This is a genomic window from uncultured Pluralibacter sp., assembly GCF_913775985.1.
GTDB lineage: Bacteria > Pseudomonadota > Gammaproteobacteria > Enterobacterales > Enterobacteriaceae > Pluralibacter.
Window position 1 is genome coordinate 1 of the sequence record NZ_CAJYMB010000096.1, and the last position, 57,671, is coordinate 57,671.

Here is a 57,671-nt window from a genome sequence, read left to right on the forward strand (position 1 = left end):
CAGCACAGGCCGACCCGGCTGACCGTGGCCGTTTTTTCTTTGATTACCGTCAGGCCACATCCGATCTCAACACCATCCGCAGCGGCATTGACCGCTATCTGGAGCCCTCCCGCGCGCAACCGCGTGACCCGTCTTTTGTGGCCGGTAATTACCGGCGGGAGCGGCCCTGATGGCCATGACACCCGAACAAACCAACGCGTTTAAGGCCGGCTCCGGCAGCCTTGACCTGAGCATTCTTAATCTGCTCAGCATCGGGGCACTGATAGCGTTTCTTTTTCTGTGGGCCGCGTGGGGACTGTCGGATGTCTGGAACGGCTGGAGTAACGCCAGAGTGCGGGATGCGGCGCTGGGCCGGTTTGTTATCCGCGTCGTGCTGCTGTTGCTCGCGTGTATCTGGATGTTCGCCAGTTAACGCATTCAAATCATTTCAGGAGAACCATTTCATGCACCAATCTGAGTCCGTTGTTGCCCGCCTGCGCCGCCTTGGCCGCCGTGCGCTGACCCGTGCCGGTACGCTGGCTATTCTGGGCTGGCTCACCTGCAAACCGGCCTTTGCTGATTTACCCCAGGTTGAACCCCCCACATCGGGCGGCGGAAGCGGCCTGTCCGGACAAATCAAGGGGTACATACAGGATGGTCTGGTTATCGGCGGGCTGGTCGTGGCGGCTGTTGCCTTTATTAACGTCGCCATTGCCGCCCTGCACACCTTCACCGAAGTCCGTAACGAGCGGGCGACCTGGACCAAATTTGGCTCCATTATCGTGGTGGGTGTGGTGCTGCTGGTTACCGTTATCTGGCTGATCGGCAAGTCTGCCGACATTCTGCTGTAGGAGTCCACGACGATGCAGACCATCCGTTTTCTCCCTGACCGTCTCAACAGTGAGCCCGTGGTGTTTCGCGGGTTTACCACCCATGAGATGGGGCTGGCAGCCCTTGCCGGCGCGGGGGTGGGTCTGCTCCTGTCACTGCCGTTTATCCCGCTGGCCGGCTGGGTTGTTGTGCCCACCGGCCTGCTGGTCATGCCGCTGCTGCTGGTCTGGTTCGGCGGCCGCTGGATGGCCAGGCTCAAGCGCGGTAAGCCCGAGAACTGGCTCTGGCAGCGACTGGAGACCAGGAAACGCCGGCTGGGAATGGGCAATCCGAAACTGATAGTGGATGCCCGGGGCTGGTCAGTGAAACGTAACAGGAGAGCCTCATGAGCCGTTTTCGCCATGCGGTAAAAGACCGCGACCAGCATATTCTGACGCTGCGCATCGCCTGCGCCGTGCTCGCCTTTTTCCTTATGTTTGCCTGTGCCGGCTGGATGCTGGCACCCAGCAAGCTGACCGTGCATAACCCGCCGGATTTACGCAGCGGCAGCACGCGCCCCTGGTGGGAGGTGCCACCCCCGACCGTTTACTCTTTCGCCTTCTATATCTTCCAGCAACTGAATGCCTGGCCGAAAAATGGCGAGGTGGATTATTCCGCCAAAATCAACGCGCTGTCGCCGTATCTGACGCCGTCCTGTCAGGATTTCCTGAAAGCGGACGCGAAGAAACGCGGTGACGCCGGGGAGCTTACCGACCGCGTGCGCGTGGTGTATGAACTGCCCGGCCGCGGTTACCAGTCACAGAGCGTGACCGTACAGGATCGCGATCACTGGATTGCCCGCCTGGACGTGGTGGCAGACGAATATTTCCATGCCGAGCCGGTCAAACGCGCCCTGGTGCGTTATCCCCTGAAAGTGGTGCGCTGGGAAGGGGATGCGGAGCGCAACCCGTTCGGCCTGGCGCTGGACTGTTATGCCGGTGTGCCCCAGCGTCTGGAAGCGGCACCGCCTGCACCCAAACCGGAGAAGTCAGGAGTGTTTCAGTGATGAGTAAAAATCCCCACGCCCGCGCCGGGCTGATGGCGCTGTCCCTCGCCGTGCTGCCCCTGGCGATACTGGTATCACGTCCTGCCGGTGCAGATGAGCTGATGAAATGGGAGCGTATTCCGCTGCAGATCCCCCTGAAGGTGGGGCAGGAGCGGGTGGTTTTTGTGGACAAAAACGTCCGCGTGGGCTTTCCGCCGGCGCTCAACGGTAAACTCCGGGTGCAGAGCACCGGCGGGGCCGTCTACCTGAAAGCCGACAGCGCCTTCCCGCAGACGCGGGTGCAGCTGCAGGATGTGGAAAGTGGCGAGGTTCTGCTGTTTGATATCGCCGCCGGTGAAAAAGGGCCGACCGAACCGGTCAGGCTGGTCTACAGCGGTGATGTCAGCACGCTGAGCCAGGCGTCTGATGCGGCCGGTCAGTCAGGTGGTGCAGACCGGGGGGCTTCCGGATCAGCCTCATCGGCTCCTGCCGGCAGCGATGACGGCACCCAGGCCAGGCGGAAAAAAATCCGCTACAGCGCCCCCATTCCGGTGCTGCTGACCCGCTATGCCGCCCAGAGCCTGTATGCGCCGGCCCGTACAATCGAGGCGGTTCCCGGTATTCACCCGGTCAACCCGCATCTGCCCCGGCGCGTCAGCACGCTGTACCCTTCAGAGCCGGTGACGGTCACGCCGCTGGCGGCCTGGGGGGTGGCAAACCGCAGTGTGGTGGCCCTCAGGCTCACGAACACCGGCGGCCGTAAAGTGGTTCTCGATCCGCGTGCGCTGCAGGGGCAGTTTGTGTCCGCCACCTTCCAGCACCGCTGGGTCGGTCCTGCCGGCACGCCGGAAGACACCACCACGGTGTATGTGGTGACCGCCGGTCGTCCGGAGAGCGCCTTCATCGCTGAGCCGTCTGCGCTGCGTAAAGCGGCCCGTGCAGTAAAACAGGAGGCCCGCCATGCAGATTAAATCCAATGCCCTGGTGAAAATTATCGTGCCGGCCGTGGTGATTGCCGGGCTGGCCGTGGGGCTCAAAAGCTGTAAAAGCGAACCGGCAGAGCAACCGCAGACAAAGCAAAGCGGTGCCCTGCAAAATCTTTCGCCGGATGAGCTGAAGGCGCTGGGCGTGGAAGGCGACACGCCGGAGGACACGCTGCGCACGCTCATTGGCCGGCTGAACGATGTGCGGGATCGTCAGAAAACCCTTGATAAACAGAATGCTGATTTAGTGAAGGAGAACGAGCGTCTGCGTAAGCGCAACCAGGACGTGTCAGGGCAGGTGAATGAGGCCGTCAACGGTCTGCGCGAGCAGTACGACAAGCGCCAGCGGCAGCTGCAGGATGAGCAACTCAGCCTGACGGCGAAGATCCAGAGTCTGACCGACAAGCTGAAGCAGCCCGACGCCGGGAAAAAGGCGGCAGACAGCGATATCCCGCTGGGGCTGGGCCTGGACGGCATGGGCAGCAGCACTGGCGGGGCGGCATCTCAGGGCAGTGACGGCATGATGTGGGTCGCGCCGACGGACCAGAAAGAGACGGATCCGCGGGATGCGGCCAGCGGCAAGGCCTCATCTCAGTTCCCGACTTCGTTTCTGGGGGACAATGAGCTGACCCGCCAGAAAGCAGCCTACGAGCAGAAAGTGAAGGGGCACACGAATGAGAAAGGGGCGGAAGAGAGCGCCGAGCCGGTGTACACACTGCCGGAAAACTCCACGCTGGTCGGCAGCCGCGCCATGACGGCACTGCTGGGGCGGGTACCGATCAACGGGACCGTGACCGATCCCTACCCGTTCAAAGTACTCATCGGTAAGGATAACCTGACAGCAAACGGCATCGAGCTGCCGGACGTTGAAGGGGCCATCGTTTCCGGGACGGCCAGCGGTGACTGGACGCTGTCCTGCGTGCGCGGCCAGGTGACCAGCGTCACGTTTGTCTTTTCCGACGGTACGGTGCGCACCCTCCCGAAACCCGAGGCCGTTAACAGCGGCGGGCAGAATAATAACGCTCAGGCCAAACAGGATACCGGCACCGGTGGGGGTATCGGCTGGATTTCGGATGAAAACGGCATCCCGTGTATCGGGGGTGAACGTAAGTCCAACGCCTCCACCTACCTGCCGACCATCTTTGGCCTGTCAGCGGCCGGTGCGGCAGGGGATGCCCTGAGTCAGGGCCAGTACACCACGCAGAACAACGTCAACGGGATTTCCTCCACCATGACCGGTGACGCCGGACAGGCAGCGCTGGGCAAGGCCATTTCCGGCGGCATGTCGGAGACCACGGACTGGATCAAGCAGCGGTACGGGATGACGTTTGATGCCATTTATGTGCCGCCGGGGGCCCGTCTCGCGGTGCACATCACCCGTCAGCTGGCCATTGATTATGAAGACAAGGGCCGCAAGGTGCGTTACGACTTCACCCTGCCCGGTGGCGTCAGCGACAGCGGCGGACTGGACTGAGTGACGGCAATGACGGGGCACATGATGCTTCTGCCGATGTCATCCGTGTGCCGGACGTTCAGCGATGGGGCGGGCTGGCACATTGACGTACGGCCCTCGCCGTCGGCCGTCCTGCAGCTGCGCCCGGTGGCGCTGCTGCCTGCCCGCCTGCCTTTACTGCGCTGGCAGCGGGGCCGGCTTTTACTGGATACCGGCCGGTTTTCCCTGCCGCTCAGTGCCTGCGACTGTGCCGTGTCGTGGTACAGCCCGAAACTTTCGCGCCGGCTTCACTGCCCCTATATGTCCCTGCAGGAGCTGGCGCACCTGCTGAATGTCAGTGCATTTGTTTTTATCTGTAGCGGCTACGATCCGGCCGCCTCACAAAGGAGATACCGGTAATGTACAGAACGGTTTTCATTCTGGCTCTGGCCTGTTCAGTGCTCAGCGGCTGCTCAACCTCAAAGGAGGAAATGCTGCCGGCGGGCGATAACACCATGCTTGAACTGTGGAACGGCGCGGACGGGGGCGGCAGTACCGCCCGCCAGTCTGCAGCGGCCCGGGACACGCTGCGCCGTCCGCTGACGGGCAGTGAAACGCAGGCGGACGCGCAGGCCGACCGCAGCTACAGCCGGACTCAGGAGAGTGAAATTTCGCAGCAGTTTCCCCGGCTGCCCAACCCTGACATGGTGATGTACCTGTATCCCCATCTGGCCGACGGTAACACGCCGGTGCCGGGGTACAGCACCGTGTTTCCGTTCTACAGCCAGACGCAGTATGCCATGCCTGGCGAGCGCACGGAGGCCCTGTAATGTTTTCACTGTTTTCGCGCACCCCCTCGCCTGCCCGGCCGTCGCCGGTTGATGACGCTCAGTCCGTTCAGGCCGATGAGACCCTGAACACGGGCGTGAAGGGCCGGCAGCCCCTGACACGTCCCGGGAAAATGACCCACCAGGATGAGGCAAAAATTTATCATGCAAATCCCTCGATCATTGACTTCCTGCCCTGGGCGGAGTTTCTCGATGAAGAGCAGTGTCTCCTGCTCGATGACGGTGTGTCGGTGGGGGCGGTCTATGATGTGACGCCGGTGGCCACCGAAGGGCGGACGGAAGACCGTCTGGAGCAGATCCGTGACTCGGTGGAGGATGCGCTTCAGGACAGCTTTGATGAACATGACGTGAATCCCTGGGTGGTGCAGTTCTTCTGCCAGGACGAGGACGACACTGACGCGTACCTCGACAGGCTGCGCGGCTATGTCCGACCGCATGCGCAGCGCACAGCGTTTACCGACGCCTGGCTGGGTGAAATGGAACGCCATATCCGCAGTATCTCCCGGCCTGAAGGCCTGTTCACCGACTCGCTGATCACCGGCCAGCCATGGCGCGGGCAGCAGCGCCGCACCCGGATGGTGATTTATCGCTGGCTGGGAAAAAACCGGGATCCGATGCCGCCGGTGGCGATGCTCAACCAGGTGTGCGACCGGGTTGTGAATGCCCTTGGCGGGGCGGGGATCCGCTGTACCCGGCAGAACGGCCTGCAGGTGCATGGCTGGCTGCTGCGTCTGTTCAATCCGTCACCGGACTGGGTGGATAAAACCACGCTTTATCGTCAGGCCGCTTACGTAGACCCGCGCGAGACACCTGAAGGCACCGTGCCGGTCAGCAATGATTTTGCCGAAACCCTGTGGTTCACGCCGCCGGTCTCCGACCCGGAAAACGGGGTGTGGTGGATTGACAACAAGCCGCACTGCGCGGTGTCGGTGGAAAAACTGCGTACGCCGCCGGAGCCGGGCACCCTGACCGGGGAAAAAAGCCGGGGTGAAAAGAAAATCAATGCCCTGATGGATATGTTTCCGGAAGGGACCATGGTGTGCATGACCGTGGTGGTTCAGCCCCAGGACCGGCTTGAAGAGCAGTTTAACCGGCTGTCGAAAAACGCGGTCGGGGAAAATACCGAGTCGGGCCGCGTCCGTCAGGATGTGAAAACGGTGAAAGAGTATCTGGGCAACCGGCACAAGCTGTACCGGGCGGGGATCACTTTCCTGCTGCGCGGCGATGACATGCCGGGCCTGAAGCGCAAGCGGCTGGAACTGTCGACCGTGCTGCTCGGGGCCGGTCTGCAGCCGGTCCGTCCGGAGTTTGAAGAGGGGCCGCTGAACAGCTGGCTGCGGGCGCTGCCGATGTGCTTTAACCCCGACAGCGACAAAAAACACTGGTACACCCGCCTGACCTGGGTTCAGCACCTGGCCGGTCTTCTGCCGGTGACCGGGCGGGAAACCGGTACGGGGCATCCCGGTTTCAGCTTTTTCAACCGCGGCGGGGATATCCTGACCTTCGACCCGCTCAACAAGCATGACCGCACCCAGAATGCGCATCTGCTGCTGTTCGGCCCGACCGGGGCGGGCAAGTCGGCCACGCTGTGTGCCGCGCTCTCCCAGCTGATGGCAATCCACCGTCCGCGACTGTTTATTGCGGAGGCCGGGAACTCGTTCGGCCTGCTGGCCGACTTCTTTGACAGCCTCGGGCTGACGGTGAATAAAATCAGCGTCAAACCCGGGAGCGGCGTCAGCCTGCCGCCGTTTGCTGATGCCCACAAACTGGTGGAAGAAGGCCTGGCCGCCCAGGCCGTGGATGAGAGCGACCTGCCGGATATCGACACGGACGACGAGGGCGAGGATGACAAACGTGACATTCTCGGTGAAATGGAGATTTCCGCGCGCATGATGATCACCGGCGGCGACCCGAAAGAAGAGGCTGACCTTAAGCGTGCCGACAGGGCGATGATACGTGAGGCGCTGCTGATGGCGGCGCATGCCACGTATAAGGAAGGACGGCAGATGCTGCCGTCTGACCTGCAGCAGGCGCTGTATGACATCGCCTCTGATAATGATGAGGGCGTCATTAATGTCCGTAATGCCCAGCGCAAGGCGAAAGCAGCGGAGATGGCGGAATCGCTGGGCATGTTTACCCAGGCCGGCAGCTTTGAAGCGGAGCTGTTCAACCGGGAAGGGGCGCTGTGGCCGGAAGCGGACGTGACGCTGGTTGACCTGGGGCATCTGGCGCGTGAGGGCTATGAGGCGCAGATGGCGCTGACCATGGTCTCGATGACCAACATGATTAACAACATCGCGGAGCGTGACCAGTTCCTCGGCCGGGATATTGTCTTCACGGTGGATGAGGCGCATATCGTCACGGTCAACCCGCTGCTGTCGCCCTACATGACCAAGGTGGTCAAGATGTGGCGTAAGCTCGGGGCCTGGCTGTGGCTGGCCACCCAGAATCTCAAGGATTATCCGGACATTGCCGAGAAAATGCTGAACATGGCGGAATGGTGGATTTGTCTGACCATGCCCCCGGAAGAGGTCAAAGATATCAGCCGGTTTCGCGCGCTCACGCCGGAGCAGGAGTCGGTGCTGCTTTCCGCCAGTAAGCTGTCGGGCTGTTACACCGAGGGCGTGGTACTGGCGAAACGGATCGAAGCGCTGTTTCGTGCCGTGCCGCCCAGTCTTTTCCTGGCACTGGGTATGACGGAAAAAGAGGAAAAGGCCGAGCGCCGGGCGCTGATGAATCAGTTTAACTGCAGCGAACTGGAGGCGGCAAAACGCGTCGCACTGAATCTGGACCGTCTGCGCGGTCTGACGGAGAAACAACAGGAGCCTGCCACGGTATGATGACACTGAAGTACCCTGAACCCACTATTCATGAGCACAGTGGCTCAGCCCTGTTCACCCTGTCGCCTCAGGGGGAGCCCGGTGTGCTCCCGGCGACCCATCAGCACCTGGTGAGGCTGCGGGCAATGCTCAGGCAGCGTCTGACCGGGCCGGTCAAAATGACGTGTCACCCGCACCGGGTGGGACTCAGCAGCAGCGTGGCCATCTATCTTGAGGGAAAGCTGAAGCAGGCGGTGAACATCCTTATCACCGTGACGGGACAGACGAGCTGGCCGCATGAGGACGAGTACGCGCATCCGCGCTGGTATATCACGGTGCCGGATTCGGCTGACCTGGTGTATCTGATGCTGTGGATTAACGGGCTTGACGTTTAAACCAAGACTTGCCTTCACCAGGGGCTTGATAATAATAACGAAATGATGCTTTTTTTGATACCGGCCGCTGGGGCCGGTTTTTTTTTGCCAAGTCTGACATTTGGTAACGTCGTAGTTAGCAAAAACGATCGGGCTATATTTGTGGTTGCACACAGTTTATACTGTATAAGTAGATTAACGGAGGTTCCCTATGAAACACTCTCCACAACGTAATGCAGCTATTCTGAATCTTCATGCCCGTACCATGCAGATAAACGGTACTGTCGATGAAAAGGTTGAGCAGTTGCGCAAAATGTTTGCTCAGAGTTCAACACGAACTAAGGATGACAGGAAGCACCGTGGGGATCGAGAAAAGGTTTATTACGAAGGCTGAGTTTAGCGAAGATTTTGTAAAAGCCAGTGAAGACTTTAAGTACGGTTATGATGTTATCTCTAAAGTTAATGTCAAAACTGGGCAGTCAATCTTGCGCTACGCAGTCCGTCTCCAGGCAAAATGGAATGATGAGAATTGTATTCTCATTTATGATCATGACGATGACAAACTCTGGGGTAGAGTAAAGGCATCTGACTCAAAAAATGATGCCGGCATAAACTGGTATCTTGGCTTTTTTCATGGGCGAGTTGAAGCCTGGAAAAACGATCCCCTGATCGTAATATCGTTTCGTGATGAAATTATTCCTGCTCCGCAAGGATATGATAAGGGGTTTGAGCTGGCGGTTATTCATGCTATCAGCGATCACCCAACACTCTTCGGAGAAAATTGGGAAAAGAAGCTTCCAGAACACATGCGCGAAAAGCGCAAACAAAATGCTCAGACTCTCAATTACTCCGTGGATGTGAACAGTTCTGATTCCGAAGGCAGCCCTGATGAATCATCCCCATCTTAAAGCCTTAATACATGTACATAACTTAAACGCCTGACCTGGCTTAAGTTATGTACATCAGTTGCCTGCCTGACATCAGTATGTGTACCACCCATTTATTCCTCTCAGTCATAAATTACACTCTCGAACCTACCTCATTAGCAAATCATTCCATCTGATTAATTTGTAGTTCCGGATATAGAATTTAATGCGGCTTTTCTGAGCAACCACGGGCACGCTGTCAGGCGATTCAGTCTGACGGAGCCCCGATTCATGAAACTGACTTCCCTTGTTTTCCTGCCGGCTCTGCTGCCGGCATCCGTACTGGCCGGCACTGTTCTCTTCACTGACAGCCATCATTTGCCGACAAATCTGCCACCGGGTGTGCCGGTGGTGCTTCTTGATGGTCCTGACCAGCTGCAGGCCGACATGTTCGGGGAACTGCCTGCAGACCCGCAGCAGGCTGAGGCACATGTCAGGCAGGTTATGGCGTCACCTGCCTGGCAACAAAAACAGCGGCAGTTGAATGATTCCTATCGCCAGGTGGTCCGGGCCTGGGAACTGGGCATCAAAAAAGTGCCGGCGGTGGTGTTTGATGACCGCGATGTGGTGTACGGCACCACGGATGTAGACGTGGCCACGTCCCTGCGTAACCGGGGAGGTGGTCAGTGATGACAAAACCTTCCCGCGTCAGAACTACACTGTGCTCGCTGGCGGTGGCCACGGTACTGGGTACGGCAACCGCGCCTGCGGCTGTTGCCGCACTTAACACCGCGCAGATTATTGCCAGTGCCGTGTCGCAAAACTGTATCAGCTGGCGTGTCAGTGGCATCTGTTACTGGCTGTTCTGCACCCCCTTTGGCTGCAAGGTGCGTACGTCGGTCAAAGTCACTCACTTCATCCCCCAGACGGTGGTGTCAACCTATGTCGCCCCGGGCGGCAACCCGTGGCAGGAAATGGCGTTTGTCAGCCAGACCGCCGGCGGCCTGGAAAGTGCCGTGACCAGCGGCCTGTCCGGTGTTTCTGCCGGCGGAGCCAATCCGGCCGATATGAAAAATCCCGGCCAGCGCAAGTCCGCCGTTCGTTTCAAGTATGCCGATGCGATTGGCCACCCGGCCACCTCACTGATTGGCGGCAGTATTCCGGGCTATTCCTGTGATACCGCAGCCACCCCGTTAATGCCTTACTTCCTGAGTACGCTGGATTCGGCAGCCTGGCGCACGGGCGTACCGGAGTCGCTGTATCCGGAAGCGCTTGTGCCCGGCCAGCGGGAAATTGGCAGTCAGGCCGCAGCGAATATGTGGGGTAACGTCTATCCCCGTTCAGGGTTTATCAGCCAGACCGATGATGACAAAGCCTCTGCCGTGGTGGCGCAGCGTGTGGCAGACATTATCACCCGCGCCGGCCAGCCGCATGTGTATCAGGTGCTTAAGGGCAACCGCCATGACGGATACTGGCCACCTGGCGAGGTCACGGAAAACACCGGCACGCGCAATCACAAATGGCAGCGGCTTGCTCCCCACATGACACAGTCATGTGCCGTGTTCCCGGACGGGAGCCACACCGCCGCGAGCGATAACAACGAAGCCTTTGCGCTCTGGCAGCCCTACAGCTGCTGCAAAAAGCGCGGGCAGACATTTCTGGGCAGCACTGATATCTGATGAGGAAAACCGTGAAAAAATCACCTTCATTTTCAGCCGGTCGCGTAAGCCTGCTGCTGACCGGCTCCCTGCTGACCGTTCTCCCGGCGGCCCACGCAGCCGATGATGACAATACCATCCTGGGTATGTCCCTGCCGCAGGTGAACAACAGTGCCATCGGTTACGGCAAGTCCGTCGATGGTGCGGTGTCGGACAAACTGTTCTACACCCTCGGCGGCGGGTCGGTCATTTCCCAGCCGGCCACACGCGGGAATATGCAGAAGCTGGGTCTGAATACCGGCTGGAGCAGTGACATGATGTGCGGCAACTTCGACCTGAAAACCACCGTCGGCAACCAGCTCAACGGCGTGACGTCCGGTTTTAAAAACCTGATGGGCGATGTGATTCAGGGGGCCACGGGTGCGGTGGCCAGTCTGCCGGCAATGGTCATTCAGCGGGCCAACCCTGGTCTGTATGACATGCTTACCAACGGCGTGCTTCAGGCCAATGTGTCATTCGACAAGGCGCAGCTTAACTGCCAGAACATGGCGAAAAAGATGATGGACTTCAGCGACAGCAGTAACTGGACACAGCAGGCCATGATGGATGAATACAAGTCCATCGTGAACAGCGGCGACGCTGATGCGGTCCGGGCCGATGATGCAGGCAGGAACGCCACCGGCGCGTCGGGCAGCAACTGGATCGGCGGAGAAAAACGCGGCGGCGCGGGCCAGCCTGCCATCCGTGTCACCCATGACCTGATTGCTGCCGGCTACAACATGATGAACGGTCTGCCGGTTACGGCGAATTCAGCGGTGGGCGAAAGCAGTTGTAACGGCGGCGCATGCTCCAAATTTGGCAGCGCGGAAGAGGCGGCCGCCATGACCGTGAAGGTGCTGGGCGACAAATCCATGCGCACCTGTGCCAACGCCAGCGAATGCACAAGTGGTGATGCCGGGAACCAGCCCGGGACAACTGTTGCCGGCACCGGCTTTGCGCCCCTGCTGGAAGACGCAACCAAAGCCAACGCGGAGCAACTGGTGAAACTGGTTAATGGTACGGAGAAGCCCACGGCGGAGAATCTGGCGAAGCTGAAAACCGGCGGACTGCCTGTGACGGCCGGCGTGATTAAAGCCCTGCAGCGTGATCCGGATAATGCGGCCCTGACCGCCCGCCTCGCCGGCGAGCTGGCCATGTCCGACACGGTAGAAACGGCCCTGCTGATGCGCCGCATGATGGTCACGGGCATGTCAGAGCCCAATGCTGCCGCCCAGCCAAAAGCACTCGGTGCTGCCGGTGAGCGCATTGAGGCGCTGGACCGGGAAATCGCGGCGCTCAAAACCGAGATGGAGATGAAGCGCGAGCTGTCCCGTAACTCGGTGCTGACCATTATCGAGCGCGAAAACCAGCGTGTTGAAACCAACCCGCAGACCCAGGCGGATGACAATACCGACAGCCGCTTCAATCAGATGGCCACGCCGAAACAGGCCGAATGAGGGAAAAGCTATGCACAATAAAATGACTGTCAGGAAAGCCCTGACCCGTGCCGGCATCTTTCTGGCCTGCATGGCGCTGTTCATGGTGGTCTCGCTGATAGTGGCGGACACCGCCATGAAACATCCGGGGGAGGCTGCTGCATTCCGGCGCTGGATGCAGTCGACGCGCTACGGCTGGCTGATATGGCGACTGGCGCTGTATGCACTGGTTGCCTGGGGCCTCTGGAAAATCCGGCATGCGCCGGGTTTTCGGGAGGAGTTCCGGCGGCCGCTGCTGCGCATCAGCGTGGTCAGTGTGCTTTTTATCGCGTTGTGTGAGTACGCGATGTTTACCGGTCCGGGAGTCTGACGATGACAACAAACAGCTATCTTGAGTACTTTCTTACACTGCTCGGCTGGGTGATCAATAACGGCCTGTGGAACGTCCTGCTTGGCACCGGCTTATTTGTTCTGCCGCTGGCGTTTAAGGTGGTGGGGATCTGGCTGAAGGTCCGTGAAGAGGGGGAGGATGAAGGTAACAAGGGGATGCTGTCACTGCCCCGTATCGAGAATGCGTTGTATGCGGGGTTCCTGGTGATGCTCGCCTGCTGTGTGCCGCTGATTAACGTCAGCCTCAGCACAATGCAGTACGACACGACCCGGGCCAAAACCTGTGGCGTCTGGACGCCAAAAGCGCCGGATGAAAGCGGTTATGCCGGCGTGGTCTCCAGTCTCAACGACCAGACGGCCGCGGCCCCGGTGTGGTGGGTGCTGATTCATAAACTCTCCAAAGGGATTACCCAGGCGGCCGTGGCGACCATTCCCTGCCGGCCGGACATGCGGCAAATCCGCTTTGAGGTGCAGCACACGCGCATCGATAACAAAGCGCTGGCGCAGGAGCTGCAGGACTTCACCAACGACTGTTACTCAGTCGCGCTCTATCTCTGGAAGCAGCAGGACCAGGGGCAGACAAAGGACAAAACCACGCTGCGTGATATCGAATGGATCGGCAGCAGTACCTTCCTGAGCCGGTATTATCCCTCGCTACAGTCGAAACTGCCCCGGGCAGCATTCCCGTGGAGTGACAGCCGGGACAGCGGCCGGCCCAATACCGGGAGAGGCGGTTATCCCACCTGCAGCGAGTGGTGGAGCAGTGCGGATACCGGGCTGAAAGCCCGCGTGAAGGACCAGGCCGACCCCGATATGTGGCTGCGCATCTCAGCCGCCATGAAAATGTCAGGCTTTAATGAGAGTGACTACCAGGAAGCCGTCATCCGTCGCCTGGTAAGCCCGGAAAGCCTGACGGTCTCACAGACCGGGCATGTGTATGCCGGCTATGGCGGTAACGCTGATTTTACCCTTGATAATGCCGCGGCGCGCGTGGCCTCTGTTGCCGGCGCTTCTCTGGGCAGTCTGGCCGCGTTTCCGGCGTTTGATGCGATGCGGCAGGCGCTGCCGATGGTGCAGGCCATCCTGCTGATGGCAGTCTACGTCATGTTACCGCTGATCCTGGCGTTTGCGGCCTATGAGTTCAAAACCGTTATTACGCTGACCTTTGTGATGTTCGCCCTGAACTTCCTGACGTTCTGGTGGGAACTGGCTCGCTGGCTCGACAGCTGGCTGCTGACTGCATTATACAGCTCAGATACTCACAGCCGGTTTAATATGGCAGGGCTGCAGAACAGTACCGATGACCTTATTATGAATCTGGTGATGGGCACTATGTTTCTAGTACTTCCTGCCGTTTGGCTAGGCGCTTTATCATGGGCAGGAGTCAATATCGCTCAATCGCTGAGCAATGCTTTTGTAAGCGGTACGGCTGAAAGCAAAAACTCAGGAGGGAAGTTAGGCGAAGCGGGCGCAAATTTGGTTGTTAATAAAGTAGGAAAATAAAAGATAAGACGGCGACTGATGCTTTAGTCGTCGTCTTCAAGTTTTATACCAGAAGCATACCATCCTGAACCTGCATCTCCATGAGTCCTGTATTCCATAGTTGGCTTTTGACCGGATATGGGATTGTTTTCATCCATATCCTTAGCTGTTGATGAACTAGATAAGAGAGCTGAGCCAACAAAAACTAGCCCTCCCAAAAGTAGTGCCGATCCTGCGATAACCATTCCGCAAAATATAAACGCTAAAATAATTAGAGAAAATAATAAAACCGCCGGGATATTTCCAACCCAGCCGGGCATATTATGGTTAGTGGCCCATGAGACAAGCTTATGATTCAAATTGAAGAAGTTTCTTTTTAGGAACGTCCAATAAAACGCAATACGTTCGCCTCGGCGGCTGGCTCGTTCCTCTTGGTTCAGATGCATTTTAGGCTCCTGTCCTGAGTTAGAGAATTATTGTGCGACTATAGCGGATTTTTTGAGCAATTACTAATTACTGCTTCAGTACGCAGAGCTACCTAATAAATTCTCTAAAAATCATCAGGTTAATTTTTTCCGATGCGTTACGACTTGTCATCACTAAAAATGCATCATTATACTGTTTTTATATACAGTATAATTTGAGGGGGCGAACCATGCCGATTCCTTTAGAACAGACGATGTGTTGGGATAAAACTTCGCAGAAAAATTCAGCCAACACACCGGTTTTGATGATGGCGGCGATCGCCAGACTTACAGGTAGCAATCCATCACTGGCATGCGTTCCGTTGTTTAGCGATGGGGTTTCATGTGGGTTCCCTTCTCCTGCTCAGGATTATGTCGAAAAACGTCTTTCCCTTGATGACCTTTGTATTCGCTATCCGGAAAGCACCTACCTGGTGCGGGCAGAAGGTGACTCAATGCGTAACGCTGGCATCAGAGACGGAGATTTACTTATAGTTGAATGTATTCGTGAAGCTAAACACGGTGACATTGTTATCGCAGCTGTAGATGGAGAATTTACCTGTAAGAGGCTACAACTACTGCCTTCACCAGCCTTGGTGCCGGCTAACCCGGCATATTCAGCTATAGCACTGAATGACGATATTGAAACAGTTGTCTTCGGCGTGGTACGCCATCTTGTGCATTCATTCAAGTTCAGGGACGCTTAACAGTGTTCGCCCTGGTCGATGTTAACTCATTTTACGCTTCATGCGAGACAGTTTTCAGACCCGATCTCCGTGGCAAACCTGTGGTGGTGCTGTCTAATAACGATCTGAGTGGTGAGAAGTGTTAGTTAGTTTCGAGCGTTCAATTCTTCAGTTTGAAGAAATAAATGGTCAGCTATGAGCGAGGAGCGGACATTTACTATTCATACCTGTTTAGCGCCACACTCTTTTGAGTATTCCGATTGTCCGTACATCAGTGAGTACTCTTCCGGCGTGTTTGAGAGGCGCATTCCAGATCCGAATAGCGCCTCGCTCACCGTAAAAAACTCTTTATACTCTTTTTCCTAAGGTGACCTTGGTGGTTCGCCAATGCTTTTTAACAAGGAGTTGTATTGATGAGGATCTGACGCATAAATTTTATCCAATACGTAGTTTGCCACCTTGGAAATTTCTGGAATCTCCACAGGTTTGAATCCGCGATCAGGGATTGATTCGAGATGTGAAAACTCGTTGTTAAGTCTATTCACAAGAGCTATCGCTGTCGGATCCTCTTCGCCAAAGAATTTCTTGATCCGTTCAAAGGCATCGTTCTTGTCATCATGGTGCGGGAACTTAAAGAACAGAAATGCCTCAAGGAACTTACGGAGGTTGTTACCGAATCCATAGTATGGTTCATGAGATTCATTCGCTCCACCTTGATTACGGCACTTGTAAATCTGATGAAACAGGTAGTTGAATTCAGTGATGTAGTCTCGCAGATATGAAGGCATCAGGAAAATCTGACTTGCCCCTCCATTTCTCTCAACAATGAAATGTTGGTATCCACCGTGATTCCTCTCATTAGGAAGTGATATTTTCTTTAGATACTTCAAGAAATCTAGGTTGTGAGTGGATATAAAAAGCTGCTTGTAGCGATAGCTGTTTGTTCGATCTGCATTCTTGATGGGTTTCGCAATCAGGCTTTCAATCAAGCTGAACATGAAGAAAATGTGATTTCCGTCCAGGCTGGAAATCGGGTCATCTATATAAATGATCAGATCCTTACCTTTGCTTTCTGGCTCTTCCAACTTGGCCATGAAGTAGCAGAAAGCAATCAGGCTGCATTCGCCTTCGCTCAAGTTGTAGGCAGATTTACCATCTCTGCTGACTTCAAACTTAACCGAAGTATTCTCAACATTGTCTTTGGCTTCAAGCTTGATGCCGTCATGACCAAAGAAGTGGCTGAGCAACTCATTCACTCGCTCCGCGCCCTTGCGTTCATCCTTCTGCTGACCCTGTAGACGGGTCACTTCAGTTTCTTGTTCAAGAATTTCGGCTTCAGCTTCTGTAAATGCAGTGTTGGCTGTGTCAGCATCTATCTTGAGACTGGCAATACGCGCTAATTCAATATCGTAGGTGATGTCTGAGATAAAAGACGCCACATCGGATAGCCGTAGAGATTCTCGCGCAGTGCTTTTATCGTTCTCCAGCGAAATTGTCCGGCCATTATTTTTGGCGATAAGATCATTGATGTCGCCAACGCATTGCTGAATTGCAGTCGGATCATGAATATTGACAGGCATGGGAACCTGCTGAAAAATGGCGTTCTTTCTCTTATCCAACGCCGCCTGTAGAGCTTTGAGGTCCTGGATGTAGCCTTTCAGATGTTCAGCAAGTGCTATATTGCTGGTTTCAAATAATATTTTTTCTTCTGCGTAGAATTTATCGCCAGTCAAAGTCAAGAAGTTAGGAATAGCTTGGATTTCAGTGGCGATAGAAGTCAGACATGAATCGATACTTGACTCCAGAGCCGAGGATTCCTTACTGAAGTGAGAGTCTAATACCTGCCAGATGTCATGAGGAAGATTCTGACGACAGAATGCGCAAGTGTCCCTCTTATCTTTATGTAGCGGTATACCTTCCTTCACCCACATCTGGAGAGCCGTCTCATTCAACAACTCCTGAATTGGCAGAGTTGGCTTAATCAATCTTGAAAGGAGTTCTTCAGCTACCTTGCTTATTGATTCGATGTTTAGGTTTATCGATACTGTATAGGTAATATCAGGTAGGGCCTCTTGCTTCAAGAGATTGACCTTGGCTGCTTGTTCTTCGGTTGTCAGAGCTGTGAAGCTAGGTTTTTTGACTGAGCCAATGTCTTTCTTGATGCTTTCTATATTGTAGACAGCAGGACCGTAGATGCGATTCTGTTTAATCTTATTGTTGGCATGAGAACGAAGTTTGCCCTCTAGAGCATCAGACGCATTTTTATGATTGTCTTTCGTCCGATCTCGCTCTTTCTTTTTAGCTTCAAGCTCATGTCGGAGGCCCGCCTTCGATTCAACACTGCCTAGTCTAGTTTGAATTGCGGTAATAGCATCTTCGATTTCTTTGTTCTTTTCACCAACGATAGCAAACGTCTTGATCTCGCCGTCAGTCTGATTGACCAAGAAGCTTAGATTATCGCTCACAAAATCTCGGTTGTAGACCCGAACATCGTAGCCATGGCCGGCAAGGCCTACCTGTGTCACATCACCTTTGTCACCACGAATAGTGAAATTTGGGTCCACGTAGTTGTGTGGAATGCGCCCCGTTTCCAAAGCGCGGAAAATTCGCGAGAGTGTAGTTTTACCAGAGTAATTCCGTCCGTAGAGGATGTTGAGCCTCTTGAAATTCTGGACGTTGTTGCCTGCATCCTTAAGGCTATTTTTCCAACTGAGGTCCGTAAAACTACCGAAACTACCGATGTCAACCTGACTAAACATGAACACTCCCCTAGCGCTGGCTATAGGTTGCCAATTTGCAATTGAAACAGATTGTTAATCTAGTCTACTCTGAGTTTAAGGAATGTTTGAATAGGTTATTGATACATTTGATGAATAATTTTATGAACTGAAATTCAACACCCATCTAAATGCCCCTCAAAAAGTTCATAGGTTGAGGTTGGGTAATGAAGCTGGGACCTGCTCCCACCAGGTTGAAGAACATAGAACGTTAGCTATGTCCGCTCTTGGTCCAAAGGGGAATGGCATGGAGCTGAAGTCCGCTATGAGCGAACAGCAGACGTTGACTGATGACTACTCAGTGAATTCATCGTTATTGAGCATACCCTCCCGGCAACGAACTCAATCTCAATCGTTCTCAGACAGCTAGCGCTAGTTGTTGATGACGCTCTATAAATTTCGCTTTGAGGGCGCTATAGCGATGAGCATCGCTCCTGCTGACTAATACAGCTGCGTGTTTTATCTCAGCATACTCTTCTGCAATGTCTTTATTTCTTCGAAGATAATCACGGAAAGCAAGATGTCTCAATACCTGCATATCTCCGACTGCAAACGCATGGACTTGATGACTACGCTGATCACCACCTTTAATGAAATATCTGCGCCCCGCAATCCCGTTCTCACCGCGAGCAACATACCCGGCGTGGGCCATTGCTGAATGGTACTTATCCAGTTCATTGATGTCGGAAACTTCAAGTAGCATATCAATTACGGGCTTTGCTGAGAGACCATGAACTGACGTGCTTCCAATATGATGGACATGCTTAGCCATTCCACCGAGCAATGTTTTTATCAGTAAACTTTCAGCTTCAAACATCTCAGGCCATCTATCATCGTATGGCACAATAATAATCTTACGCATAAACACATTCTCTCTGTCCTAAGTGTGCAACTCAACCCTGAACCCCGGCATTGCCTGCAGCCGGCGTTGCTTGGTGAAAAAACAGAGTCCACTGGCCCTCATCCGAACAAATCCAGCAAGAGGAACGTAATGCATGATGGCTGCCATCAGCGTAAAACGTCCGATAGTGAAGCAGAGCGTAACCGCAGCCCATCTCCGTAAGACGGAAATCGCTGCTGAGAATATAAGGTGCAGCCTTTTCACTTAGCAGCGACGCAATGGTCTCTGACCGGTCGACCGTCACACCTGACCGGGTGATTTCACGGAATTCAGGATGAAGAATCAGTTCCAGCCACTCCGGATCATTGCGCCTGTCGCCGTGAAGGCTGCACTCAAGCAGTCTGAGCTTCTCCAGAAGCATTATGCTTATCCTAAAGTGATTAAGCCGGACGTTCAAATTTACCATAACAGTTCATGCGCTACTTCCGCTTCTGGCACACTACGGACGGTGACTGATCATTTCCTTTTGAAGATGCTTCTCATCGGATGCGCTCTAAAAGTTGCTAACTGATGTAGCCCTCCGGGTCTTAACACACAGAAAAAGTTAGTAATTCAATACTCATGAAAATCATGTCGTTACATATTACTAACTGTTAGTGCCATTCAGATACAATGATGGCTGCATAATAGCCCGCTCCTCAGTAGCAAAATCACTTGGGTTAAAAATGGGCGATCCCTGGTTTAAGGTTGGTCGTGAGGCTGAGAGAAAGGGAGTTGTAGCATTTTCAAGTAATTACAGCTTATAGTAAGTTAAGTGGAATGCAACATTGAGTGAGTAAACTTTGAGCAGCGATATTGCTGTCAGAGGAGAACACGATGCTGATCCCACCGAATGAACAAAGCCTATTGCTGGCAGAGCGCTGGCTGAAACTGTTATCCGATCTCGGGCGGGCGCAGGGCACACTCACCGCCTACCGTAGCGCCCTTCATCATTACTTTTCGTTCTGCAGCGAGAACGGAATTGAACCTGAAAAAGCCCGGTTTGAAGACCTCGCCGCCTACATCCGCCCTCAGCTGCCTGGCATGCCTTACCCTGCGGCCAGTGCCACGCTCCAGCTGCGCCTGTCTGCTATCCGTCTCTGGTATGACTTTCTTGTTTATCAGGATATATGCAGTCTCAATCCGCTACCCCGCGCGGGTTTACCGGGTGCCATTTATACCGGGCGGGGGCTTGTCCCGCGTATCACCCGCTTACCTGTAATACCTGACAATGAACAATGGCTGAGATTTCTTAAACATGTTTCAGCTGCTTCCCTGCGGGACCGGCTGATGCTCGCACTGGCCTATTTTGGTGCACTCCGCCGTGCAGAGGTGACAGCCCTGACGCTTGAGGATATCGACCCTGCTCATCGCCTGATCCGTATCCGCCCGGAAACAACGAAAAGCCGGCGTGAAAGGGTTGTGTGCTATGGTCCGGACATTACGCCGGTACTGGCAAACCTTTTCCGGCAGCTGAAGCGGGCTGGCCGGACACAGGGGGCGTTGTTCCGTTCATTTTCTGATCGTAATTACGGCACTCCTCTTTCTGTGTGGAGCTGGAGTAAAACCGTGCGCAGATGGGCTCTGGATACGGGGCTTCCACAGATTACAACCCACACCTTTCGCCATCTTCGCCTGACCCATCTGGCTCGGGCCGGCTGGAAGCTGCATGAGCTGGCGACTTATGCTGGACACAGAGATCCGCGCACCACACAGATTTATATCCATCTGTCAGGGTCCGATCTGTCTGGCCGGATAACCGCAGCCGTAGCTGAAACCGACAGGAAAATCGCTGGCCTTATTTTTCAGGCGGGGGCTTACTGATGAGTGGAAAAAAAAACACAGTCACTTATATACCTTTCAAACGCACAGATTATCAGCTGAGCGATGCGCTGAGTCCTGAGGAAAAAGACGCGATACGTACAGGCTACCGGCGGTCTGCTGCGCTCGATCGGCCAGATTCCCTGCCATATTTGCTGCTGCCTCTGCAGGACATTGCCTCACGAAGCAGTATCAGTGTCAGACTTGCCAGAATTACCCTCCTTGCCGTTCTTGCAGAAACGCACCGGTCGGGTCAGCCCTGCTGGCAGTGGACGCAGGAAAGATGGTTAACGCTCTGTGAGCAACACTGTTCCGGCAGGCCCCTGCTTGCTGCTTTTGCCTTTCATCTCGGTCCGTTTTCTTCTCCGCTCAGCCTGCCAGTGCATGGCGCACCGTCGTTGTACGCCAGTGCTATATATGGCCGGAGTATTGTCAGTCATGAAATTAACCGGCTGACAGACGTTCTGATCTCAATGGGATATGCCGGGCAGAATCAGAAGCACAATATGTCCGGTATGCTGGGTGTACTGATGCTGATGAACAACGACCCGCGTCTTGAAACTTTTACGACAGACCTCCTGTGGCGGGGGCAGAACTGCCACGACCGGGGAATCGCAAGAGCTACGGGGAAAATATCCTGTGCGCTTGCTGCTATGGGAATTATAGAGAGCCCCCTGAGAATGCGTAACTATCAGGAATGGCATGAAAAGCCAACACAAGGTATCGCACCTGACTGGGCGCGGTGGTGCCGGATGTGGCGGGAAACGTCGGTACTCCGCCCCCGCTCCAGAGAAACTCAGTACAGTTTTATTCTCCGCTGTGGCCTGTGGCTTGCCCGGGAAAAGCCGGAAATATGCGAGCCCTCTGACTGGACAATGGAAACCTGCGCCAGCTTTATTGCAATGGTCGGCAGACTGAAAGTAGACGAGCTGTCACTGGATACAAAGAAAGGGGGCAGACAATCAAAACGCTCAGGAGAACCCCTGATGCCGCATTCCCGCAGCCGGTTTGTTTATGCCATTCGCCGTTTTATGCTTGATTATGAAAGCTGGGGATGGGGGCGATTAAAGTTCAGTCCGGCCCGCCATCTGTCCACGCCTGATACACCGCTGTTTCGTCAGGGCGTGAGCCCCCGCGTTATTGATGATCCGGTCTGGCTCAGACTGGTCTGGGCGAGTCTGAACCTGCGTCAGGAAGATTTGCTGAGCGAAATTCATTATCCCCTGTCTATGCTTCAGGCTATGGCGGTTATCTGGACGCATGCCGGGCTGCGACAGAACGAGCTGTTGCGCCTGACAATGAACTGCGTTACCCCACAGGTGGATGACATTCTGCAGGAAAACAGCAGCCCTGTCCCGGCCGGTACTCTGTGCTATCTCAGCGTACCAGCCGGCAAAACGTCTAAAGCTTTTGTTAAGCCAGTCTCGTCTGTTGTGAAAAAATATGTCGATATCTGGCTCAGTGAGCGTCCTCAGGAGCAGGCAGCATTTACGGATGAACGCACCGGTGAAAAAGTTCGTTATCTGTTTCAGAACCGGGGTAAACCGGTGGGAAGAAACATAATAAATCTCACTGTCATTCCGCTTCTCTGCGCCAGAGCGGGTATGTCTGTGGAAGATTCACGCGGTCCCATTACCAGCCACCGCGGCCGTGCTTCTGCCGTTACAGCACTGGCCAGTGTTGCCGGGGGGATGTCTTTACATGAGCTGATGCAGTGGTCCGGCCATTCATCCCCACAGTCAACCCTGCATTATATTCGTATACGTCCGACTCAGCTGGCCGCTTCGTTCGTCAAAGCCGACAGGGTCTCTCATATGATAAGCGTGCTGATTGACCACGATCCGGAAGCCGCCAGTCTGACCGGACCCGCGACGTACTATGATCTGGGTGACTCATACTGCACGAACCCTTTCTGGAGCAGCTGTCAGCACCGGATGGCCTGCATCGGCTGCGATTTTAACCTGCTTAAAGACAGCGCGCGCGGGCTGATAATGGAGAGTAAAGCATCCATCCGGCGTTACCTTGAAGAGGTTCCGCTCACTCCCGATGAGAGATCCATACTGGAGCAGGATGCTGAAAAGGTTGAGCGGGTTCTTACAAGACTGGATCCACAATCCTGACGGATCAGATGCTTACAATGTCCGGCCTGAGGGTGTCAGCGCAGAGTCAGTACAGACGACCGAACGTCGTATCTGATATAAATCTGATTATAGCGGGCGTGATGCCGTAACTGATGGAGCCGCAGATGAGAAAACAGAAGCGATGTATGGGGTATGTGGCTGTTGTGGTCGATGACTACGATCGTGCAATTGAGTATTACACCGATAAGCTGGGCTTTACCCTGATTGAGGACACGCCGCAGCCGGGTAAGCGCTGGGTCGTGGTGACGCCGGACCCTGACAGCGACTGTGCTATTCTTCTTGCCCGCGCGTCGAACGATCGGCAGGAAGGCTTTATCGGCAATCAGTGCGGCGGACGGGTTTTTCTGTTCCTGCAGACCGACAACTTCTGGCGCGACTACAATGCTATGAAGGCAAAAGGCGTCCACTTCTGTCAGGAGCCGCGGGAGGAAGAATACGGAATGGTTGTCGTGTTTGAGGACATCTATGGCAATCGCTGGGACCTTTACCAGAACAGACAGACCTGAAACTCTGTCACGACAGTGCCCCGGATTTACGAGAAGCATTACAGGCGTAAACCCTGTCGGGTCAGGCCCGCAGAGAGCGCTTCTGAACAATATACTGAACTGTCTGACCTCAGTGCAGCGGTCGCTGCACTGAGGTCTCGCCTGGATTAAAGGCCGTACGGTCCGGGTTAACCACACAGCGTCATGATATAAAATCCGGCCGCCGTCATGGCCAGCGAACCCAGCACGTGTATCAGCACCGAGGCGGCTGCCCAGGCATAGCTGCCTGACTGCAGCAGGGCAAAAACCTCAGCTGAAAATGTGGAGAAGGTCGTCATTCCTCCACACAGCCCGGTGGTAATGAGCAGCCGCCAGGCCGGATCGAGGCCGGGATGGCGCAGAAAATACGCCAGGGCCGCCCCGATGATAAATCCACCCAGCAGGTTGACCAGCAGCGTCCCCGGCGGCAGGTCCGGAAAAAGCGCATTCAGGCGCGCGCCCAGCTGCCAGCGGATAACACACCCTAAAGCACCGCCGGTGATGACGGCAAAAAGCTGATTCACGTTCACTCCTTTTTTTTAATATTCAGAACATCACGGGACACGACCTGGGCGGCCGCATCCATCTGATATACGACCGGCACGCCGGTCGGGATGTGCAGCTGTGCCACGCTGTCGTAAGGCATGCCGTCCAGGAAGGCGGTCAGGGCGCGCAGCGTGTTGCCGTGCGCCACAACCAGAACGGAACTTCCGCAGCGTAACTGCGGTACCACAGCATGCTGCCAGTACGGCATGACGCGGCGCAGCGTCATTTCCAGGCTTTCCGTTGCAGGCAGGTCGGCCAGCGCAACGCGGCGGTAGCGCAGATCCCGACGCAGCTGCGCCGGAGCCTCCGCGTCCGCGGGCGGAATGCCGCTGAAGCTTTTGCGCCAGAGCCGGACAGTCTCTTCCCCCATTATCCGGGCAGCGTCGTCCTTGTTCAGCCCCTGCAGCGCCCCGTAGTGGCGCTCATTCAGTCGCCAGCTCTTTTCCACGGGCGTCCAGCTGCGGTCAAGACGGTCCAGCACCCGCCAGACCGTGTGAACGCAGCGTGTCATCACCGAGGTGAAGACACGGTCGGGCATCAGGCCCGCTGCCCGCAACGCGTCACCGGCCCGGTCGGCCTCCTGCCGCCCCCTGACCGTCAGCGGCACGTCTGTCCATCCGGTAAAACGGTTTTCCCGGTTCCACTGGCTTTCGCCGTGACGCAAAAGGATCAGCGTTGCAGAGGCCACAGGCATTCCTTCTGTGCCGGACGGGGACCGTCCGGCGGATGTGCTACGTGCGGCGCACAAACGCATGAAGCCCCGCGTAGTGCGCATCGTCACCCAGCGCCTGCTCAATGCGCATCAGCTGGTTGTACTTTTCCACGCGTTCGCCGCGGCACGGCGCGCCGGTTTTCAGGTGTCCCGCGCGCAGGGCCACCGTCAGGTCGGCAAGGAACGTGTCCGTGGTTTCCCCGCTGCGGTGGGACATGAACGCGCCCCAGCCGTGCCGCTGGCAGAGCGCCACGGCGTCCAGCGTTTCGCTGAGCGAGCCTATCTGATTGAGTTTAATCAGTGCGGCGCTGGCGAGGTTTTCGTCAATGCCGCGCTGGATATACTTCACGTTGGTGACAAACAGGTCGTCACCAACCAGTTCGGCCCTGCCCGCAAGCTGCCGGTGCAAATGCTTCCAGCCCGCCCAGTCGTCCTCGGCCAGGCCGTCTTCCAGCAGGATGACGGGAAACTGGTCCATCAGCTCGCCGTAGTATGCCGTCATTTCCGCCGCGCTCAGCGCGCTGCCCTCGGTGCGCAGATGATATTTGCCGTCTGCGAAAAACTCACTTGAGGCAGGGTCCATGCAGATGCTGATGTCTTCTCCGGGCCGGTATCCGGCTTTCTCAATGGCCTGTACGATAAACGCCAGCGGGTCGCGGTTTGACGACACGGCGGGCGCAAAACCGCCTTCGTCGCCCACTGCCGCCGACAGGTTGTTGTCCAGCAGGATCTGGCGCAGCGCCTGGTAGACCTCGCTGCCCTGACGTACGGCCTCGCGCAGCGTGGGTGCGCCGTGCGGGGCTATCATGAACTCCTGAAAGTCCGCGCCCTGACCGCGGGCGTGCACGCCGCCGTTGATAATGTTCATGCACGGCACGGGCAGCAGGTTCGCCTGCAGGCCACCCAGGTAGCGCCACAGCGGCTCGTGGGAGGCCTGTGCCGCCAGCCGGGCCACCGCCAGCGACACGCCCAGAATGGCATTGGCACCCAGGCGACTCTTGTTCTCCGTGCCGTCCAGCGCCAGCATGATGTTGTCCAGCTGACGCTGTTCGCGCACGTCGCTGCCGCGCACGGCCTGGCAGATTTCCGTATTAACCGCCCTGACGGCATCCAGCACGCCTTTACCGCCAAAACGGTGTGCGTCACCGTCGCGGCGCTCTGCGGCCTCGCGCGAGCCGGTACTGGCCCCGGAAGGCACCGAGGCGCGCGCCATCATCCCGTCCGTAGTCCGGGCTTCAACTTCAACGGTGGGGTTGCCGCGCGAGTCAAGAATTTCACGGGCGGTTACGTTATCCAGTGTAAAGCGCATGGTGTTTCTCCCGGTTCAGTCAGTCAGGTGAGTGATAAGCACATCCACCGTAAGGTGGTTGATGTAGTCCGCCGAGCGGGAGGTGAGCATTCCCATAAAGCGGTTTCGGTGCCCGGCAAGCACGAGGTCCACGCCCAGCTCCGCGATGCACTTCTCCACGTCCTCAACGCGGCGCATGGTCACCAGCTCCCGCGTGTCTACCGTCTCAGGCACGGAGGCCGCCAGCTCACTCATAAACGCTTTGCCTTTCAGCACCTCCTCCGACACGACGTCGTCCATCAGGCTGTCAGACACGTAGTTCATCTCCCGGTAGTCGTCGCTGATGTGCGCCAGGGTGATTTTCATGCCGAGCGGCTGCGCCAGCGCGACCGCCCGTTTCAGCAGAAGAGTGCCGTCGTTTTTATCGTTCACAAGTATCAGTGCGTGGGTGTAGCAGGTCATAATGAACCTCCGTTCTGGTTAAGGCGGGACTCAAGCCACGGCAGAAGCTGCTTTTTGCGGCTGAGCATGCCCGGTACGGAGCAGGAGGCGACGTTAACGCTCTCCCGCCCGGCGAAGTAAAGCGTTGAGAACCCGGTACGAATGTCGGTCAGCATCAGCACCGCCAGGCCAGCTCCCGACTGGTCTGCCAGATACGCCAGTGCTGCGAGCAGGTCGTTCATCACGGGGGCAACCTGTGACGGTGAGCTGACCTCAATCTGGGCTATGCGCACGTCGGTGCCGGCAATGACGAAGGCCTTGAGGTCCCTGTCCAGCAGCTGCTGTGCGCTGAGGCCGCTGACGTCTGTTTTTGCGGTGAGGAGGTCACGGGCGAAGGCTCTGCGGTTTACGCCAGACAGTGCGCCCAGTTCGGTCGCCGAACGGATATCGTCTTCGGTGGTGGTCGGCGAGCGAAGATTCACGGTATCACTCAGGAGTGCGCCCAGCAGAAGCACGGCGAGCGTCGGGGGCAGCATGCGGCGCGCTTCTGCGTCCATCAGCAGCCAGAGCAGCGTGGCGCTGCTGCCAACCGGGCGAATATGTACCTCCGGCGGCAGTTGCGTTATCAGCCCGCCCAGCCGGTGGTGGTCAGTGATGCCCACGACGTTGCTCCGGAGCAGGTCGTCAGGCCCCTGTGCCGGTTCGGTGAAATCGACCAGCCAGACCCGTTCATCCTTTAGCGGAAAAGCGAGCAGCGGCGGCAGCGTGAGGCCGGCGGCGTCAAAGATAAAGCGGGTTTCCCGGTTAGCCTCGCCGAGACGCCATGCGCGGGCATCCATTCCGCGCCCGGTCAGCCAGTGTGCGGTGACGACGGTCGTGCAGATGGCGTCGCTGTCAGGATTAATGTGGCCAAAAACGTGTATCACAGGTCTCTCCCCATAGAGGGAAGTACGCAGGCCGGGAGGAAAGTAAGGACGGCCTGACGCACCTCCTGAAAATCAAGAGTCACATCAGGCGTCATCAGCTCCTGAACGGAGCGGTTGGGAAGGGTGGAACGCCATCACCCTGTACTGTGAGTATAGAGCCGGTTGCAAAACCTGTCAGTATTATTCCGGCGGCGCTCTCAGCCCGCCAGCGCAGTGCGTGCCTCGCGGAGCACCTGGCGGATGTTTTCCGGCACTGCCGGGCTTGTGCAAAGCGACAGCGGGCTGGGGTGAGGCATAGTCAGCACCGTGACGCCGGGGCGAAGGCAGCTGACCGTCCCGCGGGCCTGCGCCGCTACGGCACCGGCCAGCACCACCACGCGCAGCGCGGGCAGATACGCCAGCACGCCCTCAAGCCAGGCGCAGCCGCTGCGGATGTCCGCCGCTGAGGGCCGTTTCTGCGGCCCGTCACTGACCCAGGGCACCGTATTCCACAGCACGCTGTCCCGGCGCGCAATACCGGCCTCCGCCAGAAACCGCCCCAGATTCTGCTGGGCCGGCCCCGGGTTATCTCGCGAAACGAACCGGGGTGACGGGCTGCTGCGCGCCGGCGACTGCAGCAGGACAAGCAGTCCGGCCCCGGTCCCGCCGTCGGCCGGATCAAACCACGGCAGTTCCACGCCGGCCTGACGCTGCCCGCTGACCCAGCGATTCAGCGCGGCTACGTGCGGCGCGGTAATCGCCGCGAGGCGCTCCTCGCGCAGAAAGGGGTCCAGCAGCGACGTGCAGGTTTCACTCACGACTTCCGGTCCAGGCCTGCCAGGCAGGGGGAAACAAAGAGTTTCCCGCTCCATGCCCCGCGCACCGTCTTCACAGCGACAAGCAGCCACATGGCGGCCAGCATGACGACAAGAAGCGCGCCGAAGCCTTTAAAGAACGCCAGGTCAACGAGGGTGGACAGCTTCAGCGTGGCGACGGTGTACACGCCCAGCGGGAAGGTAAAGCCCCACCATCCCAGGTTGAACGGAATGCCTTCACGAAAGTATCGCACGGTTATCAGCGTGGCCAGCAGCATCCACCACAGGCCGCAGCCCCAGAAGAGAATGCCGGCAACGAACCCCACGCCCTGCGCGATGTGAGCGATTTCCGGCATGCCCGCCGCGGCAAACACCCCGGGCGCATCGCCGCCGATGACCAGCATACCGAGCGAACCGGTGCCAATCGGCCCCAGGGCCAGCCAGCTTGAGGCTGCCATGCTTTCGTGCGGCAGCTTGTGCAGGGCCATACGCAGCAGCAGGATGGCAAGGATGCTCAGCGCCACCGGTACGGAGTAAGCCCACAGCACGTAGCTGGTAATAATGATGCCGAGCTGCGCGTGGGTGTCGGCAATGTGCGGCGCCAGCAGGCCGCCGCTGACCGCTGCGACCTCGGCAGCCACAACCGGCAGTAACCAGACGGCCGTCATCTGGTCAATGCTGTGCTGCTGCCGGGTAAACATCATGTAAGGAATACACACGCCGCACAGCAGCGACATCGCCACGTCCAGCCACCACAGGGCGTGCGCCACCGGAATGACGTCTGCGCCCCACCGGGGAAGACCGAACGCCAGCAGGCCGTTGATGATGGTCGCCATGCCCATCGGGATGGTGCCGAAGAACATGGACACGGTTGAATGGCCGAAGATGCGCTTTGCCTCACCGAAGTACATGACCCAGCGGGCCAGATACATCACGGCAAAAACGCTGAACAGCAGGATGTTAAACATCCACAGCCCTTCCGCGACGAGGCGCAATCCCGGAACCGGCCAGGGGAACTGCGCCAGAGACAGCGACAGGATACCGGTTCCCATGGTGGCGGCGAACCAGTTTGGCGTGAACTGACGTATGGCCTCTTTCGGGCTGCTCAGCGCGCTCAGCGGGCGTGCTCCGTTATGCAGGGTAAATATTTTATCGTTCATGCCGGGATCTCCTGTGTAAACAGAAACAGTATAGGCATGCAGACGTAAATCTTTAAAACAGGTTATTCAGCTAAAATAAATCTGTAAAAGTGGTTTATCCTCCCTCACCCTGCGAAAGACTGTTACTGCACCGGAGTGAGGGAGGGACTGAATCAGGCCTTCGGCGGGCTTTTAATCGTGGCCGTGACGCGGTTCTGTTTCAGGTCAACCACCGAAATACTGAGGTCTTTATTCAGCACCCACGCGCGGGCACTGTCTTTACTGAAAACGATGGCCTGACGGGGCGCATCCAGTCCGGTAACAGTGGCGACCACCTTACCGGCGGCGGTATCAATAACGGAGAGGCTGTTGTCACCCAGGTTGCCGCTGTAAACATAGCGGTTATCCGGTGTCAGGGCGGCACCGTAAGGGTCCTGCCCCACGGGAATGGTTGCCGTAATGGCGCGCTTCTGCGTGTCAACCACTGCGATGGTGTTGCTCCCGCTGTTAGCCGCGTAAAGCGTGCGGCCGTCGGCGCTGACAGAAATGGCGCGCAGCTTGCTGAAGCCGGTTATCTCGCCGCGAATCTCACCCGTTACGGCGTCAACGAGGGTGATTTTATCGCCCTTAAAGTTGGTGACGTAGACGGTTTTGCCGTCCGGGCTGATTTTGATGCCCTGACGGGGCTGAGCAAAACCCGTCACAACCGAAACGGGCCGGTTGTGGGTCAGGTCATACACCGAGAGTGTGCTGGCGGCTTCGTTATTCACATACAGACGCTGACCGTCACGGCTGATGGCTGTACCGAATGCCCCGGCCCCCAGCGGCAGCGTGGTCTCCACGTCAAGCGTCCCGGTGCTGATTTTTCTGACCACGCCGAGGCTGCTGTCTGAAAGATATACAGCCTTCCCGTCGGGGGAGAAAAGCGCATTGCGGGGCGTGACGTATCCCTTCAGCACCTTTCTGACTTTGCCGTTAACCAGGTCGTAAACCACCACGTCAGGGAGCTCACTGTAGGAGGCCACCGCCGTTTTTTCATCGGGACTGACAGCAAGAGAATTGTTGTGGATATCGCCGTCAAACGTCCAGCGCGCCTCTGCGGCACCGGCGAGGGTGCTGATGAGAAGAAGCGCCACCGCGGTCAGTCCCGGGATCCTGTATTTTTTTATCATCATTTTTCCTGCATAGGGGGTGGTAAGGGATAAGACTCATTGCCCGCTTAAGGGCTTCAGAAGAAGCGTGGCAGATAACCCCCTCTCAGGGAAATCGATTTTCCGGCTATGTCTTACCAGTTCACTTCTTTATGCTCTGAGCGGAGGTAAACTGCAGCAATTTAAGGCTGAATAAGTGGGGCTCTGGATTTCAGTCCATGAGGAATAGTTGCTCATTTTTTTTGTTTAAATTGCATTCCACATAAATGCTGATATGTCAGACAGAGTGATGACTATTTTGCAGCTTCTAACCCCGCGCGTGGAAATATACAGCATTGATGAGGCATTTTGTGATCTTCAAGGGGTGAGTAATCTGTTGTCGCTTGAAGAGTTTGGCCATCATATACGTACTCAGATTAAGCGAAGAACACATCTGACTGTGGGAGTGGGAATAGGCCCTACAAAAACGCTCGCCAAACTGGCTCAGTATGCAAGTAAGCGCTGGCCCGCAACGCGAGGTGTGGTAGATCTCAGTGACAGAGAGCGTCAGCGTAAGTTAATGGCTTTAGTGCCAGTTGAGGAGATCTGGGGTATCGGACGTAGGCTGGGTAAAAAACTACAATTTATGGGAATTAACAATGCACTTCAGCTGGCAGAGCTGTCACCTTCATTCATTCGTAAACAGTTCTCAGTAGTTGTTGAGCGCACGGTCAGAGAGCTGAACGGCACTCCTTGCCTCGGTTTAGAAGAATTTACTGCCCCAAAAGAACAAATCATATGCTCCCGATCTTTTGGAGAAAAACCGTCGGACGAAGTCAGCCTGCATCAGGCCATTTGCGCTCATGCTGAACGTGCAGCAGAAAAACTCCGTGCAGAGCATCAATTTTGTAAACGGGTAGCAGTTTTCATTAGTACCAGCCCTTTCTCAGAAAATGAGCTGTTTTATAAGAACCAGGCGGTAACAGAGCTTGCTGTACCCGCTCAGGATTCACGGGATATCATCAACGCGGCTATAAAGGCATTTGATACGATATTTGTCCCAGGGCACCGTTATCATCGTGCTGGCGTGATGCTCACTGATTTCCGAAGCGCTGCTGTATCTCAATTGACCCTTTTTGATGACTTTCAGCCCCATCGAAACAGCGAGGAGCTGATGACATTAATCGATAGCATTAATCACTCAGGTAAAGGTTCGGTCTGGTTTGCAGGGCAGGGCATTAAAAGTGATGCCACAGGCTGGAAGATGCGAAGAGAAAGACTTTCGCCTGCCTTTACAACCAGGCTGGATGACATAATCAAGGTGAAGTAGTTCTATTAATGTGCTTAACCGTCGACCCCGAATTATTGACTTTCATTGAACAATGCGTCAGGGTTTTACGGCCTGTTACATTGTGCAAAAGTTATTAAATTATGGAGGAAAGTGAATATGAGGAGTGTCGGACTAGCCTTAATACTACCTGTTTTACTGACTGCCTGTAGTATGAGTGAGATAGCAGAAACAAATAAAAAAATTAGTGATGGTGCATCAGGGTTAATGGGCTCTTTAAGAGGGGATGGCTCAGATAATTCTTCTAAGGTCATGACTCCTCGTCAGTCAGAAAAAAAAGAATCCACTTCAAAAAGCTTCAAGATCCCTGTTGATGTTGATACGGCAGCGGCCAGAATAAAGCGAAAGTATAAGTTTTTATCCAACGATGAGTTAAGGTCGATCAGAGAAAGGAATAACGACGGCGAGTGGGTAGCTGGCGCAATAACTGACAGCCATCAGGAATGGGATTCAATGCCCGGCAGCTATTATAAAATGGGCTCCGACTGGGGTGATTATGATGATCACCTTACTATTGAGCTCGAAAAAAATGGTTCAGGGAGCCGTCTTTTTATAACATATAGCTCATCATCTCAAAAAAGACTGGCGAGTTCCGGATTGCAGGATTTAATAAAAAATATTAAAAGCTCTGCTGAAGGAAAATAATATTTATATGAGTGTGGATAAGGTGCGTCCACACTCAATATTAAATGGGGGGACTATGTTTAATCTTTTATCATCTCTCAGAAAAAAGAAAGGATATCGTACTTTAGGATATAGTGACACACTGGACTATGTTGCTAACTTTGAGCATGCTTTAAAATTTACAAAAAAATTAGGATTTAACGAAGGCACGATTAAAGATATAAATGAAAGGCCGCTTAATTATGAAAATATGATGGAGTATGTGTGCTTTGCAACGGGCTTGCGAGATTTCAAATCTTCCGCAAGACAATGTATTAAATGGTGTCATTTTTTAAAACCTTATTTTGAAGATGCTTTAGGTTGCAGAATATGGACAACTGTTGGCCAAATATGGAAAGGTGATGAAAGTATTTATGACCCATCATATGATGAGTTTGAAAGATGGTCCAGGAAGGGATTTCAGCATGAGGACTTTCTGGACAGACCAGCTTTAAATCTCCATGCGTGGTACACAACAGATACAGGGCATTTAATCGATATTTCTTATCTGAGTACTATTGCTGGTTTTTATTCTGATTGCCATGAATTTGCAGGGGAAGTGTTGATAGGTAAGCCTGATGAAATTTTCCGTGGTCATCAGTACGTACCCATGATTGTGGGAGACAGAATAATTGAAAAAATTCAAAAAAATTCATCTATACCTTTCCTCGCTAATGATGTTGAGGAGCTTAAGTCAATTGCCATAGTGATTTATCCAGATCCTGATTATAAATAACGCAAGATAGTTGACGGTTATTTGAGCCATTGCTAATATCCACTTTGCTTAGAAGTCGCTACGGCGACCATCCAAAACCCCAGTAACCTGAGAGGGGTGCCTTCGGGCGGTTACCAGCTAATGCTTCAGCGGTCTGAGAGAAGCGCCTTCGGGTGACTGCCAGCTAAAGTCCCGAAAACCTGAGAGGGACGCCTTTGGGCGGGAAACCCGTTTAACCTTTGAAAACGGGAACCATAACCTGGTCAAGGTTACCGGTTGAGAATGACCGGCTATCACATCAATGATTCACGTCTTTATGATGATGAATTGTCTACAAAGGAGCTGAATCAGGCTCTGATCTTTCACTACGTTATGATTCTTTTCAGGGATTCGCCCTGAGTTTCGTACGACTTTTGCACCGACGGATAAGGTCATTTGGTACATTTGGCCGCTTACGGCGTTGCATTAGGAGCACGAAGCTGCGCGGCGTCACTTGTGAAGTGGCGAAGACACTACCAAGTGACGCGCGCAGCGCATAACGTCTCAACCCACGTACGACGTGGTTTTCAACGTTTTACTACCATCTGACCAACATGTAGCCCGTGTCAGTACGGTTTTAAAATCACTTTCACATCAACGTAAGCACGACGGGAGGCCGTCTGAACGTTCAACTATCAGTAAGGAGGAAATCGACTCGGTATCGATGGCGACACTACGAGCAGTAGTGTTGGAGGCAGCTTGACGTAAGTCAGCTCTGCATAAGCAGCAAACAGATCAGAGATCTGGGGTGCCTCGCAAGAACTCAACAATTCGCCGCCCCGATGCACAGATACCAGTCGAGACGCAGGAAGCGCAAAAGCAACCGTGTCGTCGGGGAATGAATTGCTGGTCTACAGATCCGTCTGCTTCTTTACAAGCAGAGGGACGTGTATGCCTTTGGAGAGAGTGAAATGTCCAGATTCAGTAAACAGCTGTGCAAACAACTCGTCACGCTTGCCCGTCAGGGGCGGGGAAGTTATAAAACGGTGGCTGACCGTTCAAGAATTGCAGAACGTTTTTCTGAACGACTGTCTGAACTGAATATTCAGATCAGGGACGTAAAACATATTAAAACTTCCCACATTGAAAAGTATATTGAGAGCAGGAAGGCAGACAATTTGTCTCTGAGGACGTTACAGAATGAGATGTCGGCTATCCGTTCTGTTTTATTGTCAGCAGGAAGAAATAAACTGGCCGATCCCAGGTACACTAACCTGAGTAATCAGGCGCTCGGAATTTCTGGAGCTAACCGGGATGGAACTAAACTTCCTATTACAGACGAGAAACTTAATGCCGTGGTCAGTTTTGCTCAAAGAAAAGATGAAGGCGTTGCTCTTGCTGTGCAACTTTCCCGATATCTTGGATTGAGAACAGAAGAAACCGTTCAGTCTGCAAAGTCTTTAAAGACATGGAAGCAGGCACTGATTAATAATCATGAGCGTGTCCGTGTTGTTTTCGGGACTAAAGGCGGACGTCCAAGGGAAACGACAGTTTTTAATCGCGAAAAAGTTTTATCAATTCTTGATAAGGCAATTCATTATGTCAGTGAACATAACGGAAAACTGATTGATAAACCCTCTTTGCATACCGCTATTGATCGCTACCGTAATATTGTAAGAGAGGCAGGAATGAATGGTAAAAATGCGCCGCACAGTTTACGTTATGCTTACTCTCGCGATGCTGTGAATCACCATATTAAAAATGGAATGAGTCGTGATGAAGCTGAGGCATTAGTGTCGATGGATTTAGGGCATGGTGATGGTCGGGGACGATATATTAAACAGGTCTATTTTCGTGAGGAAACAGAATAGACGTTTTTACACATTACTTCAGGACGTAACGCCACAGCACAATCAGGGCTGTGGCTTATTTAAAACTAATGTGAATCCTTACATGCTCTGATAACTGTCATGCGAGATACGCCAGCGAGTCTTGCTGTTTCGTTTATTGACTTTCCATTTTCCTTACGAAGCGTTCTTATTAATTCATGTTTTTCCTTGTCTGGCAGCCTTCCCCTGTATTTTCCTTTTTCCCTGGCGCTTGTAATTCCCTCCATCTGTCTTCTGCGTCGATCTTCATAATCCTTACGGGCTATTGCTGCTAACATGTCCAGCATCATATTATTCACTGCACGAAGAATACTACCGGTAAAGTCATCTGTTGATGATCTAGACAGGGCAAGATGACTTGTTGGCAGGTCAAGGCTTATTATTGAAAGTGATTTTTCATTAATCATCTTTTTCAAAGATGCCCAGCCATTATCATCCAGGCGTGAAAGCCGATCCACTTGTTCTATAAGTATCGCATCCCCTGGCTCTGTATCCTGAAGCAGTCTCATCAGCTCCGGTCGATGCAATGCTGCACCTGAAGCATTTTCAACATACCAGCCAGCTATGCGATGGTTGTGTAATTGAGCAAAGTCCTTGAGCCTCGTTTTCGCACGCAACGCATCCTGTTCCTGAGTTGAAGCACGAAGATATCCAAATATGAACAAAGTCCCTCCGGTAGTAACATCAAGATAGTCACAGTTTAGTCGGTATCATTTGAATGGTAACTTAATTATATTCTGTCAATAAACTGGACAGTATTTTACAGGTATACCCTAAAGATACAGCGTGGGCTCATGCTAAAGACTTTTAAAGTTGTAGCAATTACATTTCATCACAAGACAATTCTTCATCAGCATATAGCAGACCTTCCGCGCCATATGTCTAACACCTGTGTGCTAGAAGTGGACATTGCACATCTTTATTAAGGTAGTTTAATTAATGCGCCACTGCAGTTTTGCATGACGCTCATCTAGGGAATTGAATCCGCTACAGAGCCGGGTTCTATTCTGTTAAACTCACTGTCAAAAATTCTCAAAAAATGCAGGATAAGACATGATCTCACTGCACACCGGTAGCTGCAGGGCGGCCACATGCCAAGGGAGAGCTGTACGCAAATGAACGCCGTAGAAATTGAACAAGCCATAACGGATCTCGCGGAGCAACCCTTTGAGCCCTCAGAGTTTCCTTACGCATTTCTTGAAGCCTTTGGTAACAAAGCAACGACTATCAAACGCCTTCGCGCCGGCGCATCGAACAAGTCTGATTTGGGTGGTGTTCTTCAGAGCAGCAATATTCATATACTCGTCTGCGAAGCAGGGTCGGTGACACAGATGCTGGCCGCGCTCAAGGCTAGCCCAGCGACAACTAAAGCCAAGGCGAAGTTCATCCTGGCTACAGATGGCAAAGATTTTGAAGCGGAAGACCTAATCAGCGGTCAGACTGTCGCTTGTACCTTTAAAGACTTTCCCGATCACTTCGGCTTTTTCCTGCCATTGGCGGGTATAAGTACTGTCCGTCAGATCAGTGAGAACGCTTTTGACATTCGGGCTACTAGTCGGCTGAATCGTCTATATGTCGAGTTGTTGAAAGATAACCCTACTTGGGGTACGGCGGAGCGCCGTCATGACATGAACAAGTTCATGACTCGGCTGATCTTTTGTTTCTTCGCTGAAGATACTGAGATCTTTGTGGGCAAGGGGCGATTTACTGAAACCGTCGCGCAGATGAGCGCCAGAGATTCGTCGAATACGCATGAAGTTATCACTACCTTGTTCCGTGCCATGAATACTATCGACAAAGATAGAGCTACCGCTGGAATCCCGCGTTGGGCCAATGAGTTTCCTTATGTCAACGGACGCTTGTTCTCTGGAAGTAATGATGTACCACGGTTTAGTAAGATTGCACGGTCTTATTTGCTCCACGTGGGTAGCCTAGACTGGACCAAAATAAATCCGGATATCTTTGGCTCAATGATTCAAGCAATTGCCGAAGACGAAGAACGTGGTGAGCTGGGTATGCATTACACCAGTGTACCCAACATCTTAAAAGTTTTAAATCCACTATTTCTCGACGACCTGAGTGCAAAGCTGGATGAGGCTGGTGATAATCCACGTATGTTACTGAACCTGCGCAAGCGCATTTCCCACATCCGTGTGTTCGACCCAGCGTGCGGTTCTGGAAACTTTTTGGTTATCGCGTACAAGGAAATGCGTTCCATTGAGGCCGAAATCAACAAGCGGCGCAGTGAGCCGGATCGTGCCTCGGATATCCCACTTACTAACTTTCGCGGGATTGAACTACGAGATTTTCCGGCAGAAATCGCCCGCCTTGCGCTTGTTATAGCTGAGTACCAATGTGATGTGCTTTACCGTGGGCTGAGACTGGCATTGGCCGAGCTTCTTCCTTTACGCAACGAAAATTGGATTACCTGTGGCAATGCACTGCGGCTCGATTGGTTAAGAATTTGCCCGCCGACGGGAACCGGTGTGAAATTACATGGCGACGACTTGTTTGGATCACCGCTTGATCAGACAGAGATTGACTTTGAGAATGAAGGTGGAGAGACATATATCTGTGGAAATCCTCCATACAAGGGTAGCCAAACCCAAACAGATGACCAAAAAGATGATCTAAAAGCCATCTTTGATAAACGCGCAACGAATTGGAAGTCGTTGGATTATGTTGCGGGGTGGTTTATGAAGGCTGTCGACTACGGTAGTCAAGCTGACTCTTCTGCTGCGTTCGTCTCCACTAATTCCATTTGTCAAGGTAGACAGGTTGAAACCCTTTGGTCGTTGATTTTCGCAGCAAAGCATGAAATATCCTTTGCTTACACGTCCTTCAAGTGGGCAAATCTTGCTAGCCACAATGCGGGAGTGACTGTCATTGTTGTGGGAATTTCAAATCATGTTAAGGGACCACGGAAAATATTTTCTACAACTGAGGATTTGGGGACCATCATAAAAGAAGTGGACAACATCAATGCGTATCTTGTCGCGGGTAAAAGCACAATTGTTGCACAGCGAAGTTATCCTTTATCCGAAGTAAGTGAAATGGATTTTGGTTCAATGGCGAACGATGATGGTGGCCTTCTTTTTGACAGTTCAGATTCAAGTCGTGCAGTTAAGGAATATGGTGCTGATATTTGTTATTTTCGAAAGGCTTGGGGAGCTAAGGAATTCATCTCTGGAACCCCTAGAGCTTGCCTGTGGTTAAACAAAGACAGTGCGAAAAAAGCAATTTTGAATCCTTGGATTTCAGAACGAATTGAGATCACACGTAAGGCCAGAGCAAATAGTCCACGTGCGGCGACAAAAAAATTAGCAGATATTGCTTACAGATTTGGTGAGGTGAGGCAAGGCGGCAGCGAGCGAATCATTATTGTTCCCAGTGTCAGTTCTGAACGTAGGGAGTATCTTCCATGTGGTTATCTCGATGTCGGTTCAATCGTTATTGCTCCGAATCTTGCTCTCTATGATTCCCCGCTTTGGAATATGGCGCTTATTGCTTCTAAGTTGCATTTGGTATGGGTGGCGACAGTCTGTGGGCGTATCAAAACTGACTATCGTTACTCTAATACCCTTGGCTGGAATACTTTCCCAGTCCCCCCACTCACAGAGAAAAACAAGGCCGACCTTACGCGTTGCGCGGAGGATATCCTATTAGCCCGAGAACACCACTTCCCTGCGACTATTGCGGACTTATATGATCCCGCGAACATGCCCCCTGACCTACGTGCTGCCCATGATCGAAACGACGAAGTGCTAGAGCGCATCTATATAGGGCGACGATTTAAGAATGACACTGAGCGGCTGGAAAAGTTGTTCGACCTCTACACGAAAATGATTGCTTCGTCTGCACCGGTCAAAGGAAAGAAGCACAAAGCAGGAAATAACGAATGAACAATAAGATCAAGAATGTACCTTCCGTTTCCGTTACTTATACACGCAACGGCGCATTAACCAAAGCTAATGCGCTTGGGATGCGTCCTATGCAGGAGAGAGCTTTCGAAAAGCGAGGCGAGCAGTACCTGCTTATCAAATCACCACCGGCATCAGGTAAAAGTCGCGCACTGATGTTCGTGGCACTCGATAAGCTGACAAACCAAGGTTTGAAACAGGCAATCATAGTTGTGCCGGAAAAATCAATCGGCGCGAGCTTCAACGATGAACTACTATCACAGTTTGGATTCTGGGCTGATTGGCATGTCGAACCTAAGTGGAACTTGTGCAATGCGCCCGGTAACGATAACGGGGGCAAGGTAAAATCTTTCGGCTCTTTCCTTAAAAGTAGCGACAAGGTGCTTGTTTGCACCCACGCAACCTTTCGCTTCGCAGTCGATGCCTACGGTGTAGAAGCGTTTGACGATCGCCTGATCGCCGTCGATGAATTTCACCATGTGTCAGCTAACCCAGATAATAAGCTTGGTCAGCATTTGGGGCAGTTCATCGCGCGTGACAAGACACACGTCGTTGCAATGACCGGCTCCTACTTCCGGGGTGATGCTGAGGCTGTGTTGTCTCCTCAGGATGAGTCCAGGTTCGATACCGTCACCTATACCTACTACGAACAACTCAACGGTTACGAATTCCTTAAGCAACTCGACATCGGCTACTTCTTCTACAGTGGCTCCTACGTCGATGACATCCTCAATGTACTCGATCCTGACAAGAAGACTATTATCCACATTCCCAACGTCAATTCGCGCGAGAGCACGAAGGATAAAATTAAGGAGGTGGAGCACATACTCGGCGAGCTTGGCGATTGGCAAGGTGCGGATCATGCTACTGGTTTCCAGCTAGTCAAATGCCTCGATGGCCGAATATTGCGTATCGCTGACCTGGTGGACCCAACCAGCCAAGGCAAGGTTCAGGAAAGCCTTCGTGCTGTAGAAATGAAGACAGATCGTGACTATGTGGACATAATTATTGCACTTGGTATGGCGAAGGAAGGTTTCGATTGGATCTGGTGCGAACATGCGCTGACAGTTGGCTACCGTGCAAGCTTGACTGAGATCGTGCAGATCATCGGTCGCGCTACTCGCGACGCGCCGGGTAAAACCCGCGCGAGATTTACTAACCTGATCGCCGAGCCGGATGCTGTAGAAGGCGCGGTCACCGAGGCAGTCAACGATACCTTGAAAGCCATCGCAGCAAGTCTGCTGATGGAGCAGGTACTTGCTCCGCGCTTTGAGTTCAAGCCCAAGAATCCAGAAAGCGGTCCGAATCTAGGCTTTGATTATGGTGATGGAGGATATGACCCTGATAGCTGCAATGTTGGTGTTAATGAGCAGACAGGGACCTATCAAATCGAGATTAAGGGACTTGCTGAGCCTAGGAGCAAAGAGGCGGCCCGCATCTGCCAAGAAGATTTAAATGAAGTGATCGCGGCTTTTGTGCAGGACAAGCCCGCCGTCGAACGAGGTCTGTTCGATGAAGAGCTCATTCCCGAAGAGTTAACACAGGTCCGTATGGGGAAAATAATCAAAGACAAGTACCCTGAACTTGACGCTGAAGATCAGGAGGCTGTACGTCAGCATGCCATCGCTGCCCTTAACCTCACGCAGCAGGGCAAGCGTCTTGCCACCGATGAGAACGATGGGCCGCTCAATACGGCCCTAATCGACGGAGTACGTCGCTTTGCGATGGACGTACGCGATTTAGACATAGATCTTATCGACCGCATCAACCCCTTCGGTGAAGCTTACGCCATCCTTGCTAAGACGATGAGCGAAGATAGCTTAAAGCAGGTCGCGGCTGCCATCTCGGCCAAGCGTACCTCGATCACACCTGAAGATGCTAAAGTGATCGCCAAGCGTGCTGCTGAATTTAAACGTGAACGTGGGCGCCTCCCATCGTTCGCTTCGTCGGATGCTTGGGAAAAGCACCTTGCTGAAGGTGCCGCCGCATTTATGCGTTTCAGAGCGGAGGGGCGTTATGAGTAAATCTGATCTAGACAATTTGGCTGATGAACTTGCCGAGTTTGCACCACCTGAGAAGAAAAAAGGACGTCCAGCCAGCGAGGAACGCATCATCGCAGGTTTTGAGGAAATTCAGCGCTTCGCTGACCAACATGGACGTACGCCGCAACACGGCGAAGATCGTGAGACATTCGAGCGCCTCTATGCAGTGCGGCTCGACCGTTTACGCAGTCTTCCAGACTGCCATGCCTTGCTTAAGCAGCTAGATCATCAGGGCTTATTGGCTGGAGGGGGTGAGGTAGCGGAGTCAGCGGACGAAATTATCGATATCGATAATTTGGCTGCTGAACTGACGAATGTTACCAGCGAGGACGATATCACTGTATTGCGTTATGTTCGTGCTAGCGCCGAAAAACGTGCTGTACAAGGAATCGCGGATCGCAAGCCGTGCGAGGATTTTGATGCGTTCAAACCACTATTTGAGCAGGTGCGCAGTGATCTAAGTTCAGGGTTAAGAGTAACCCGACCTTTTGGACAGTATGCAACGATTGAAGTGGGCCATTGGTTCATCCTAGATGGTCAAACGGCTTATGTGGCTGAGGAAGGAGAAGAGTTTGATTCGCCACAGGGTAAGAAAGATGCTCGGTTGCGTGTCATTTACTCGAATGGTACGGAAAGCAACCTACTTCGACTGTCATTGGTTCGTGCTTTGTATAAAGATGAAACAGCACGCCGAATTACCGATCCAGACATGGGGCCTTTATTCAGCGATACTCTAGAAGAGAACGATCTAGAAAGTGGCATCATTTATGTGTTGCGTTCTCTATCTGATAACCCTTATGTGGCATCACATCGTGATATCATTCACAAGATTGGTGTGACTGGCGGCAAGGTAGAGACTCGTATTGCTAATGCTGAACACGATTCCACCTATCTGTTGGCGAAGGTCGAGGTGGTAGCTTCATACAAGCTTGCAGGCATCAACCGCACTCGGATGGAAAAGCTGTTTCACAGGCTGTTCGCACCCTCTCGGCTTAGCATCACCATTAACGACCGTTTCGGTCATCCTGTGCAGCCCGAGGAATGGTTTCTGGTTCCGTTGTTCGTCATCGACGAAGCTGTGGCACGTATCAAAGATGGTAGCATTGTCGGATATGTTTACGACCCCATGGCTGCGAAGTTAGTCAGGGTATAAGACATCAAAATGTATAAATAATCCTAGCCTTAATATTGTGCCAGTTCGTCAGTTGACATAATTACTATTTGCTCTGAAGATAAAAAGGCTTACTCGTTGCAACATGCAACCAGCTAATGCTCCGGTAGTCTGAGAGGAGCGCCTTCGGGTGACTGCCAGCCAACGTTTCACCGGTCTGAGAGAAACACCTTCGGGTGGCCGGAAAATCCTCATTGCCTGAGAGAGGATGCCTTCGGGTGGTAAATCCGTTTAACCTCTGGAAACGGAGATCACTGAACAGTGATTGAGGTCATTTCAACTAATCAGACAGTCAGAATGTCGTTTTTTCTGACTCCCCGACGGGAAACACTTCCCGCTCGGGCAGGTGTTTCCCTTTTTTTATGGAGAAACATCATGTCTGTCATCTCTTCTGCGGTTTCACCTGAACACCTTCTTACGCAACTTCAGCAGTCTGCTGACGCAGCTGTCCGGAGATTAAAATCTTTCTTTTATCTGCACCGCAACAGCGGCTGGTATGTCAACGGCTCGGGCAATTATGCCGTTCGTGCGCATATCACTTCTGTCAGGGACCAGGCCGTCACGGTCTTTCTAACCGTCCGAACAGGTTGCCACCGCGCTGAGTATGTTTTTCACCGTATGCCGGTTTCCTTTCCAGAGGGAATAACAGGTCGACGAAATGCATACCTTTATGCTTGCCGTCAGGCACAGCACCTGGCGCACCTGCGCTATCGTTTTGTTATAAGCACTGAACTGAAAGGCTGAAAATTTCAGCCGGCAAATGTTGTGGACCCTGACGGGGATATCTCTCCGTCGGAGGGGATATCCCGTTATTTAACTGAGGATATACCTATGTACGCAGACGTTTACACACTCAAAACACCTCTGGACACACTCAGCTGGCTTTGCCTGCTTGAGAGTGAGCTTCTGAGCATCAGGGCATTTCAGCGTCTCGGCCTTCATACGGACCGGGATGAACCGAATGAACTGACGTATCTGGAAGAAGCAATCATTAGCGCCGGCACAGCCTATGGCTGGTTTGTCTGTTTTCTCAGGGACGGTGATATTCCACCGCTGCCTGCCACGGCCAGAGAACTTCTCTGCACCCTTGACGGTCTCGGAAAAGAAATTAACCGGCCTTTCTGGGAGCAGGCTGTGGCCCGCGGGCAGGATGAGGCCTGTGGTGACAAAGCCATCGCCGCCCTCGAAATGATGTAATCAGACAGAACACACCCTGACGGGGATTGACTCCCGTCCGGGGGATAAATCCCCCTTTTTTTTCTTTGCGGAGGATTTATCAATGAAAGACCTGTCTTCTTCCCCGGCTTCCATGTCGGTTGTTTATACCATCGAGCACGTCAGCACGGTTCCGTTACGTCACTGGCATGCTTTCGTTCTGGCCGTAACAGAAACGTTCTGGCAACTGCCGGTGCGCCTGCGTCCTGGAAATATGTATCTGCCGTCGCTTAACCGCGCGGCTGACCTGTTTCCGGTTGCTGACGTCATGGCGTTCTGTGGTGATTCAGGCGGCAGTTTCTGGCCGGTCAACATGACCATTGAGCGGGAGCGCAACAACAATACGCTGAGTATCCAGGAGCTGAATTTTCAGCATCAGCCCTGCGATTTCTTTGCGCGTGTTGTGCTGGTCCTGCTGCACAACCTGTGTCCGGGCAGCTTCCGGATACATTCTTCTGACGAAGGCCGCAGCTGGGCAATACCGTTGCGCTGGATTGAGCGCCATATTGGCCTGCCTGAGCACCCGACGCTGACCATGCCTCAGCCGGTACTGACAACACCGGTGAGCGAAGGCGCATTTGATTCCCTGCTGCTGCAGATGCTCTCCGGTGGTGAGCGGGTGCTAAGCAGTGAGGACTGGAATGCCTTCGTGCTGGCGGAATTCCATCTGTACGAACTGAAGCGCGTCAATGAAAACTGACCCGCTGTAATCTCTTCTCTTTCGCTCACCCCCGGGTGAGTGTTCCCGTCGACGGGCGTATCTCTGCGCCCGCCGGCGCAGGGGTATGCCTCTGATTAAAGGTATATCTCATGAAAAAAACGACTTCACGTAAGGCGGCCCGCCGCCCGGCAAAACAGACTGATCTCTATCGCCAGATAACCGACCGTATCGTTGTTGCGCTGGAAAACGGTGTCGCGCCCTGGCGTAAGCCGTGGCGTGCAGCTGCGGGCAGCGGTCTGGCCGGTCTGCCCCTTAATGCCACAACCGGACGCCACTACAGCGGTGTGAATGTCCTGCTTCTCTGGATGTCAGCGGAAGAGCAGGGTTTTCGCAATCACCGCTGGCTGACTTACCGGCAGGCGCAGCAGGCCGGCGGCCAGGTGCGTAAAGGTGAGAAAGCCACCCTGGCCGTGGTGTACAAGGACTGGACGAAACAGGCGGAAGACCGTGAGGGCAACCGCCTTTATGACAGTGACGGCAAACCGCTGACGGAAACCGTGCCGATGCTTAGACCCCTGCAGCTGTTCAACGCTGAGCAGTGTGAGGGATTGCCGGCAGAAGTGGCGGCTTCACCTGAGCAACCGCCGGCGGTGGATGAGGACGGCATACTCAGTCCGGACGTGATGGACAGGGTAGTCCGGATGTTTAACGCCACAGGAGTTAAACACCGGACGCTGCCTCAGAACCGGGCATATTACCGCCCGCTGACGGATGAAATTGTGATGCCGGTGGCCGGGCAGTTTTTTACGGAGGCGGACTGGTGGTCCACGCTGCTGCATGAGCTGGTACACAGTACCGGTCATGCGAAGCGACTTAACCGGGAGGGGATAACCTCCTCATCCCGGCAGTTCGGGGACCCGGCGTATGCTTTTGAGGAGCTCATCGCCGAAATGGGCAGCGCGTTTTTGTGTGCTCAGCTTGGCGTATCCGGTGAGGTTCAGCACGACAGCTATGTGGACCACTGGCTGAAGGTGCTGAAATCTGACAAAAAGGCCCTGTTCCGCGCCTGCCGGCATGCCCGGGAAGCGTCGGAATACCTGCTGGCACTGCCTGAACGTCAGGCTGTGGCGGCGTAATTAACTTATCCGGTGGCGGTTATTCGTAACTGTCACCGTCCCGTGAGGACACTGCTCCTCACGGGGGCTGTGTCCTCTTTTTTTATGAAAGAGGAGTATTCACTATGTCCGAATGGTGTCATAACCGCCTGGAAATCACCGGTAAATCCGTCTGCATCGATGTCATGCTGCAGTGGATAAACGGGACTGACGTCCCGCGTCACCGCCACGCTGTGCAACAGAGCATACAGCTTTTTCTGGCCGGCGCGGCGGGGATACTTAAACCGGTGCGCACCACGTCGTATCCGCCCTTTCAGGGGCTGGTCCGGGCAGGCACAGGGCTTTCCACTGCGGCCAACCAGGCGTTTGAAAACTGGCTGGCATTGTTGCTGAAGGATGCCGTTCTTGATCCGGAAACCATCCGGGCCATTGACCGGCTGTATCACCAGTCAGGTCTGGGTGCACTGAAATGGGAAAACATCCCCGTCTCAGCTCGTGACGTTATGGCAGAGCTGACCGGCCGGCAATATACCGACTGGTTTGGTCTGGTCAGTGCTGGCGAGGAGTCTGATGCTTCGGCTGCCTGGGAACGGCTCAGCCAGTATCCTGAACGCTCCCAGCCCTGCGACATGCTGGCCGTCATACCCACCCGTCTGGCTGCAGAGCTGAGCGGGGCCGGTGGGCTGATGTCCGGTGTGTCGACCACAACCAGCCTCTACTGCCGGCAGTACGGCATGGAGTGGCCGGCCGGGCACAATGTCAGCTGGCAGCGGCATACGCCAAACAGTCTTACGCTGCAGATGGATACGCCCTGGCTCCCGCCGTCAGGTGAGGTTGTCGGGGAAATCTCAGCGGTGTTTGACTGCGAGGTGCGTCACAGCTACAGCGAGCCCGTAAGCGGGCTAAGCGGTTACGACTGCTATGACGGCGGTGAGCATGTTGACGGATACAAAGGTGCGTCCGGCGCGCCTCAGCCCGGTCAGGTGCTTTATCTGGTCAGCGATGAGCTGGCGTCACCGGTTCAGGAGCCTGCATCATATCGTGAGGTCAGGGGTTAAAAGCCTGCGCCTCCGTTAACCCCGCCACGGCACTGCCGTGGCTTTTTACCCTCAGGGGACACGTCCCCTGGTCAGGGTGCGTGTCCCTTTTTTTATGGAGAAACGCATGCCTGGCATGATTAACCACGAAAAAGCCTTTGTTAAATTGTTCAGTCAGACGGCCCGGTATCATCACCGGTTCAAAGTATTTGAAGACTTCATCAGCTGCAGCGTCATCGCGCTGGAAAACCGGCTTCACTTCAGTGGGGTGCGGGAGCAAAAGTATCTGCGTATCGTCGGTGGATACGAAAAGGAGGACGTCATGCGCATGGCGCAGCTGCTGGCCCACGTTGTTAACGGGCTGGGTGACGCGCCCGGGGACTTCCTGGGGCGTGTCTTTATGCAGCTGGAGCTGGGTGACAAATACCGGGGGCAGTTTTTCACGCCCTGGGACGTGGCCAGGATGATGGCGGCCATGCAGTTGGGCGACACCGAAGCGTTGTTCCGTGATAAACCCTTCATCACCCTGAGTGAACCTGCGTGCGGGGCCGGCTGCATGGTGCTGGCATTTGCTGATGTTCTGCAAAAGGCAGGGTGGCCACCGCACCGGTATCTGTGGGTCTCCGCAACAGATATCGATCCGCTTGCGGCCGGAATGGCTTATATACAGCTGTCCCTGTGCGGAATTGCCGGGGAGGTGGTGGTTGGTAACACCCTGGCGAATGAGCGACGCCGGATACTCCACACGCCCGGGCACTATCTCGGCGGCTGGCCTGTTCGTCTGGATCCACGACACTTTCAGGCAGCATAATCAAATCCACACGCTCCCGCACGGGAGCGTTTTTTATTTGTGAAGCAGGGTATCTGGTTTTTTATCGCAGTTAACGTCTCCCGCTGCCAGTCTGATTTCTTATACGCAGCTGCCGGAGAGTCCCATGACCTGGAAAAACACAGCCGAGCAAAACGCCATCATTGAGTGGAAGGGCACTCATCTTGTGGTAAACGCTTTTGCCGGCACAGGAAAAACCACCACGTTAGTCAGCTACGCTGAAGCCAATCCGGAACGCAGGATGCTTTACCTTGCCTACAACCGCGCTGTGCGGGATGAGGCTGAACGCAAATTCCCCTATAACGTAGAGTGTAAAACGTCGCATCAGCTGGCATGGGCCCGTTTTGGCAAACATTTCCGTGACCGGCTGACAGCCAGTCTGCGCATTACGGATGTGGCCAGAAAGCTCAACACCCGCCACTGGCCGCTGGCCAGACTGGCGCTCAGTGGGCTGAATATGTTCCTCTGTAGCGCAGATCCCGAGCCAGGGCTGATACATCTGCCCGCTGAGGATGATCGCCACGGTCTTGATGCAGGTAAAATTCTGGGGGCAATCCAGATCCTCTGGTATGAAATGAGCCGTACTGATTCAGTCTTTCCCGTCACGCACGACACCTACCTTAAACTGTTCCAGCTCTCTCATCCTGACCTGTCAAAACGCTGGGACACCATACTCTTCGATGAGGCCCAGGACGCCAATCCGGTGACCAGTGCGTTTGTACTGAATCAGCCCTGCCGTGTCATTCTGGTCGGCGACCGTTACCAGCAGATTTACCGGTTTCGCGGGGCAGATAATGCACTCAGTGCCCCACAGCTGGCACAGGCAGACCGGTTGTGGCTGACAGCGAGTTTCCGGTTTGGTCCTGAGGTGGCGCGTGTGGCCAACATCCTGCTTGAACGTGCCGGAGAGGAAAAGCGCGTGACAGGTAACGGGGGCCAGGATGCTGTCGTCAGCAGCCTTCCGGCAGGGGCTGAGCACGTTGCGGTACTGAGCCGGACGGTATCAGGCGTGATCGGCAGCGCCCTGACGGCGAGCCTTATGGAGAAAAAGGTCTTCTGGGTCGGGGGGATTGAAGGCTACAAAACAGAGGAGCTGGAAGACCTGTACTGGTTCTCCGCTGATATGCCTGAAAAGATGCAGTCCCCGCGCCTCAGCCGGGACTACCGGGATTTTGACGATTACTGCTCGATTGCCAAAGCCACGCAGGACGTGGAGATGAACCAGGCTATTCGCCTGCTCGATGACTTTTTCCCGCTTCCGCAAAAACTGGCCATTATGCGCCGTCAGGTCGTCACTCATGAAAAAGACGCTCAGGTCACGGTTTCAACCGCACACCGCAGCAAAGGGCTGGAATGGCCGGTGGTAATGCTCAGTGAAGATTTTACTGATATCACCGATCCGCTCCTCTCGCAGGAAGAGCGACAGGATGAGACTAACCTGCTGTATGTGGCTGTCACACGGGCAAGAGAGACGCTTGTGCTGAACGAGCTGGTGCGCTGGCTCAGCGAGGCCGGTGAGGAGGAGGAGGAAAACATCAGTGAAGCCGGTGAGGGTGATGATGAGAACGGTGCAGATATGCCCGGCGACACGGGAGAAACTTCCGGGAATGAATAACTGGTTTTTTATGGTGTGGCGCAGGGAGTGTCATAACACTGAGCAGCCCTGTACCAGGAGAACACCATGCTCAGCAGAATCCGGACCCTGAGGTCTCTGTTTTCAAAAGGCGAACCAGAAGCACTACATCATATATCCACAGTCACGCCCGTCGGCTACCACGCTCCGCGCGGAGCTGGCATGATGTGCGCCAGCCCATTACGAAAAACCTGCCTGCAGCAGATATGGGAGAACTGCTCTCTGCCCGCAGACCTGTTTCAGCGCCTCTATTTGGCACCTCTGAATGGTTTGTTAGCCAGGGTACAGAATGTGCCGGCTACGCAGCAGGGAAGGTGGTCACAGTCAGACGGTTTTGGCGACCTTACGTTGCAGTTCACGACCTGTGCGGTCAGGCTGGCAAAAGGGTACATGTTCCCCCCCGGCGCGGCACCGGAAGAGCAGGCAGCGCAGAATGTGATGTGGAATGCGGTGATTTACTGGTCGGCGCTGTTCTGGCACCTGCCTCTTCTTGCGACTCTGGAGGGGGAGCTGCTTGACGGTAAAAGCTGGCTTCCGGGAATGACCGTTCCGGACTCGCCTTATCGTTTCCGGTTCCGGGAGGCAGAGAACGCATCAGCGTTTGCGGCGCTTGCCGCCGGGCAACTTATGCCGGCAGAGGCAACGGGCTGGCTGGCAGAGAATCCCGGGGCGCTGGGCAACCTTGCCGGCGCACTCTGGAATCAGCATCCGGGCATGCCATTGATACGCAGCCTGATGAAGCAGGCTGCAGAGAAAACAGATTCTCCTCTGATAGAGTCAAAGACTGACGAAGTAGTAAATACCTTAGCAGGTGGACTATCTGAAGATAAAACCACCGTTCAGACGATACACACTTCGATTTCATCCCCGGACGTTTCTTCTCAACAATCAGATACGAATACGACAGATGCTTTAGCGGCTCCGGCAATTTTTGATCTTGCTTCCAGTATTGAGCCGGCTTCTCAAACTGACAGCCTTTTGTCAGAGGACCTCAGAGATTCCGGATCAGAAAGCCCTGCCAACGAGACAGTAATGACGGCAGTTGCTGACGACACTGACGCGCTTTTATCTCTGTTTGAAGTACCGGAAAAAATGGCAACAGACGGTGATAGCAGTGAGGCTTTACCTGAACAGCCCTTTTCTGAAAACGAAAAAAATTCTCCATCATACCCCATTGAAAATACTGAATTTTCTGAAAGTTCAGACAGTCATTTCACAGAGGAAAACTCAGAACATTCTGCGGTTGCCTTTGTTAACAAATGTGATGAAAGATTACATTCCGCATCCGGGGCAGTCAGCGGTACTGAAGAAGTGGAAGGAACGCGTTTTTTTGACTGGCTTCGGGAAGGGATCAACCGGGGGGAGATCGCTTTTAATGGTAAAGATGACAAAGTTCACATTATTGCCGGTTACGTCTTTTTACCTGTCCCCGGCATTTTTTTTGACTACCTTAAGGCCACCGGCTCCACAGATAATCGGGAGAAAGTTCAGTCGTCTTTTGAGCAACTTAATTTACATAAACGTAGGGATAACAGGAGGTTTTACTTCGCTCAGTTGTTCGATACCCCCGATAAATCAGGCAAGTTTAAACGGATGAAAGGCTATCTGGTTAAAAGCAGACAGGTATTCAGAAAGACAATCCCTCAGGACAGTCAGTTCCTTTTGTTTCCCTGACCGTAATCGCGGTCTGACATCTGGTGCGTATCTGTAACTTTGAGAGGAATGTAAAATGAACGAAATGAACGCTGACTGGCTATGGAAAGAACTTCTGGATGAATATTTTTTCTGTAAGTCGCTACGTGAAGATACAGAATGGAGTTATCAGAAAGTGGTTCGCGGGTTCAGAAAGCATATCGGGGAAGCGCGGGCACCTTACAGCATAACCAGTCGTGAAGTACTTGAGTGGCGAAGACACGTATTAAAAAAACAGGGCCTGTCAGCACATACCTGGAACAATAAGGTCACTCACATGCGCGCACTGTATAATTTTGCCATTACTTCTCAACTGACGGACTTTACAAAAAATCCCTTCAGCGGCGTTTCGGTTAAACATGACAAGAAAAGGAAAAAGACGCTCACCAAAAACCAGATGACAAAGATCTGGCTGACCATGCAGCAGTTTTCTTCTGAACAAATGTCCGAATCAAAGTGTGCATTACGCCCTGTGTGGTACTGGCTGGCAGTTCTGGACACGCTGCGTTACACAGGGATGCGCCAGAATCAATTGCTGCACATTCGTCTGAAAGACGTCTGTCTTGAGGATGGCTGGATTGAGCTGAGAACAGAAGGCAGCAAAACCTATCGTGAGTGGCGGGTACCCGTTGTCAGCCATTTACGTCCGCGCCTGGAGGGATTGCTGCAACGTGCAAGAGACTGCGGTGCCGGCAACAATGACGCGCTGTTTCATTATGAGAGATTCGTGTCTTCGCCTGCTGACAGGGCATCTCTTTCTGAAAAGCCCTCGCTGCAGCCATTACGTTCATTTTTCCGACGTCTCTCAAAAGAGTGCGGATTTGACATCTCACCCCATCGGTTCAGGCATACGCTAGCCACAACACTGATGAGCTCACCTGAACGAAACCTGCAACTGGTTAAAGGATTGTTGGGGCATCGTAATGTGAGCACAACAATGGAATACGTTGATATCAGTATGGATATTGTGAGCCAGGCGCTGGAAAAGGAAATGGCACTTTACACTGATAAGGCTGAAGAGATGTTTTACAATGGTTGACATTCAGTCACGCCATTGTAATTATTCACAGTGATCGAGAAAAGGGAGCCTGCCGCAAACAGGCTCCCTAATCGAGAGGGTAACTTCTTGATGTATGCTGATGTGAGGATCAACATCAACAAGTACCACTCCCGTTAAACGCCCGTCAGTTTTCTCACCTCTGACCAGCGTGCTTCGAATAGTGGTGCCCGGAGGCGGAATCGAACCACCGACACGGGGATTTTCAATCCCCTGCTCTACCGACTGAGCTATCCGGGCAACGGGGCGCATTAAACCTTAATCGCCGCACCTCGTCAACGAAATTTATTGTTTTCACTGCGGACTGCGCAATCTCTCGCCACATCAGCGAAAAAACAGCCGTTTCAGGATAAAAAGCGCGGCTGACGGTCATTTTCACCCCTGCAAAAGCATACCAGGCGCGCTACCTCCCCCCGGCAGATAATCTCTATCCTCGCCTGTCCCCGACAGGCCATTTCGCCTTGCGCGCCGGGGTGAAAACTGCCATTATTGCGCGAATTTTCACCTTCACGAACGGGAGATGCCGCATGTTATTCGCTATACCGCCGCGCGCTGTCGCCCTGCGTCGTTCCCCGCGTTTCTCCCTTCTCACCATGCGGTGAGGGCACCACAGGCTCACTGCAGGCCAGCAGTAAAATCAGAAGCAGTCTGCTTTTACTGATGTCTCGCGGCCGGAGCTGGCTACCAGTCGGACCACGAACAGTGACGGGCAGGCCGAGATGCCGCCCGGGTCATTCACATCCCGAATTTGGGTATTCGCGCTTATGAAATTGATGCACATTGCCGCCAGCGTGGAGCTGGTTTCCCGCCTGAGCACCCACCGCCAGGTTGTACGGCTTGATGAGACTGACTTTACCGACGTGGCCGCCGTGGTCATCACCGCCGCCGACAGCCGCAGCGGGCTGCTGACGCTGCTCAAGCGTACGGGCTTTAATCTGCCGGTGTTTCTGTTCAGCGATGACGACATTATCGCCCCGAACGGCGTGGATATGGTGATGAACGGCAGCGTCCAGCAGTGGCTGGAGCTTGAAGCCGCCGCCCGCCGCTACGAAGAGACGCTGCTGCCGCCGTTCTTCGATACGCTGGTGCAGTATGTCGAGATGAACAACAGCACCTTTGCCTGCCCGGGCCACCAGCACGGCGCCTTCTTTAAGAAGCACCCGGCCGGCCGGCAGTTCTTCGAATTTTTCGGTGAAAACCTCTTTCGTGCCGACATGTGTAACGCCGACGTTAAGCTCGGGGATCTGCTGATCCACGAAGGTGCCGCGAAGCACGCCCAGAAACACGCCGCCCGGGTATTTAACGCGGATAAAACCTGGTTTGTGCTCAACGGCACCTCGGCGGCGAATAAAGTGGTCACCAACGCGCTGCTGACCCGCGGCGATCTGGTGCTGTTTGACCGCAACAACCACAAGTCCAACCACCACGGCGCGCTGCTGCAGGCGGGGGCGACGCCGGTATATCTGGAAGCCGCGCGCAATCCGTTCGGCTTTATCGGCGGCATTGACGCGCACTGCTTTGATGAGGCGTACCTGCGCACGCTGATTGATGAAGTGGCGCCGCACAAAGCGGGCGAGGCGCGCCCTTTCCGGCTGGCGGTGATCCAGCTTGGCACCTACGACGGCACGGTCTACAACGCCCGCCAGGTGGTGGATAAAATCGGCCACCTTTGCGACTACATCCTGTTCGACTCGGCGTGGGTCGGCTACGAGCAATTTATCCCGATGATGGCCGACTGCTCGCCGCTGCTGCTCGATCTTAATGAGAACGATCCGGGCATTTTTGTCACCCAGTCGGTGCACAAGCAGCAGGCGGGCTTCTCCCAGACCTCGCAGATCCACAAAAAAGATAACCACATTCGCGGCCAGGCGCGGTTCTGCCCTTACAAGCGCCTGAATAACGCCTACATGCTGCATGCCTCCACCAGCCCGTTCTATCCGCTGTTTGCCGCCCTCGACGTGAACGCTAAAATTCACGAAGGGGAGAGCGGCCGCCGGCTGTGGGCAGAGTGCGTCACTCTCGGCATCGACGCCCGCAAGGCGATCCTCGACCGCTGCCGGATGATCGCGCCCTTTGTTCCGCCGCAGGTGGACGGCAAGTCCTGGCAGGATCATCCTACCGAGCAGATTGCCCGCGAGCGCCGCTTCTTCAGCTTTGGCGCCGGGGAGCGCTGGCACGGCTTTGAGGGCTACGCCCCGGAGCAGTACTTTGTCGATCCCTGCAAGCTGCTGCTGACGACGCCGGGGATCGACGCGCAAACCGGAGAGTACGCGGAGTTTGGCATCCCGGCGACGATCCTCGCCCACTACCTGCGGGAAAACGGCATCGTGCCGGAGAAGTGCGATCTCAACTCGATCCTGTTCCTGCTGACCCCGGCGGAAAGCCCGGAGAAGATCGCTTATCTGGTGGCGATGCTGGCCCGCTTCGAGCAGCACATCGAAAACGATACGCCGCTCGCGGAAGTGCTGCCGTCGGTCTACAACAAGTATCCGCTGCGCTATCGCGACTACACCATCCGCCAGCTCTGCCAGCAGATGCACGACCTGTACGTCAGCTATGACGTGAAGGGGCTGCAAAAAGCGATGTTCCGCAAGGCCAGCTTCCCGTCGGTGGCGAAGGATCCGCAGGAGGCCAACGTCGAGTTTATTCGCGGTAACGTCGATCTGGTGCGCCTGCGCGATGCCGAAGGACGCATTGCCGCTGAGGGCGCGCTGCCGTATCCGCCGGGCGTACTCTGCGCGGTGCCTGGTGAAGTGTGGGGCGGGGCGGTGCTGCGCTATTTTCTGGCGCTGGAAGAAGGGGTTAACCTGCTGCCCGGTTTTTCACCCGAGCTGCAGGGGGTTTATCAGGAGAAAGATGCCGACGGCATCAACCGCCTTTACGCTAACGTACTGAAAGCGCAGTAAAGAAACGCGGGGCCCGCAGCGGGCCCCGCGCTGGCGGACTATTTGCGGCGATAGGCTTTCTGAGTGTTGTTCACTTTATACAGATAGCGGCGCGACTCGGCGGAAGGATGGCGGGTCGTCAGCGTCTGATAAACGTCGCCCGGCGCCATGCTGTTAATGATGTTAGCCGCCTGCACTTTATCGCTGGAGAATACGCGCAGCACGCTGCCCGCGCCGCCGTTGTAGGCGGTGATCACCGCGTAGCGGCGCGAGGTTGGGTTGCTGATCCCGCCCAGATAGATGTTGTTGAGCATCGCCAGATAGGCGGTGCCGGTATCAATATTGCTGGCGGGGTCGAACAGATAGCTGCGGCTCGGCGTCCCCGATTTGCCCTGGGAGCGAAACACGTCTTTCCCGGCGGTATGCTGCACCACCTGCATCAGCCCCAACGCGTCGGCATTGCTCACCGCGTACGGGTTGAAGGAGGATTCGGTCTGCATAATCGCCAGAATCAGCGACTCGTCCACGCCGTACTTGTGCGCCGACTGGCGCACCATGCCGATGTATTTATGCGCGCGCTTGTCGAGGTGGTTCGGCACCAGATTAATGGTGACGCTGTAGATAATGTGCAGCCCGCTGTTGCGGCGCATCAGTCGGTGCTGCAGCAGCCAGTCGGCATAGTTCGCGGCGCGGCCCTGCCAGCGGATGGCGTGGCCGGTGTTATCCACCACCTGACCGTACAGGAACGGCTCTTTCGAGATCTGAATGTCGTCCGCGTCGGAATAGAGATCCACCGAGCCCGGATCGTCGCCCATCAGCAGGGTTTTAATGATCGTCTTGCGCAGATGGCCAGCGGGATCTGTTCCGGCGATGGTTTCGAAGGTGATCGTACCGGCGTCAAAGTTAATGTGGCTGCGGGTGTAATACTGATCGCTGTATTTCACATAGTCTTTCGGCCCGGCGACCAGAACTTCTTTGTACCCCCAGATATTTTCGATGTTGTGGGCAAACTGGCCCATCAGAATATCAAAACCGTTGGTGTCCTTATCCCAGGCTTCATTCCAGGCTTCGCCCTGTTTTTTATGTCCTGAACACGAAACAAGCAACGGCGCAATTAAAGCCAGCGCGAATAATTTTTTCATCATTCCGGGAGTGCGTGTTGGGGGTGAATGAGGGGGCCGCGAAGCCCTTACTGTTTCTCTGGCGGCGTGAAGCCTTCAATATGCACATCTTTGCCTTCGAACAGGAAGTTAATCATCTCCTGCTCCAGCAGCTTGCGGTGCTCGACGTTCATCATATTGAGTTTTTTCTCGTTAATGAGCATGGTCTGCTTGTGCTGCCACTGCGCCCAGGCCTCTTTCGAGATCTCGTTATAGATGCGTTTGCCGATCTCGCCCGGGTATAGCTGAAAGTCCTGACCCTCTGCCTCTTTCTGCAGGAAGGTACAAAAAATGGTTCTGCTCATGTGTATTCCTCTTTTAGTCGTCACTCATGCCAGCGCGCCGGCGCGTAGCTGCTGTAGCAGACGCTCCACCGGGGCTGCCAGCCCTACGGAGGGCGGCTGCGCTAAGTTATACCAGAGAGCGCTGCCATCATCCATGCATGAGGAGAAGGAGGGCACGCGCAGCAACATCGGCACAATATCCAGATGGAAGTGGCTGAAGGTATGACGAAAAGCGGTCTGCTGGCTAAGAAGCGTAGCCGGAATTTGCCGCTGCGCCAGCCACTGGCGCAGCTCCTCCTCGCTGGCGAACTGCGGGAAGCAGAACAGCCCGCCCCACAGGCCGCTGGGGGGGCGCTGGAGCAAAAGCACCTCGTCGTCGTGCTGCATAATCAGGAAATATCCGACCCGTTCCGGCAGCGTCTGCTTCGGTTTTTTCCCCGGGTATTCGGCCCAGCTGCTGTTGGCATACGCCACGCAGCCGTTGTTCAGCGGGCACAGCTCGCATTTGGGCTTCGAGCGGGTGCAGACCATCGCCCCGAGATCCATCATTGCCTGGTTGAAGCGCTCGACGCCTTTTGCCGGCGTAACCGCCTCGCTCAGCTGCCACAGGCGATTTTCCACCTCTTTTTTACCCGGCCAGCCCGCCACCGCGTAGCAGCGGGCCAGCACCCGCTTAACGTTACCGTCGAGGATCGGAAAATGCTTGCCCAGAGAGAGTGAGAGAATCGCCCCGGCGGTGGAGCGCCCCACGCCCGGCAAGTCGGCGACCTGGTCATAGTTTTCCGGGAATTTGCCGCCGTGCTGGGTGGCGACCTGCTGCGCCGCTTTGTGCAGATTGCGGGCGCGGGCGTAGTAGCCGAGCCCGGTCCACAGGTGCAGCACCTCATCGAGAGGCGCTTTGGCCAGATCGCTCACCGTAGGAAAGCGGGCCATAAAGCGCTCGAAATAGGGGATGACGGTTGCGACCTGCGTCTGCTGCAGCATCACCTCGGAGAGCCAGACTTTGTAAGGCGTTTTTTCAATTTGCCAGGGGAGGGTCTTGCGACCATATTTATCGTACCAGTCCAGCACCTGGGCTGAGAATTGAGAGGCTTGCATAGCTACCGAATCGCTGTATCAGGGAGGCAGATTGCAGCACAGCGGTCCCGGGCTGTAAACCGGATCTTTGCCGCGCTTGCATACTCTGCCTAACTTTGGATAATGCCCCCTTTCCCGAACATACTCTGAGCAGACTGAATTTTTATGAATAACGACGTCATTTCACCGGATTTTGATGAAAACGGTCGCCCGCTGCGCCGCATTCGCAGCTTTGTCCGCCGTCAGGGCCGCCTGACCAAAGGTCAGCAGCACGCGCTGGACCACTACTGGCCGGTGATGGGCGTTGAGTTCAGCGGCGAGCCGCTTGATTTGGAATTGCTGTTTGGCCGCCCGGGCCCGGCGACGCTGGAGATTGGCTTCGGCATGGGCGCATCGCTGGTGGCAATGGCGAAGGCACGTCCGGACCAGAATTTCCTCGGCATTGAGGTACACTCCCCCGGCGTCGGCGCCTGCCTGGCCTCCGCCCACGAAGAGGGCGTTGAGAACCTGCGCGTGATGTGCCACGACGCGGTGGAAGTGCTGCACACCATGATTCCCGACAATTCGCTGACCATGGTACAGCTCTTTTTCCCGGATCCGTGGCACAAGGCGCGCCACAACAAGCGCCGCATCGTGCAGCCGCCGTTTGCCGAACTGGTGAAAAGCAAGCTCAAGCTGGGCGGCGTCTTCCACATGGCGACCGACTGGGAAGCCTACGCCGAGCATATGCTGGAAGTGATGTCCGGACTGGACGGCTATAAAAACCAGTCAGGCACCGGCGACTACGTGCCGCGCCCGGACTCGCGTCCGGTAACCAAATTTGAACAGCGTGGCCAGCGTCTGGGCCACGGCGTATGGGACTTAATGTT

At 54.5% G+C, this 57,671-nt stretch carries 56 protein-coding genes, 1 tRNA gene, 2 pseudogenes and 1 riboswitch (1 of these 60 running past the window's edge); of the genes and pseudogenes, 42 read left to right on the forward strand and 17 right to left on the reverse strand.

Annotated elements, in window-relative coordinates:
* From QZ766_RS10770 to QZ766_RS10855, 18 genes are all read left to right on the forward strand, one after another.
* A partial coding sequence (locus tag QZ766_RS10770) for an RAQPRD family integrative conjugative element protein (protein ID WP_297202302.1) occupies positions 1–170 on the forward strand: 170 nt, incomplete at its 5' end.
* Positions 170–412 (forward strand): TIGR03758 family integrating conjugative element protein, encoded by a 243-nt coding sequence (locus QZ766_RS10775; protein WP_297201527.1) that lies wholly within the window; start codon positions 170–172, stop codon positions 410–412. The genes QZ766_RS10770 and QZ766_RS10775, both read left to right, overlap by 1 nt.
* Before the next feature lie 31 nt (positions 413–443).
* Positions 444–830, forward strand: a complete 387-nt coding sequence (locus QZ766_RS10780; RefSeq protein ID WP_297201530.1) for a TIGR03745 family integrating conjugative element membrane protein — start codon at positions 444–446, stop codon at positions 828–830.
* 12 nt (positions 831–842) lie between these two features.
* Entirely contained in the window at positions 843–1,199 is a 357-nt protein-coding gene (locus tag QZ766_RS10785; RefSeq protein ID WP_187800998.1) for a TIGR03750 family conjugal transfer protein, read from the forward strand.
* On the forward strand, positions 1,196–1,855 hold the full coding sequence (locus QZ766_RS10790; protein WP_187800999.1) for a PFL_4703 family integrating conjugative element protein: 660 nt from the start codon (positions 1,196–1,198) through the stop codon (positions 1,853–1,855). Before QZ766_RS10785 ends, QZ766_RS10790 begins: the two co-directional genes overlap by 4 nt.
* Positions 1,855–2,805: a TIGR03749 family integrating conjugative element protein gene (locus QZ766_RS10795; RefSeq protein WP_297201536.1), complete on the forward strand. Its 951-nt coding sequence runs from the start codon at positions 1,855–1,857 to the stop codon at positions 2,803–2,805. The genes QZ766_RS10790 and QZ766_RS10795 overlap by 1 nt, the downstream gene beginning before the upstream one ends.
* Positions 2,795–4,291 (forward strand): TIGR03752 family integrating conjugative element protein, encoded by a 1,497-nt coding sequence (locus QZ766_RS10800; RefSeq protein ID WP_297201539.1) that lies wholly within the window; start codon positions 2,795–2,797, stop codon positions 4,289–4,291. The genes QZ766_RS10795 and QZ766_RS10800 overlap by 11 nt, the downstream gene beginning before the upstream one ends.
* Positions 4,292–4,300: 9 nt before the next feature.
* Positions 4,301–4,669 (forward strand): hypothetical protein, encoded by a 369-nt coding sequence (locus QZ766_RS10805; RefSeq protein WP_297202304.1) that lies wholly within the window; start codon positions 4,301–4,303, stop codon positions 4,667–4,669.
* On the forward strand, positions 4,669–5,079 hold the full coding sequence (locus QZ766_RS10810) for a TIGR03751 family conjugal transfer lipoprotein (protein WP_297201542.1): 411 nt from the start codon (positions 4,669–4,671) through the stop codon (positions 5,077–5,079). The genes QZ766_RS10805 and QZ766_RS10810 overlap by 1 nt, the downstream gene beginning before the upstream one ends.
* Positions 5,079–7,937, forward strand: a complete 2,859-nt coding sequence (locus QZ766_RS10815; protein WP_297201545.1) for a conjugative transfer ATPase — start codon at positions 5,079–5,081, stop codon at positions 7,935–7,937. Before QZ766_RS10810 ends, QZ766_RS10815 begins: the two co-directional genes overlap by 1 nt.
* Entirely contained in the window at positions 7,934–8,311 is a 378-nt protein-coding gene (locus QZ766_RS10820; protein WP_297201547.1) for an acetyltransferase, read from the forward strand. The genes QZ766_RS10815 and QZ766_RS10820 overlap by 4 nt, the downstream gene beginning before the upstream one ends.
* 190 nt (positions 8,312–8,501) lie before the next feature.
* Positions 8,502–8,684, forward strand: coding sequence for a hypothetical protein (locus QZ766_RS10825; RefSeq protein WP_004115527.1), 183 nt, complete (start codon positions 8,502–8,504; stop codon positions 8,682–8,684).
* Positions 8,650–9,198, forward strand: a complete 549-nt coding sequence (locus tag QZ766_RS10830; protein ID WP_297201555.1) for a hypothetical protein — start codon at positions 8,650–8,652, stop codon at positions 9,196–9,198. The genes QZ766_RS10825 and QZ766_RS10830 overlap by 35 nt, the downstream gene beginning before the upstream one ends.
* A gap of 249 nt (positions 9,199–9,447) precedes the next feature.
* The gene (locus tag QZ766_RS10835; protein WP_297201557.1) at positions 9,448–9,846 is read left to right on the forward strand and encodes a TIGR03757 family integrating conjugative element protein; all 399 of its coding nucleotides are present in this window, start codon (positions 9,448–9,450) and stop codon (positions 9,844–9,846) included.
* On the forward strand, positions 9,846–10,835 hold the full coding sequence (locus QZ766_RS10840) for a TIGR03756 family integrating conjugative element protein (protein ID WP_297201560.1): 990 nt from the start codon (positions 9,846–9,848) through the stop codon (positions 10,833–10,835). Before QZ766_RS10835 ends, QZ766_RS10840 begins: the two co-directional genes overlap by 1 nt.
* Complete coding sequence (locus QZ766_RS10845; protein ID WP_297201563.1) at positions 10,835–12,310, forward strand: integrating conjugative element protein; 1,476 nt, start codon at positions 10,835–10,837, stop codon at positions 12,308–12,310. The genes QZ766_RS10840 and QZ766_RS10845 overlap by 1 nt, the downstream gene beginning before the upstream one ends.
* Positions 12,311–12,320: 10 nt before the next feature.
* Positions 12,321–12,659 (forward strand): hypothetical protein, encoded by a 339-nt coding sequence (locus QZ766_RS10850; protein WP_297201566.1) that lies wholly within the window; start codon positions 12,321–12,323, stop codon positions 12,657–12,659.
* A 2-nt stretch (positions 12,660–12,661) separates the two neighbouring features.
* Positions 12,662–14,182: a conjugal transfer protein TraG N-terminal domain-containing protein gene (locus QZ766_RS10855; protein ID WP_297201568.1), complete on the forward strand. Its 1,521-nt coding sequence runs from the start codon at positions 12,662–12,664 to the stop codon at positions 14,180–14,182.
* Between the two features lie 23 nt (positions 14,183–14,205).
* Here QZ766_RS10855 and QZ766_RS10860 read toward each other — a convergent pair whose 3' ends face one another.
* Positions 14,206–14,607 (reverse strand): hypothetical protein, encoded by a 402-nt coding sequence (locus QZ766_RS10860; protein ID WP_297201570.1) that lies wholly within the window; start codon positions 14,605–14,607, stop codon positions 14,206–14,208.
* A 209-nt stretch (positions 14,608–14,816) separates the two neighbouring features.
* On the opposite strand from QZ766_RS10860, the gene umuD reads away from it, so the two are divergent.
* A complete protein-coding gene (gene umuD, locus QZ766_RS10865) occupies positions 14,817–15,332 on the forward strand; it encodes a translesion error-prone DNA polymerase V autoproteolytic subunit (RefSeq protein ID WP_147199741.1) in 516 nt (171 codons plus the stop codon).
* A gap of 2 nt (positions 15,333–15,334) precedes the next feature.
* Positions 15,335–15,436 (forward strand): annotated as a pseudogene (locus tag QZ766_RS10870) (hypothetical protein); the annotation flags it as partial.
* Between the two features lie 237 nt (positions 15,437–15,673).
* Here QZ766_RS10870 and QZ766_RS10875 read toward each other — a convergent pair.
* The 3 genes from QZ766_RS10875 to QZ766_RS10885 form a co-directional block, all read right to left on the reverse strand.
* Positions 15,674–18,070, reverse strand: a complete 2,397-nt coding sequence (locus tag QZ766_RS10875) for an AAA family ATPase (RefSeq protein ID WP_297201575.1) — start codon at positions 18,068–18,070, stop codon at positions 15,674–15,676.
* 376 nt (positions 18,071–18,446) lie between these two features.
* Complete coding sequence (locus QZ766_RS10880; RefSeq protein WP_260836866.1) at positions 18,447–18,950, reverse strand: GrpB family protein; 504 nt, start codon at positions 18,948–18,950, stop codon at positions 18,447–18,449.
* Between the two features lie 31 nt (positions 18,951–18,981).
* Positions 18,982–19,350, reverse strand: coding sequence for a nuclear transport factor 2 family protein (locus QZ766_RS10885; protein WP_260836865.1), 369 nt, complete (start codon positions 19,348–19,350; stop codon positions 18,982–18,984).
* 250 nt (positions 19,351–19,600) lie between these two features.
* Here QZ766_RS10885 and QZ766_RS10890 point away from each other — a divergent pair.
* The 4 genes and pseudogenes from QZ766_RS10890 to QZ766_RS10905 all read left to right on the forward strand — a co-directional run.
* Positions 19,601–19,732 (forward strand): annotated as a pseudogene (locus tag QZ766_RS10890) (DNA polymerase V subunit UmuC); the annotation flags it as partial.
* Between the two features lie 73 nt (positions 19,733–19,805).
* A complete protein-coding gene (locus tag QZ766_RS10895; RefSeq protein WP_085016762.1) occupies positions 19,806–20,792 on the forward strand; it encodes a tyrosine-type recombinase/integrase in 987 nt (328 codons plus the stop codon).
* Positions 20,792–22,909 (forward strand): tyrosine-type recombinase/integrase, encoded by a 2,118-nt coding sequence (locus QZ766_RS10900; protein ID WP_110412210.1) that lies wholly within the window; start codon positions 20,792–20,794, stop codon positions 22,907–22,909. The genes QZ766_RS10895 and QZ766_RS10900 overlap by 1 nt, the downstream gene beginning before the upstream one ends.
* A 125-nt stretch (positions 22,910–23,034) precedes the next feature.
* Entirely contained in the window at positions 23,035–23,436 is a 402-nt protein-coding gene (locus QZ766_RS10905) for a VOC family protein (protein WP_085016764.1), read from the forward strand.
* A 167-nt stretch (positions 23,437–23,603) separates the two neighbouring features.
* Here the strand turns inward: QZ766_RS10905 and crcB are convergent, their stop codons facing one another.
* From crcB to QZ766_RS10945, 8 genes are all read right to left on the reverse strand, one after another.
* Positions 23,604–23,978, reverse strand: coding sequence for a fluoride efflux transporter CrcB (gene crcB, locus QZ766_RS10910; RefSeq protein WP_010260804.1), 375 nt, complete (start codon positions 23,976–23,978; stop codon positions 23,604–23,606).
* A gap of 2 nt (positions 23,979–23,980) precedes the next feature.
* Positions 23,981–24,688, reverse strand: coding sequence for a 2,3-bisphosphoglycerate-dependent phosphoglycerate mutase (locus tag QZ766_RS10915; protein WP_085016765.1), 708 nt, complete (start codon positions 24,686–24,688; stop codon positions 23,981–23,983).
* 43 nt (positions 24,689–24,731) lie between these two features.
* A complete protein-coding gene (gene eno / locus QZ766_RS10920) occupies positions 24,732–26,021 on the reverse strand; it encodes a phosphopyruvate hydratase (protein WP_085016766.1) in 1,290 nt (429 codons plus the stop codon).
* 15 nt (positions 26,022–26,036) lie between these two features.
* Positions 26,037–26,462 (reverse strand): universal stress protein, encoded by a 426-nt coding sequence (locus QZ766_RS10925; protein ID WP_085016767.1) that lies wholly within the window; start codon positions 26,460–26,462, stop codon positions 26,037–26,039.
* Complete coding sequence (locus tag QZ766_RS10930; RefSeq protein ID WP_085016768.1) at positions 26,459–27,367, reverse strand: DHHA2 domain-containing protein; 909 nt, start codon at positions 27,365–27,367, stop codon at positions 26,459–26,461. Before QZ766_RS10930 ends, QZ766_RS10925 begins: the two co-directional genes overlap by 4 nt.
* Before the next feature lie 78 nt (positions 27,368–27,445).
* Positions 27,446–27,515, reverse strand: a riboswitch (Fluoride riboswitch).
* Between the two features lie 49 nt (positions 27,516–27,564).
* The gene (locus tag QZ766_RS10935; protein ID WP_085016769.1) at positions 27,565–28,164 is read right to left on the reverse strand and encodes a uracil-DNA glycosylase family protein; all 600 of its coding nucleotides are present in this window, start codon (positions 28,162–28,164) and stop codon (positions 27,565–27,567) included.
* Complete coding sequence (locus QZ766_RS10940) at positions 28,161–29,321, reverse strand: TDT family transporter (RefSeq protein ID WP_085016770.1); 1,161 nt, start codon at positions 29,319–29,321, stop codon at positions 28,161–28,163. The genes QZ766_RS10935 and QZ766_RS10940 overlap by 4 nt, the downstream gene beginning before the upstream one ends.
* Before the next feature lie 152 nt (positions 29,322–29,473).
* Entirely contained in the window at positions 29,474–30,472 is a 999-nt protein-coding gene (locus QZ766_RS10945) for a YncE family protein (RefSeq protein WP_366509418.1), read from the reverse strand.
* Positions 30,473–30,713: 241 nt separating this feature from the next.
* Here QZ766_RS10945 and umuC point away from each other — a divergent pair, with 241 nt between their 5' ends.
* The 4 genes from umuC to QZ766_RS10965 all read left to right on the forward strand — a co-directional run bounded on the left by umuC (position 30,714) and on the right by QZ766_RS10965 (position 35,006).
* The gene (umuC, locus tag QZ766_RS10950; RefSeq protein ID WP_297202306.1) at positions 30,714–31,760 is read left to right on the forward strand and encodes a translesion error-prone DNA polymerase V subunit UmuC; all 1,047 of its coding nucleotides are present in this window, start codon (positions 30,714–30,716) and stop codon (positions 31,758–31,760) included.
* 117 nt (positions 31,761–31,877) lie between these two features.
* Positions 31,878–32,423: a hypothetical protein gene (locus QZ766_RS10955; protein WP_147194369.1), complete on the forward strand. Its 546-nt coding sequence runs from the start codon at positions 31,878–31,880 to the stop codon at positions 32,421–32,423.
* Between the two features lie 7 nt (positions 32,424–32,430).
* On the forward strand, positions 32,431–33,177 hold the full coding sequence (locus QZ766_RS10960; RefSeq protein WP_297201624.1) for a hypothetical protein: 747 nt from the start codon (positions 32,431–32,433) through the stop codon (positions 33,175–33,177).
* Positions 33,178–34,106: 929 nt separating this feature from the next.
* The gene (locus QZ766_RS10965; RefSeq protein WP_297201626.1) at positions 34,107–35,006 is read left to right on the forward strand and encodes an integrase domain-containing protein; all 900 of its coding nucleotides are present in this window, start codon (positions 34,107–34,109) and stop codon (positions 35,004–35,006) included.
* Between the two features lie 65 nt (positions 35,007–35,071).
* On the opposite strand, the gene QZ766_RS10970 is transcribed toward QZ766_RS10965, so the two are convergent.
* Entirely contained in the window at positions 35,072–35,689 is a 618-nt protein-coding gene (locus QZ766_RS10970; protein ID WP_297201629.1) for a recombinase family protein, read from the reverse strand.
* A gap of 450 nt (positions 35,690–36,139) precedes the next feature.
* Between QZ766_RS10970 and QZ766_RS10975 the strand changes: the two genes are divergently transcribed.
* The 12 genes from QZ766_RS10975 (at position 36,140) to QZ766_RS11030 (ending at position 51,378) form a co-directional block, all read left to right on the forward strand.
* Positions 36,140–38,926: a DNA methyltransferase gene (locus QZ766_RS10975; RefSeq protein ID WP_297201632.1), complete on the forward strand. Its 2,787-nt coding sequence runs from the start codon at positions 36,140–36,142 to the stop codon at positions 38,924–38,926.
* Positions 38,923–40,968: a DEAD/DEAH box helicase gene (locus tag QZ766_RS10980; protein WP_297201635.1), complete on the forward strand. Its 2,046-nt coding sequence runs from the start codon at positions 38,923–38,925 to the stop codon at positions 40,966–40,968. The genes QZ766_RS10975 and QZ766_RS10980 overlap by 4 nt, the downstream gene beginning before the upstream one ends.
* A complete protein-coding gene (locus QZ766_RS10985; RefSeq protein WP_297201637.1) occupies positions 40,961–42,139 on the forward strand; it encodes a GIY-YIG nuclease family protein in 1,179 nt (392 codons plus the stop codon). The genes QZ766_RS10980 and QZ766_RS10985 overlap by 8 nt, the downstream gene beginning before the upstream one ends.
* Positions 42,140–42,532: 393 nt before the next feature.
* A complete protein-coding gene (locus QZ766_RS10990; protein WP_297201639.1) occupies positions 42,533–42,901 on the forward strand; it encodes a hypothetical protein in 369 nt (122 codons plus the stop codon).
* Between the two features lie 87 nt (positions 42,902–42,988).
* Positions 42,989–43,354 carry a hypothetical protein gene (locus tag QZ766_RS10995; RefSeq protein ID WP_297201641.1) on the forward strand — a complete coding sequence of 122 codons (366 nt, stop codon included), beginning with the start codon at positions 42,989–42,991 and terminating at the stop codon, positions 43,352–43,354.
* An 82-nt stretch (positions 43,355–43,436) separates the two neighbouring features.
* Positions 43,437–44,072 (forward strand): hypothetical protein, encoded by a 636-nt coding sequence (locus tag QZ766_RS11000; RefSeq protein ID WP_297201644.1) that lies wholly within the window; start codon positions 43,437–43,439, stop codon positions 44,070–44,072.
* A 110-nt stretch (positions 44,073–44,182) separates the two neighbouring features.
* Positions 44,183–45,169, forward strand: a complete 987-nt coding sequence (locus tag QZ766_RS11005) for a zincin-like metallopeptidase domain-containing protein (protein ID WP_297201646.1) — start codon at positions 44,183–44,185, stop codon at positions 45,167–45,169.
* A 104-nt stretch (positions 45,170–45,273) separates the two neighbouring features.
* Positions 45,274–46,206, forward strand: coding sequence for a DUF1281 domain-containing protein (locus QZ766_RS11010; RefSeq protein WP_297201650.1), 933 nt, complete (start codon positions 45,274–45,276; stop codon positions 46,204–46,206).
* A 106-nt stretch (positions 46,207–46,312) separates the two neighbouring features.
* Positions 46,313–46,996 carry an N-6 DNA methylase gene (locus QZ766_RS11015; protein ID WP_297201653.1) on the forward strand — a complete coding sequence of 228 codons (684 nt, stop codon included), beginning with the start codon at positions 46,313–46,315 and terminating at the stop codon, positions 46,994–46,996.
* 124 nt (positions 46,997–47,120) lie between these two features.
* A complete protein-coding gene (locus QZ766_RS11020; protein ID WP_297201656.1) occupies positions 47,121–48,629 on the forward strand; it encodes a UvrD-helicase domain-containing protein in 1,509 nt (502 codons plus the stop codon).
* A gap of 66 nt (positions 48,630–48,695) precedes the next feature.
* The gene (locus QZ766_RS11025; RefSeq protein ID WP_297201659.1) at positions 48,696–50,321 is read left to right on the forward strand and encodes a TraI domain-containing protein; all 1,626 of its coding nucleotides are present in this window, start codon (positions 48,696–48,698) and stop codon (positions 50,319–50,321) included.
* A 55-nt stretch (positions 50,322–50,376) separates the two neighbouring features.
* A complete protein-coding gene (locus QZ766_RS11030; protein ID WP_297201662.1) occupies positions 50,377–51,378 on the forward strand; it encodes a site-specific integrase in 1,002 nt (333 codons plus the stop codon).
* Positions 51,379–51,560: 182 nt separating this feature from the next.
* Here QZ766_RS11030 and QZ766_RS11035 read toward each other — a convergent pair.
* A tRNA-Phe gene (locus tag QZ766_RS11035) sits at positions 51,561–51,636 on the reverse strand.
* Positions 51,637–52,160: 524 nt separating this feature from the next.
* Here QZ766_RS11035 and QZ766_RS11040 point away from each other — a divergent pair.
* Positions 52,161–54,302, forward strand: a complete 2,142-nt coding sequence (locus tag QZ766_RS11040) for an ornithine decarboxylase (protein ID WP_297201665.1) — start codon at positions 52,161–52,163, stop codon at positions 54,300–54,302.
* Between the two features lie 38 nt (positions 54,303–54,340).
* Here the strand turns inward: QZ766_RS11040 and mltC are convergent, their stop codons facing one another.
* From mltC to mutY, 3 genes are read right to left on the reverse strand one after another with little or no spacing between them, the layout of a single operon-like run.
* The gene (mltC, locus tag QZ766_RS11045) at positions 54,341–55,423 is read right to left on the reverse strand and encodes a membrane-bound lytic murein transglycosylase MltC (protein ID WP_297202308.1); all 1,083 of its coding nucleotides are present in this window, start codon (positions 55,421–55,423) and stop codon (positions 54,341–54,343) included.
* Between the two features lie 47 nt (positions 55,424–55,470).
* Entirely contained in the window at positions 55,471–55,746 is a 276-nt protein-coding gene (locus tag QZ766_RS11050; protein WP_297201668.1) for an oxidative damage protection protein, read from the reverse strand.
* A gap of 24 nt (positions 55,747–55,770) precedes the next feature.
* Positions 55,771–56,823, reverse strand: a complete 1,053-nt coding sequence (gene mutY, locus QZ766_RS11055) for an A/G-specific adenine glycosylase (protein ID WP_297201670.1) — start codon at positions 56,821–56,823, stop codon at positions 55,771–55,773.
* A 144-nt stretch (positions 56,824–56,967) separates the two neighbouring features.
* On the opposite strand from mutY, the gene trmB reads away from it, so the two are divergent.
* On the forward strand, positions 56,968–57,671 hold the 5' portion of the coding sequence (gene trmB, locus QZ766_RS11060) for a tRNA (guanosine(46)-N7)-methyltransferase TrmB (protein ID WP_297201672.1). Its footprint extends 16 nt past the window's final position; the window shows 704 of its 720 coding nt (coding positions 1–704); it begins with the start codon at positions 56,968–56,970; its stop codon lies off the right edge, out of view.

Coding starts and splice junctions, on each gene's coding strand:
- QZ766_RS10775 (WP_297201527.1), top strand. CDS start 170: ATGGCCATGACACCCGAACAAACCAACGCGTTTAAGGCCGGCTCCGGC.
- QZ766_RS10780 (WP_297201530.1), top strand. CDS start 444: ATGCACCAATCTGAGTCCGTTGTTGCCCGCCTGCGCCGCCTTGGCCGC.
- QZ766_RS10785 (WP_187800998.1), top strand. CDS start 843: ATGCAGACCATCCGTTTTCTCCCTGACCGTCTCAACAGTGAGCCCGTG.
- QZ766_RS10790 (WP_187800999.1), top strand. CDS start 1,196: ATGAGCCGTTTTCGCCATGCGGTAAAAGACCGCGACCAGCATATTCTG.
- QZ766_RS10795 (WP_297201536.1), top strand. CDS start 1,855: ATGAGTAAAAATCCCCACGCCCGCGCCGGGCTGATGGCGCTGTCCCTC.
- QZ766_RS10800 (WP_297201539.1), top strand. CDS start 2,795: ATGCAGATTAAATCCAATGCCCTGGTGAAAATTATCGTGCCGGCCGTG.
- QZ766_RS10805 (WP_297202304.1), top strand. CDS start 4,301: ATGACGGGGCACATGATGCTTCTGCCGATGTCATCCGTGTGCCGGACG.
- QZ766_RS10810 (WP_297201542.1), top strand. CDS start 4,669: ATGTACAGAACGGTTTTCATTCTGGCTCTGGCCTGTTCAGTGCTCAGC.
- QZ766_RS10815 (WP_297201545.1), top strand. CDS start 5,079: ATGTTTTCACTGTTTTCGCGCACCCCCTCGCCTGCCCGGCCGTCGCCG.
- QZ766_RS10820 (WP_297201547.1), top strand. CDS start 7,934: ATGATGACACTGAAGTACCCTGAACCCACTATTCATGAGCACAGTGGC.
- QZ766_RS10825 (WP_004115527.1), top strand. CDS start 8,502: ATGAAACACTCTCCACAACGTAATGCAGCTATTCTGAATCTTCATGCC.
- QZ766_RS10835 (WP_297201557.1), top strand. CDS start 9,448: ATGAAACTGACTTCCCTTGTTTTCCTGCCGGCTCTGCTGCCGGCATCC.
- QZ766_RS10840 (WP_297201560.1), top strand. CDS start 9,846: ATGACAAAACCTTCCCGCGTCAGAACTACACTGTGCTCGCTGGCGGTG.
- QZ766_RS10845 (WP_297201563.1), top strand. CDS start 10,835: ATGAGGAAAACCGTGAAAAAATCACCTTCATTTTCAGCCGGTCGCGTA.
- QZ766_RS10850 (WP_297201566.1), top strand. CDS start 12,321: ATGCACAATAAAATGACTGTCAGGAAAGCCCTGACCCGTGCCGGCATC.
- QZ766_RS10855 (WP_297201568.1), top strand. CDS start 12,662: ATGACAACAAACAGCTATCTTGAGTACTTTCTTACACTGCTCGGCTGG.
- QZ766_RS10860 (WP_297201570.1), bottom strand. CDS start 14,607: ATGCATCTGAACCAAGAGGAACGAGCCAGCCGCCGAGGCGAACGTATT.
- umuD (WP_147199741.1), top strand. CDS start 14,817: ATGCCGATTCCTTTAGAACAGACGATGTGTTGGGATAAAACTTCGCAG.
- QZ766_RS10875 (WP_297201575.1), bottom strand. CDS start 18,070: ATGTTTAGTCAGGTTGACATCGGTAGTTTCGGTAGTTTTACGGACCTC.
- QZ766_RS10880 (WP_260836866.1), bottom strand. CDS start 18,950: ATGCGTAAGATTATTATTGTGCCATACGATGATAGATGGCCTGAGATG.
- QZ766_RS10885 (WP_260836865.1), bottom strand. CDS start 19,350: ATGCTTCTGGAGAAGCTCAGACTGCTTGAGTGCAGCCTTCACGGCGAC.
- QZ766_RS10895 (WP_085016762.1), top strand. CDS start 19,806: ATGCTGATCCCACCGAATGAACAAAGCCTATTGCTGGCAGAGCGCTGG.
- QZ766_RS10900 (WP_110412210.1), top strand. CDS start 20,792: ATGAGTGGAAAAAAAAACACAGTCACTTATATACCTTTCAAACGCACA.
- QZ766_RS10905 (WP_085016764.1), top strand. CDS start 23,035: ATGAGAAAACAGAAGCGATGTATGGGGTATGTGGCTGTTGTGGTCGAT.
- eno (WP_085016766.1), bottom strand. CDS start 26,021: ATGCGCTTTACACTGGATAACGTAACCGCCCGTGAAATTCTTGACTCG.
- QZ766_RS10925 (WP_085016767.1), bottom strand. CDS start 26,462: ATGACCTGCTACACCCACGCACTGATACTTGTGAACGATAAAAACGAC.
- QZ766_RS10940 (WP_085016770.1), bottom strand. CDS start 29,321: ATGAACGATAAAATATTTACCCTGCATAACGGAGCACGCCCGCTGAGC.
- QZ766_RS10945 (WP_366509418.1), bottom strand. CDS start 30,472: ATGATAAAAAAATACAGGATCCCGGGACTGACCGCGGTGGCGCTTCTT.
- QZ766_RS10955 (WP_147194369.1), top strand. CDS start 31,878: ATGAGGAGTGTCGGACTAGCCTTAATACTACCTGTTTTACTGACTGCC.
- QZ766_RS10960 (WP_297201624.1), top strand. CDS start 32,431: ATGAGTGTGGATAAGGTGCGTCCACACTCAATATTAAATGGGGGGACT.
- QZ766_RS10965 (WP_297201626.1), top strand. CDS start 34,107: ATGTCCAGATTCAGTAAACAGCTGTGCAAACAACTCGTCACGCTTGCC.
- QZ766_RS10975 (WP_297201632.1), top strand. CDS start 36,140: ATGAACGCCGTAGAAATTGAACAAGCCATAACGGATCTCGCGGAGCAA.
- QZ766_RS10980 (WP_297201635.1), top strand. CDS start 38,923: ATGAACAATAAGATCAAGAATGTACCTTCCGTTTCCGTTACTTATACA.
- QZ766_RS10985 (WP_297201637.1), top strand. CDS start 40,961: ATGAGTAAATCTGATCTAGACAATTTGGCTGATGAACTTGCCGAGTTT.
- QZ766_RS10990 (WP_297201639.1), top strand. CDS start 42,533: ATGTCTGTCATCTCTTCTGCGGTTTCACCTGAACACCTTCTTACGCAA.
- QZ766_RS10995 (WP_297201641.1), top strand. CDS start 42,989: ATGTACGCAGACGTTTACACACTCAAAACACCTCTGGACACACTCAGC.
- QZ766_RS11000 (WP_297201644.1), top strand. CDS start 43,437: ATGAAAGACCTGTCTTCTTCCCCGGCTTCCATGTCGGTTGTTTATACC.
- QZ766_RS11005 (WP_297201646.1), top strand. CDS start 44,183: ATGAAAAAAACGACTTCACGTAAGGCGGCCCGCCGCCCGGCAAAACAG.
- QZ766_RS11010 (WP_297201650.1), top strand. CDS start 45,274: ATGTCCGAATGGTGTCATAACCGCCTGGAAATCACCGGTAAATCCGTC.
- QZ766_RS11015 (WP_297201653.1), top strand. CDS start 46,313: ATGCCTGGCATGATTAACCACGAAAAAGCCTTTGTTAAATTGTTCAGT.
- QZ766_RS11020 (WP_297201656.1), top strand. CDS start 47,121: ATGACCTGGAAAAACACAGCCGAGCAAAACGCCATCATTGAGTGGAAG.
- QZ766_RS11025 (WP_297201659.1), top strand. CDS start 48,696: ATGCTCAGCAGAATCCGGACCCTGAGGTCTCTGTTTTCAAAAGGCGAA.
- QZ766_RS11030 (WP_297201662.1), top strand. CDS start 50,377: ATGAACGAAATGAACGCTGACTGGCTATGGAAAGAACTTCTGGATGAA.
- QZ766_RS11040 (WP_297201665.1), top strand. CDS start 52,161: ATGAAATTGATGCACATTGCCGCCAGCGTGGAGCTGGTTTCCCGCCTG.
- mltC (WP_297202308.1), bottom strand. CDS start 55,423: ATGAAAAAATTATTCGCGCTGGCTTTAATTGCGCCGTTGCTTGTTTCG.
- QZ766_RS11050 (WP_297201668.1), bottom strand. CDS start 55,746: ATGAGCAGAACCATTTTTTGTACCTTCCTGCAGAAAGAGGCAGAGGGT.
- mutY (WP_297201670.1), bottom strand. CDS start 56,823: ATGCAAGCCTCTCAATTCTCAGCCCAGGTGCTGGACTGGTACGATAAA.